The organism is Rossellomorea aquimaris (assembly GCF_001877785.1).
In the GTDB taxonomy this organism is placed as follows: domain Bacteria; phylum Bacillota; class Bacilli; order Bacillales; family Bacillaceae_B; genus Rossellomorea; species Rossellomorea aquimaris_A.
Genome location: NZ_MINN01000085.1, coordinates 171849 through 229519, shown reverse-complemented (window position 1 = coordinate 229519; position 57671 = coordinate 171849). Strand labels below are relative to the sequence as shown.

Below are 57671 nucleotides of genomic sequence, written 5' to 3'. Positions count from 1 at the left end.
AACTGATCACTGTTGAACTGGTCTGCAATGGCTTCTGCAAGTTCCCATGCCACTACCGCTTCTGCAACGACACTGGCTGCAGGGACGGCACAGCTGTCGGATCGTTCGATACTTGCTTTAAACGGTTCTTTCGTATCAATATCCACGCTTTGCAGCGGTTTATAGAGGGTTGGGATGGGTTTCATCACCCCTTTGATATGGATCGGCATCCCGGTTGTCATCCCGCCTTCAAATCCGCCCAGGCGGTTCGTCCTCCTGTAGTAGCCTTTTTCCTCGCTCCACAGGATCTCATCATGAACTTCACTTCCCGGTTTTCTCGCCATTTCAAATCCGAGCCCGAATTCAACTCCTTTGAATGCATTGATGCTCATGATGGCACGGGCCAGCTTTGCATCCAGCTTTCGATCGTAATGAACATAACTTCCTACACCTTGCGGCATGCCCTCTACGATCACTTCAACAACTCCCCCGATGGAGTCCCCGTTTTTCTTTGCTTCATCTATCAAATTCATCATTTTGTCAGCCGCTTCACTGTCCAGGCAGCGGACAGGCGATTCTTCAGATCTTTCTTTTAAATCATTTATGGAATCGTATTTAACGTTTTCTGCTTTTATACCGCCTATTTCCAGAACATGTCCAACTACTTCGATACCAAGGAGGTTCAATAACTTTTTCGCCACGGATCCGGCAGCTACCCGCACAGTCGTTTCCCTGGCAGAAGATCTTTCCAGAACGTTCCTGAGATCACGGTGTCCATATTTCATTCCTCCAACCAGGTCGGCATGGCCGGGTCTCGGACGTGAAATTTTTCTTTTCACTTCTTCTTCTTCACCCGGGGACAGCGGTTCAATCCCCATTACCTTCGTCCAATGAGTCCAGTCCTTATTCTCGACTACCAGTCCCAAAGGGGATCCAAGTGTATACCCGTGTCTTACACCACCGACGATTGAAACGCGGTCTTTCTCTATCTGCATTCTCCGTCCGCGTCCATATCCTTTCTGCCTTCTTGCCAGATCTTCGTTGATGTCCTCCGCTTCCAGCGGCATCCCGGCAGGCAAGCCTTCGATGATTGTTGTCAATTGCGGTCCATGAGATTCTCCTGATGTTAAATATCTCATAACACTTTCCCCCTTCAACTCGTTAAAGAATTATGTACCAATATAACATAAGTTCAATATTCATTCCTAGTACTATGTTTAAAAAATTTGAACATTTCATCCTTTGCCCGCACTCAGAAATTCCCTCTCGCTTTCCAATCAGCAAGTTCAGAGTCAAACAAAAAAGAACGATGAAATAAGAAGCTGCCTGCATTGCTGCAGTAGGCCTTTGTTTCATCGTTCATTAATCAGACTTTTTTATAAAAAAAAGTATCTTCCGATTGAAAGCCGTATTGCCCGGGATTGAAAATCTGCTCGGTACTCCCTACAAAAAAAACACCTTCTTTATTCAGTGAAGCGTTGAACTTTTTATAGAGAATGTCTTTCGCTTCTTCAGTGAAATAAATCATTACATTCCTGCACACAATCAAATCAAAATCTGTATCAAAAGGATCGGCCAGCAGGTTTTGTTTTTTGAAGGTGACGGCCTGCTTAATCCGGTCATCCACCTTGTAAAGAGAGCCTTCATCAGTAAAATATTTTTGTCTGATCTCAGGAGGCACTTCAGCCAGCGAGCGTTCGGGATAAATGGCGTGCCCGGCCCGCTGGAGGGCATTCCCGTCAAGATCCGTCGCCAGGATGTCAAGGCTTGCAAGCGGCAGGTGCTTAGACAGAAGCATTGCCAGTGTATAGGGTTCTTCCCCGGTGGAACAAGCAGCACTCCATACTTTCAATGTCCGTTTACCTTTAATAAGCCTGGGCAGGATATTGGATTCGAGAACTTCCCATCTCTTATAATTACGATAGAATTCCGATACATTGATCGTCATCCTGTCGAGAAATTCCGCCATCTGCTTTTCATCCGAACTGATTACCTTATAGTAATCGTGAAAGCTCGAGTAACCCTTTTTTTCATAGAGAGCAGTCAGTCTCCTTTTCATTTGGGCTTCTTTATAAAGAGACAGATCAATTGAGGTCTTTCTTTTTATTGCCTGAACAAAATCTCGATAATCATTTACCATATTCCCATTCACTCTTTCTGCAGCTAAACTGAATACTCTAGTATGACCGCTGTTGATTTCCGTGCAAGACTCGCTTTCCGCGGGCGGCCGGTAAGCCTCCAACCAGATTCCTAGGGATTAACTGTCCAGCCACACGCCTCTCTTCAAAGCCCTTTCGCTTTTCTAATAGGAGTCTTCCTCTTGCACTCCAATCAACAGCTGGAACATGCATTACACAAAATGTCTTTGACAGAGCTAACATACTGGTATATTAGATATATCGAACTAATATATAAATTATTTATATTTTTAACAGAATAAAAAAAGACAAGCCATAGTGACTTGTCTTTTTATCGTTTTACAAAACGAGGATCAGTAGATCCATTCGTTCATTAGTTTGCTGTATTCTACAAGCTCTTCTTCTTTGAAGAATAAGCCGATTTCTCTGACTGCGCTTTCAGGAGAATCCGAACCGTGGATGATGTTCTTTCCAACTGTAAGGCCGAAGTCGCCGCGGATTGTTCCTGTAGCTGCATCCTTGGGGTTTGTAGCACCCATCATCCCGCGTGCTGTTGAAATGACATTTTCACCCTGCCATACCATTGCAAATACCGGACCGGAAGTGATGAAGTCCACAAGTTCTCCAAAGAAAGGTCTTTCTTTGTGCTCACCGTAGTGTTGTTCTGCAAGCTCGGATGACACACTCATCAGCTTCGCACCGGCTAATTGAAAGCCCTTTTTTTCAAAACGTGATACGATATCACCGATTAACCCTCTTTGTACGCCGTCAGGCTTTACCATTAAAAACGTTTTTTCCATCTTCCCCACTCCTAATTATGTATGTATAGTCTGTCCGAGGACATCCCACGAAAATATTAACACTGTTCAGGGGTTTTGGCAACGTTTCCATTTTAAATTTTCTCAATATTTTCTTTTGCCGATAAAGTTTGCAACATTCTTAAGTGTCTTCTTGGCCCGGTTCTGAGGCAGCTGGTCTAAATCTTCCAGCGCCTTATCAAGGTACATTCTGCTGACACGGTGGGAGCGTTCAATTGCATCCGAAGCAAGAATGGCAGCGATCACTTCCTTCATTTCTTCAGCAGGAGTTTCTTGAGAGACACGTTCTATGTCCGCCCTGAGGGAAGGATCTTCCATGGCGTACAGAATCGGAAGGGTGATATTCCCCTGCCATAAATCACTGCCGGCTGGTTTTCCCAGTTCTTCCTCGCTCGCAGTTAAATCCAGGATGTCATCTGTAATTTGATAGCTCATCCCAACATTATATCCAAAGCGGAATAATCTTCTATGTACTTCTTCTGGGGCACCGGATGCAATGGCACCCAATTGACAGCTGACTGCAATCAATAAGGCGGTCTTCCGTTTTATCCTCAGTAAATAATCCCTCAGATTCTGATCGCAGCGGTATTTATCTTTTATCTGTGCTATTTCACCTTTACACAGCTCCACAATGGTATGAGAAAGGATTTGATGTGCTTCAGGATTTTTTATATGAGTCATATATTCCAGACCGCGTGCAAAAATATAATCCCCTGTATACATGGCGATCCTGTTATCCCACTGTGATTTTATCGTCGGCTTTCCTCTCCGGAGCTCTGCGTCATCGATTACATCATCATGAACAAGTGAAGCCATGTGAATCAGCTCCAGTGCAACGGCCGCATTTTTCACTGAGTCGATATCGTACTCGCCGAACTTTGCTGAAAGCAGTACAAAAACGGGCCGGATCCGTTTACCACCCGCCTGCAAAAGATGAAGGGATGCTTGATTCAAAAGTCGGGAATCCGATTCGATTGCAGTTTCAAGTTCCTTTTCAATCTGATCTATGTCTGTTTTTAGAAAGGAATATATCCTGTTTAGCTTCATAGTTAATCCACCCAGTTTACTGATTTGCGTTTATCTATTTCTTATATCCGACGTGCATGGCAGCCACTCCGCCGCTGTACGGTTTGAAATATATATCTTTAAAGCCGGCTTCTTTAAACAATTCTGCAAGTTCTTTCATTCCAGGGAAGTCCCTTGCGGATTCCTGAAGCCAGGAATATTCGGAAAAACTTTTTGCGAATACTCTGCCAAAAACAGGCATGATATACCTGAAGTACATATAATACAGCTGTCTGAACCCAAACATGGTAGGCTGTGATGTTTCAAGGCAGACAGCCATTCCGCCAGGCTTCAACACCCGGTTCATCTCTTTTAAGACTTGGAGGTAATCCGGAACATTCCTCAATCCAAATCCGATAGTGACATAATCGAATGTATTGTCTTCAAAAGGCAGTTCCATGGCATTTCCGTGAATCAGCTCAATGTTATCAAGAGACGATGCCTTTACTTTTCCCTCTCCGATCGACAGCATATTCTGACTGAAATCCAATCCGAAGACTTTCCCCTGCCGTCCAGCCCGCTCACCGAGTGCAAGGGTCCAGTCTGCCGTCCCGCAGCACACATCCAAAGCCTGGGCTCCTTCTTTCACATCCATGAGTTTCATGGTCTCTTTACGCCATTTTTTATGCTGTTGGAAACTGATTACCGAGTTCATCTTGTCATAGTTCGAGGAGATTTTCTCGAAGACACCATGAACCTTTTGTTCTTTTGACTGTTGCATAACATTTACCCTTCTTCCGCATATAATTTCGTAGTAGCAATAGACTCATTGAAAGGAAGAAATTCTATAAACAACTCCCTGGCAGCAGAGGTACCCGGCTTTTTCTGGTGTAATTGACCTTCTATGTCTTTTTGAACCTTGTCCATTGTATGATCGATGGCAGACAATAAGCGATGCTTATCCACCGGCTCTTCCGTTTCTCCCAGGAGTGAAGCAAGAGCACCCGTGAAGATGGTATCTTGTGAATTAATCAATGCCAGGCGTTCTTGTAAAAGACGGTCATATAAAAATGTGTCTGAAAGGAGAGGAATCCAGTCTTCCTGATTAAAAAACTCATAGAAATGAGCAGCGATCGAAGTTTCGATTATTCTTATATACTCAATCAATTCCTCTATCGAAGAACATTCCTCATTATACATCGATATTTTGGATTCATTTATTTTCTTGATTGCATTTGATAATACCTCAATCAAACCCAAATCCTCTGTTTCAGCAAGGGTCCTGTAATAAAGGCTGCTGAAGTACACTCCAGCAAGTACCGTCAATTGTCTCTCTTTCAGGGAATCCCGTTCAGAAATTGTTACCTTCTCATGTGTCTCCAGGGCAATATGCAAAAACATAGCAGTAGAAATCCACTTCATTTCCTGTTGTGTGACCATCCTCTGCCCATTCATAAATGGAAGGAGCAGATAGTTGATGCGTTTACGATCAATATGCGGCTGATCGATATACTCCTTTAGATATGAATGGTGAAGCTGGTCTTCTATGTATTGATGAATGATATTCGCTTGATGATTGTAATCAGTGAATTTCATACCCTATTTCCCCATTTCTACTATGTTTCACATGATAAATTTCAGCAATAAATATTATACCATAAAACTTTCACAAATAGTGAATCACCGAGTATCCCTTACATGTTCTATGTATTTCTGCATTACCCTAAACTCTTCTAAGCCTGACTCTCATATAACAAAGGGGACGACTAAGAATAATGGTTCTTTGTTCGTCCCTCATATCAGATGTTATTTTTTATTTTCACTTTCCACTTCACCATAACTGGTAAGGATCGTTGCTTTCCCTCTTACCTTGATGGCAGATGTATGATCAGTGAATTGAGCAATCATCACTTCGCCTTTATCAAGCTTTTCTGAATGGTGAAAGCGTGTATCTGTGCCCCTGGTAAGTCCGATTACATTTACGCCGTCTTCTGCAGCCTTAATGACAACATATTCATTAGAATTCATTAATCCCACTCCTGTACTTTTACTTCTTGATAAATGAAAGCACTTCGTTCCGCGCTTGTGAATCCTCTTTAAATGTGCCCCGCACTGCAGTCGTCACCGTACTGGAGCCTGGTTTCTTGACCCCTCTCATTGTCATGCACATATGTTCAGCTTCCACAACCACCATGACACCATATGGTTCAAGCGTTTCCATGATGGAATCAGCTACCGTGGAGGTGATTCTTTCTTGCAGCTGAGGTCTTCTTGCGACAGATTCCACTGCCCTTGCAAGCTTGCTCAGACCCGTGACTCTTCCATTTCGCGGAATATAAGCAACATGTGCACGGCCGTAGAAAGGCACCAAATGATGTTCACACATTGAATAGAACGGTATATCTTTAACAAGGACCAATTCTTCGTGGTCCTCACTGAAAATAGTTTCAAAATATCCCTTTGGGTCGTGATCTATACCTGAAAAAACCTCTGCATACATTTTCGCGACGCGTTTAGGTGTATCCAAAAGTCCTTCCCTATTAGGATTCTCTCCTATTGCTTCAAGTATTAAACGCACTGCTTCTTCTATCTGGCTATGGTTGACTTCTGCCATTATGCTGTCCTCCTACTATCACATAAAGAAATAAACTAACATTGTTAATATTAGCATAAGCCAATAATCTCATCAAAGCTTAGTGCTTTAGAAGTTAACAAAACAGCATATTACCTATACACTAGGATTTTTCATATTAGCGTTGAATATGATCATTACTAGAAAGAGCGCTTGAAACCTAATAAATAAAAGAAAAAAGACCGCATTGAATGCGGCCTTTTCTTAACGCTCAAAGTATGTAATTATTTTACAGCTTCTTTAAGCGCTTTACCTGGTTTGAAAGCAGGTACTTTGCTTGCTGAGATTTCGATTTCTTCACCTGTTTGTGGGTTGCGACCTTTACGGGCTGCACGCTCACGTACTTCGAAGTTACCGAATCCGATTAATTGTACTTTATCACCGTTTGCAAGTGATTCTTGAATTGTATCGAAAACAGCGTCAACCGCTTTAGTAGCGTCCTTCTTAGAAAGCTCAGCAGCTTCTGCAACAGCATTGATTAATTCTGTCTTGTTCATGCCATTCACCTCCTCCCAAGGAAATGTCTCAGTCATGATTCATTTACTTTAATATCATTAGTAAACAACTTTAGCGGATTCTATACATAAAGTACAGAAAAAACGCTTGAAAACGTTGCTGAATCAATATTCAACAACAATTCTGTTAAAAGATTATCACAATAGATTGTGCTTAGCAAGAATAATTCAAGAATTAATGGGAATCTTTTCTTATTTGATACATAAATGTAATAGAATCCCCTCTTTTTACCTTTATATTGCTATTTCTTGAAGATTCTTAAGTGCTTCCTGTATCCATTGCTCTTAAACAGTTCCCATTCTTTCTAGCGGTTAAACATTGTCTTTTATAATCGGATTAAAAAACATCAAAAATGGAGGCTGGAACATTGACCGTTCCTTTCCGCTGCAGGCATAAGATTCCCCGGGGAGGAAGTCGAGCCTCCTCGGCGTTCCGCCTGTGGGACAGAAAAGCGGAGGCGGCTCGTTCAGCCCCGACAAGCATAAGATGAATGGGCTGTGAAGGCGTTTTTTGCCTTCATGGACCATTCATCTTATGACCTCGAGGGGCTAGCCGCCAGAGCTAGACAGGTCTCGACTTTTCCTCTCCCGTCGGAGTCAAATGCCTTCCGCTACAATCCACTCCGTGTAGTCAATGTTGTTACCTCTAATCAACAGAATTCAAACATAACTATTTGTCTTTCGACTAAAATTCTTGTTTCAAAAAATTCTCTCACAAAAAAAAGACCCTCCTAAGAGAGTCTAGAAAGGTTATAGGATGATGGCTATGAGGCCGCCAGAGCCTTCGTTGATGATTCTTTCGAGTGTGTCTTTCAGTTTGTAGCGGGCATTTTCAGGCATTAGTGAGAGTTTGGCTGAGATGCCTTCTCTTACGATGGAGCTCAGGCTTCTTCCGAAGATATCAGAGTTCCAGATCGACAGCGGATCGTCTTCAAAATCCTGCATCAGGTAGCGGACTAGTTCTTCACTTTGTTTTTCGGTGCCGATGATCGGCTCGAATTTAGATTGAACGTCCACTTTGATCATGTGAATGGAAGGAGCAACGGCTTTCAGGCTTACACCGAACCTTGCACCCTGACGAATGATTTCCGGCTCATCCAGACTCATGTCATTCAAAGAAGGTGCAGCGATTCCGTAACCTGTCTGTTTCACCATTCTAAGCGCATCTGAGATCTGGTCATACTCTGCTTTGGCATGTGCAAAATCCTGCATCAGTTCCAGCAGGTGATCCTTACCCCGGATTTCCACACCTACAATTTCCTTCAGAACTTCGTCATACAGCTCATCCGGTGCATAGAGATCGATTTCGGCTACTCCCTGGCCCATATCGATTCCTGCAAGGCCTGCACGTTCAATATGGTCAAATTCGCTGAAGTAATGCACCACACGGTCCACATCGCGAAGACGCTTAATATCCTTGACCGTTTCTTTAACAGCTTCCTGATAATTCTGTCTCAGCCAGTGTTCTTCCTTCAGCACCATGACCCAGCTCGGTAAATTCACATTCACTTCTAGCACCGGGAATTCAAACAATGCCTCACGAAGTACATTCAGTACGTCAGAATCCCTCATACTTTCCACGCTCATGGCAAGGACCGGGATATCATATTTTTCCTGGAGCTTCACTCTCAACTCTTCTGTTTCGGTTGCATGCGGCCTTGCGGAGTTGATGACCATGATAAATGGCTTGCCGACTTCCTTCAGTTCATCGATGACTCTTTCTTCTGCCTCGATATAGTCGCCTCTTCCGATTTCCCCGATCGAGCCATCAGTGGTGACCACCACTCCGATCGTGGAATGCTCTTGAATCACTTTTCTTGTACCGATTTCGGCTGCTTCATGAAAAGGGATAGGCTCTTCGTACCAAGGTGTATTGATCATCCTTGGACCATTTTCATCCTCGTAACCCTTCGCCCCGGGTACTGTGTAACCTACACAATCTACCAATCTCACATTCACTTCCAGCCCCTCGTCCACATGCACTGATACGGCCTGGTTAGGGACGAATTTAGGCTCTGTCGTCATGATTGTCTTACCTGCAGCGCTTTGCGGCAGTTCGTCCTGCGCTCTGGCACGTTCTGTTTCACTTGCAATATTAGGAAGGACAACAAGCTCCATAAACTTCTTGATGAAGGTTGATTTACCTGTTCTTACTGCTCCCACCACACCTAAATAAATATCTCCGCCTGTTCTTTCAGCAATGTCTTTGAATAGATCGACTCTTTCCAAGAGATTCCCTCCCATCTTATATTCCAGGGATGTTTCATCCGTGTGTTCTGCCTCACATTCTATATTTATGATGTTGTCCTAATGACTTATGACTATTAATATGATTTTTTTACCTCCTTATGACTAAGAATTAAATTTATTATGTCGCAGCAATTATGTTCAGTTGAAGTTGATGAAAACTCCATACAAAGGATGACATAAAATAATAACCCTTCTCCTACAATATATTTTGCAGGAAAAGGGTTATGCCTATTTTGTCATAAAGACAGGTTCATTCTTTTCATCGATGGTATAAGGAAGCGAATAGGCCGGAACAAACAAGGAATCATCTGTCAGCAGAGTACGGATGTCGTTTCCTTTTTCTATTTTTTTGTCCGTGGATTGGAGCTTTTCATATAGATCCATTGAATAGTCCACAAAAATCTCCCCGCTTCCATTAATCACAAGAGGAAGCTTCTTATTTGAATAGGGGCTGTCGACATATACTTCTTTATCTAATCCTATTTCTTCATAATTTAATTTATATACATTTTGGGCCACCTGTTCCTTAAAAGGAGGATAACCCTGGGCGTTGATTCTGATTTTGATTTCTCTGATTTTTTCCGCCATGCGGAGATCGAATATCTTCACAGTTGGATTTTCTTCTACATCCAGCAGGACATATTGAAAAATCCCTCCGTTCTCGAATGCATTTCCGGGAATCTCCGATAAGTACTGATGCTCTAATTTCCTGAAATCAATAGGATATTTTTGATAAATCGGCGTATCCTTGTCCCTTGTTTTGATCGGGAGAAGGCCGTTATTGTCGTCTTTGTATTGCTCCACGGCTTGTTGAACAGCTTTCACTTGGGTATCATAAGGAATCTGATTCTGGCTGAGCTCTTGTTCAGGATAAAGACATCCGGAAAGAATGGTCATAGTGAGCACAAGAAGCATTCCGGTTAAAACAAAACGTTTCAATCTGCAAAACTTCCTTTCATAAGCTAGTAAGTGGGTCCGCTGAATACAATATAAATCATCATGAGTCCGCCTGCTATCATCAGTATGTATGCCGCAAAAGCAGTAATAAAACGAATGAATTTCGGTTTGATTTTATACCGGCTGAAGTAAATCATTATGATTGCAAGGAACATAAATCCCATTGAAGCGAACGAAATCCACATTTTCATCATAGAAGTCATGGTACATCCCTCCTGTTATCGAATGTATTATATCACAAGTCAAATCCAAAACGTCATTTGTTCAATAAAATGTACGAAAGATGAACGCACATAAAAGAAGAGCGACCCAAGAACCCGGACTCGGGCCAAAAGGCCGAGCCGGGATCATGAGTTGCTCTTAAGACAAAAAGAGACCTACCCATCCATAGGCAAAGCTGTATATATTCAACACAGTGTATGCACGTTTGGAACCTTTCGCATCCTCTAATGCCTATTATTGCAAGATTTTTATCGGTCTATGAGCGTTCGCCCAGAATATTCACCAAATCTTCCATTTCATTTGTCTTTCCACGTGACATTAAATGATCGACTGCTTCTTTCGCTTCCACATCATTGAACAAAACATCGTAAAGGGCATTCGTGATCGGCATTTTCACTTCGAATTTCTGGGCAAGCTGATGCCCTGCTTTCGTTGTCCGGACACCTTCCACCACCATGCCCATATTATCGAGCACTTCTTGAAGATTATGCCCCTTGCCGAGCATATTGCCGGCTCTCCAGTTCCTTGAGTGAACACTTGTGCATGTGACAATAAGGTCCCCGATCCCAGTCAAGCCGGAAAAGGTGAGCGGATTGGCCCCCATCTTGGTCCCGAGACGGGCAATTTCAGCCAGCCCCCTGGTGATGAGTGCCGCCTTAGCATTGTCTCCATATCCCAATCCATCGGTGATGCCTGCTGCGAGAGCGATGATGTTTTTCAAAGCGCCTCCGATTTCAACACCCAGTAAATCCGGATTTGTGTAGACTCTAAAATTCTGGTTCATAAAAAGATCCTGGACCTCTTCAGCGTACTTCATATCTTTTGATGAGACCGTCACGGTCGTCGGGTGCCTCAGGCTTACCTCTTCCGCATGACTCGGTCCGGAAAGGACGACGACAGAGCGAAGATTATCAGGGGCCATTTCATCCTCGATTATTTCTGAAATCCTCAGAAGGCTGTCCGGCTCGATCCCCTTGCTCACATGCACGACCGTCAACGGAGTGCTCTGCACCTCCTGGATCTGGCCCAGAACCTGCCTGATCGCTTTGGTCGGAACCGCTAAGATAATCGTCTGAACGCCATCAAGCGATTCCTTCATATCGGAATATCCGATGATGCTTTCAGGAAGCTTCACATCTTTTAGATACTTTTGATTTGTATGATGCTCGTTGATCTCCTGTATCTGGTCTGCTTTATGTCCCCAAAGCCTGACTTCAAGCCCGTTGTCTGCCAATACCATGGCAAGGGCCGTCCCCCAGCTTCCTGCACCGATGACCGTTACTTTTTGAGAGTTTTTCATTTGATACACCTACCTTATTATTTTCTGGCACGGGCGATAATACGAATAGGAGTCCCTTCAAATCCAAATGCATCACGGATTCTATTTTCCAGGAATCGCTCATATGAAAAATGCATTAATTCCGGATCATTTACAAATACAACAAATGTCGGCGGCTTCACAGCTACCTGCGTAGCATAGTAAATACGGAGCCTTTTTCCATTGTCCGTTGGAGTCGGATTCATCGCAACAGCATCCATTACTACTTCATTCAATACACTCGATTGTACGCGCAATGCATGGTTTTCGCTTGCCATATTGATGACTGGAAGAAGCGTATGGATTCTCTTCTTCGTTTTTGCGGACAAGAAGATGATCGGGGCATAGTCAAGGAACTGGAAGTGGTCACGGATGTTCTGTTCCCATTTGTTCATCGTCTTTTCATCTTTTTCTACAGCATCCCACTTATTGACGACGATTACCACTGCACGTCCTGCATCATGTGCATATCCCGCAATTTTTTTATCCTGCTCGATGATTCCTTCTTCACCGTCAATCACGACCAAAACAACGTCGGAACGTTCAATCGCTCTCAAAGCCCTCAGCACACTGTATTTTTCAGTCGTTTCATATACTTTTCCTTTTTTCCGCATTCCGGCAGTATCAATAATGACATACTCTTGTCCATCATAAGTGTAAGATGAATCAATCGCATCTCTGGTTGTACCGGCCACATTGCTGACGATGACACGTTCTTCACCGAGTAATGCGTTAACGAGGGAAGATTTACCGACATTCGGACGGCCGATCAAGGAGAATTTAATGACTTCTTCTCCGTATTCGTCCCCGTCATCCTTTTTGAAATGCTTTGCGGCTTCGTCAAGCAGATCTCCTAGTCCAAGTCCATGTGAACCTGAAATAGGGAAAGGTTCACCGAATCCAAGAGAATAGAAATCATACACCATTTCACGCATTTCCGGGTTATCGATTTTATTGACCCCAAGCACGACAGGCTTATTGGAACGATATAGAATCTTGGCTACGATCTCATCGGCAGCGGTTACTCCTTCACGGCCATTCGTAAGGAATATAATGACGTCCGCTTCGTCGATCGCAATCTCAGCCTGCTGCCTGATTTGATCAAGAAACGGCTCATTGCCTAATTCGATTCCGCCGGTATCAATAATATTAAATTCGTGAGTCAGCCACTCAGCAGAACTGTATATACGATCCCTTGTAACACCGGGCACATCTTCTACGATTGATATTCTCTCGCCGACAATCCTATTAAAAATCGTGGACTTACCAACATTCGGACGTCCTACGATTGCAACAACTGGTTTGGACACTTTTTTCACCCTTTCTTGAATAAGCTTATGGTTCATTCATTATCCTTTAAGCCTTTTCATTTCCACTGTTTCAAATGGTTCGATTATCAATAATAAAGACTGGCCCATAAGCTGTATTCCCCCTTATGGGTCAGTCCCCTAACTTTAACATTTTATCAGTAAAAGAATGAACTGGCAATCAATGTTTCACAATGATGAACAGGCCTGTATCCAATTCATGCGCAATCCCGTCTAAAATGGCTTCGAGGTTGGCGCAGATCTTCTGCAGTTCATCGTCCGATTTGCAATGGAACACTGCCGTGCCGCTGGGAACTCTATCAGGTGAAGTTGTAACAGCCGCTAAGATGAATTTTTGGATGGTGGTACTCAATCTGCTTCCCTCCCCTTTTGAATGGCTTTTGATTCGGATGGCATCCTGATCGCATTCTCCAATGTCGGAACCTGACCAAGGATCGCAATGGCCATCTCCACATCTTTATGTTGAGGCAGCACGAAAACAGCCACCCTTCCATCATCCAGGTCTCTTTTAGCCAAGGGAGTGAGTGCAGGGGTCCCGGAATCTTTAAAGATACCCAGGGAAGTGGACACATCATGAAGGATGGCCTGCCTTTGCCCGAGGTTTGCAATTGTCGACCTTGCATCGAATGATTTGGGATTCAGCACAAATCCCATTCCATAACGCATGATTTCTTCCTGCCTCACTTTCAGACCGATGTTCATGATATAAATATTATCCACATACAGCCCTGCACCATCAAAATGCGGCTGGACATATTCGATATGGACGATATCTTTCAGCTTGCCCCCGGCCATCAACTTATGAGAAATCATCATACAAATAACACTGACTGCCAAAGCTGCATAAAAGTTAAAAACGATATAGGCCAAGGTGGCAATCAAGGAAGTAAAGATCACCAGATAGTTCCTGCTTTCAAATGCTACTGCAATGCCTTCGATATAGGTAGCACCCCTGGGTACAAGCTCATAGGCATCCAGCTCGGTCAATGTGTTTCTTTCCATATTCCTGACGTCACGAAACTGTGATGCAGCCACTGTCAAAAACGTGATGGCCGTGAAATTCTCTTCAAGTAATGCAGGAACCGCAATGGTTCCAAGCCCTGCGGCGATGAAGCCCAGTGCAATATGTATGATCTTCCCGTGCAAATACGTCGGGTATTGCCTATAGTCGGTCCGGAGCATATAGATTCTAGTTAAAGTGCCGATGACTACCCCGAAAATGACGGGGTTTACGTAATCATTCATATATTTTTGATTTCCCCTTTATTAGATGATAGTTTACTGCTCATCAGCGCATTCAGTGAATGAACGGCTTTCCAGGCGATCGTTATCAACGTCATGTAGGATGCCGCATCCAAATAAAGGTAATCCCCTATCGCATCACTGAAACCAATAGTATGCAGCGATACCGATAAGAAAATTTCCCCTGCCATTGTCCCCGAAATAACTGCCAGGAACAGACTTCTTATCTTTATTATGGAACTATAAAAAATAAATCCAAGACTCATGGATAATAAAGCAGCTATTACGTAAGGGTCGATGATCATAAGGACGGGATCATAAATGGCGATAAGCCCTACCCCTGCATAAGACATAGCTATAGTCAAAATACAAATTAGCATATATAACTTTTTCCTCAGACCCAAGTGACGCAAATGTACGAACGACAGTAACACTAAAAATAAATAGGCTGCGTGCACTTCATATGAAAATATGGTGAATCCATAGGGAAACAAGCAAATCAAACACAACAAATAAAAAGAATATAAAAACCGTCCTTTTTCATTCTTTTCCATGATGAATGTCGTGTAGATCCACAACCCCCAGGCAACCCATAGAAAAATTATCCCCTCCATGACCTCACTCCCTCCTATTATCTACATTATGGAAAATCTTTATGTAATTCATTCATGCATGTTTCATTTTAATCTTGAAAAAATAAGAAGAGGAGGTGTTTGATATGGGAAGAGATCGCCAGGAAAAGAAATTAAAGAAAAGCGGACGCGTTGAATCCGACAGGGATCAGGAGCTTCAGAATAAGGGAGCAACAGGAATGGAAAGCCCTGAGGAATCAAGGAAGAGACAGAAGTAGATAATTATTCTTACATCAAAAAGACGGATTCCTAAACAAGGAGATCCGTCTTTTTCATTATTGATTCAAGTGTCGATTACTATACTTATCGGGATTTAATCCCCTTACGGCCAGCCAATGATATACCTCTCCTGTTAAGATAAGTGGCACCTTATGCAAGTCTTCAGTCCTCGTGCAGCCTAATGCACACATAAGGTATCGTATATCCGTATGGATATCATTCACTTCTTCTATCGTGGCGTCAACACCCTTATCCACGATGCTTTTTAAAATTGCTCCCGCCATGCCGACAGCGCAGGCACCCAGACTCATGGATTTGACAATTTCCAAGCTGTTTCGAATACCTCCCGAAGCAAGGATTGGAAGGTCAGAAACTGAATGGACTTCAGCTATGGAAGCGGCAGTAGGGATTCCCCAGTCATCAAAATAATTCAGCATCCTTTGTCTGCGCTGATTCTCAATTCTGGAAAAATTCGTGCCTCCGAATCCGCCGACGTCTATAGCTGAAATCGAGGTTTCCGATAAGGCCAAGGCGGCTTCCTTACTGATTCCGAAGCCAGTTTCTTTCACGATGACAGGTATACTTAACTGTTCTGCAATCCTGCCGATTCGTTCAAGAGCACTTTTGAAATCCCGGTCACCTTCAGGCATTGTCAATTCCTGAATGACATTAAGGTGGATCTGAAGGGCGTCCGCCTCGATCATTTCCACTGCATCGATTGCCTGCTGAACAGTCGCTTCACTGCCAAGGTTTGCGAAGATGATGCCGTTTGGATTATTCTTCCTTACAATTTCATACGTTGTCCGTTCAGCAGGATCCTTCAATGCAGACATTTGAGAGCCTACAGCCAGTCCAATTCCGGTCTCCCTGGCAAGATGAGATAAATCCGCATTGATTTTCGATGTGTAACCTCCGCCTCCGCCCGTCATTGCATTAACAAAAATTGGCGAACTCAAAGAAAGTTCGCCAATTCGGGACTGAAGCTCAGTATCATCAAGTGCTGTATCCGGAAGGCTTTGATGGACAAATTTCACGTCTTCAAAGCCCGTCTTTTCCTGTTGCCCTGTTGTTAGGGCATAATTAATATGGTCCCTTTTTCGTTGAGCTCTTGTCACAGTCCATCACCATTTTTATTTAAGATCTTTTAGTTTATCTCCAATCATTTCGCCTAATTGGAAGCCTGTATTTTCTTCAGGCATTTCATAATCTGTCACTTCTTCTTCCTTCTCTTCCAAAGCTTTAATGCTGAGGGAAAGACGCTGGTCAGATTCGTTTACATCCAATACTTTTACTTTAACCGATTGGTCTTCTTTTAATACTTCATGAGGTGTCCCGATATGTTTATGGGAGATTTGTGAAATATGCACCAAACCTTCTACACCAGGGAATACTTCAACGAAAGCACCGTAGGATACCAATCTTTTTACGACCCCGTCCAACACGCTTCCTTTAGGTGCTTTTTCCGAAATATCGCTCCATGGTCCAGGCAGAGTTTCTTTGATTGATAATGAGATTCTTTCGTTATCACGGTCCACACTAAGTACCTTGACCTGGACTTTTTGTCCTTCAGTCACCACGTCTGACGGCTTCTCAACGTGTTCATGGGACAGTTGTGAAATATGAACAAGTCCGTCGACACCGCCGATATCAACGAACGCACCGAAATCAGTGATTCGTTGAACGGTACCTTCCAAGACCGCCCCGGATTCTATGTCTGTGAGAAGCTGCTTCTTTTGCTCCTGCTTTTCGGCTTCTACCACTGCACGGTGAGACAGGATAAGACGGTTTTTCTCTTGATCCAGTTCGACAATCTTGAATGTAAGGACCTTATCCTTGTAATCTGAGAAATCTTCCACATAGTGATCCTCAACCAATGAAGCAGGTACAAATCCCCGCACTCCCAAATCTACTACAAGCCCGCCTTTTACGACGTCCTTTACTTCGGCTTCGAAAATCTCCCCTTTTTCAAAACGGCTTTTCATTTCTTCCCATGCTTTTTCAGCATCGACTTTACGCTTTGAAAGGACGAGGAGTTCCTCTTCCACTTTTGTCACGATTAACTCCAGTACATCCCCTTCACTCACCACATCAGATGCTTTTTCGATATGAAGGCTTGAGAGTTCACTAATTGGAATGATGCCATCCACCTTACTATCTTGAACATCAACAAGGACTTGTTTTTCTTCGACCTTAGTGACGGTTCCTTTAACTTTTTCACCAATCTCGAGATTTTTCACTTCAATTCCATTCATGTCTTCCATTATGTACTCCTCCTTAATCCATGACTGCAAAGATTTTATTTTTGTGAATTTTTACACAATTTAAATAAATTATTCTTTCTATTAACTTCTAATAAATAGAACTATTTGTCAAGCAAGAAAGTCCGGCCGATCAATCCATCAGCCTGGCAATATGCTCCATGATGATATCCGTGGTTTTCTCGGCATTCAGTTTCTGTTCTTTGATTTCCTCCATCGGGACAGGCGGTCCATATACCACCTTTAACTTCCTGAACGGCTTATAAGGACCGATGATTGCACAGGGCACCACCTTTGCGTCGGATCGCAATGCAAAAAACCCGGCGCCGGCAAGGCCCTTTCCGATCTGCCCTGTTTTACTTCTAGTACCCTCCGGGAACAGTCCTAAAACATTTCCCTCTTTTAATATTTTCAATCCTCTTCGGAGGGCTTCACGGTCACTCATGCCCCTCTTTACAGGGAAAGCATGAACCCCGGGCAGAATTTTCCCCAGGACAGGGACCCTGAAGAGTTCCTCCTTCGCCATGAATGAAACAGGTCTTGGCGCCGTGATCCCGACGACGGGGGGATCGAGGTTATCTATATGATTTGCGCAGAGCAGCACTCCGCCCTCTTTCGGGAAATGTTCCAGACCTATTACCTCGATGCGGTAAAGAGGCGAAAGAATGGACTTAACTAAACCTTTAGCAAAAGAATAAAGATTCACGTCTATCCTTTCCTTTCCACAAGAGACATAATGCGGTCGACGACTTCCGGGATTCCCAGGGATGTTGTGTCAATTTCAATTGCATCCTCCGCTTTTTTCAACGGGGCAACTTCCCGCTCGGAATCAATTTTATCTCTGAGTGCGATTTCTTCTTTTAATTTCTCCAAATCTGAAGGATACCCTTTCGAGACATTTTCTTCATGGCGCCTCTGAGCCCTTTCTTCAACACTCGCAAGCAGGAATATTTTTACTTCTGCGTCAGGGATGACGTGTGTACCGATATCCCTTCCGTCCATTACCACACCGCCTTCACGAGCGAGCTCCTGCTGTCTTTTCACCATTTCTTCCCTGACAAGCGGATGAACCGCTATGTGCGAAACTGAATTTGTGACTTCTGCCTGCCGGATTTCATCCGTTACATTCTCACCGTCCAGAAATACGAGCTGACCTTTTTCAGACGGTTCCAGTTCAATTTTGGTCGTTTCCAGCAGTTTTGTCAGTTTAGTCTGATCATGTAAATCTATATCCGACCTTATTGCTTTATATGTGAGGGAACGGTACATGGCTCCCGTATCAATATAAAGATAAGATAGTTTCCCTGCTACAATTTTAGCGACGGTACTCTTCCCTGCGGCTGCAGGGCCGTCTATGGCAATTCTTAATTTCATCAAAACATCCACCTACTTAAATTCCTAATAATTTCTTTCCTATTCTATCATAAAATCATGCAAACTTAATAAGAACTTTATCTTTTAAATGCTTTCCGTGGGACCACAATAAAAAACAGCAGGCAATGTTCACCTGCTACTGTTACTTGAAATGGTTTCAATTATTTCACTGTATTCCATTTTTTCCACGCCTTCATAGAATACGATTTTATGAAGTTCCGGCAGTACATTGAGTTCGTGGAAAACAAGTTGTATTGCCAGTAGTAAGATAAAGTGGATAATTGCCAGTTTAATCAATATTCTTTCTACTGCCTTCATCAATTACACCCTTTTCTAAAGGTCTTTTCAGTCTCTTCCAGCACATTATAATCGTGCTTTTAAAGCTATTGGAGCCTTTAAGAAAAAGTATGTGTAAATGTTGGGATTTTATTCAAGCATCCCCTTTTTTCTTAGTTCAAGCTGTTTTTCAAAACAATATCTCATGATGATCTGCCGCTGTGTTTCAGTTAAATTCAAGAACTGGATACTTGCAATCTTGCTCTTGTTCCGCTCCCATACCCTTACAAGGCTTCCCGCTATTTCAAGGTAGTGGCATTCCCCTGTCTGCATGACCAAAACAATCATCATGGAGATGCGTGCACCCTGTTCAATCTCAATTCCGTTCATCCTGACCGCACAGCCGCCGGCACTGATATCTTCAGTGACCGCAGGATGGTACTCGTCATTGTAATATAGGGAAATATCCGCATTGGTTTCGACGCGGACAAACTGCCGCCTTTGTACTTTGACTAATTCATGCTCTCCAGGATAGTGAATATGGATCATGGGGATTTTTGAAATTTTCCTTCCCAGGACTTCTGACTCGAACGTAAGAACCGTTTGTTCGTTATATACAAAGCTTGCTTTAAGCTGGGTCCCATTCATCATGAAAACGGTCTTTCCGGTTTTAGTATGTATAGGGTAATCAATGAAGATCCCGTCTTCTTCCGACTCGACCACCCTGCATCGGTACTTCTCGGGTGTATCGTTATGAATAGGTTCAAGCTGCAGTATTGTTCCGGCTTTTATCATAGCACATTACTCTCACTTTCCCGCGTCTGATATGATGTACCTATATTATGTCACGTAAAATACTTCCTTTCCATACTTTTTTTGTAATATCATATAGAGCTTTTATACCGCTAATGATTGCCGTGAAAAAGTTTTGCTTTCCGTCGGCGGTTTGCGAGCCTCCTCAGTCGTAACTCCCTGCGGGAAGAAATGGGGAAGGGCTTTGCTCAGAGGCGGGTGGCATAAGGCGAATCGCCTAATAAGGCGTTCTTTTCCTTCCTGGTTGATTTGACTTAGGCCATGTGCCTCTAAGCTCTGGAGCTGGACAAATAGAAAAGCGCATGCGGCTTGCTCACCTTATGACCTCGAGCCTCTAGCCGCCGGAGCTGGACAAGTCACACCTGACACGCTTCTCCCGCAGGAGTCTACGTTTTGCACTCCAATCAACCACTGGAACTATCTAAAATCAAATGTGTGTACCTTAACAAAAATCAAAAACCCGAACTGACATGAATTCGAAAATTCAGGATAACAGTCCGGGTATTACTTAGAATAAAACTTTTTGTCTAAACTTCATGTTCATTACTATACGACTTCTTCATAAATCGGTTCTGCATTTTTGAGCTTTTCCACTTTCTCTTCTTCTCCTGTATCGGCATTGATGAAGATCCTGTAAGTGTCATTTCCGAGCATTCCTAAAAATTCGTAGCACAGTACTTCTTCGTTCAGGTCATTGATGATGACAGCCTGTCTTTCTTCCATGACTTTCAGGTTCGGGTTTGTCTTTGTTTTTGCTTCTTCCAGGGTGATGCCGGGTTCGGGAATTTCACGGCTGTGATTATTCCTAAGATATTCTTCTGCGGCAAACCCGACTATTTGACCATTATCAAGTGCTACTTTCACTTTGATTGCATCAGGGTAAATCCTCACACCATCAAGGAGAGTCACATAGGTGAATACACCCAGATTGTCGTATTGAACACTTTCGAACAGCTCCAACTTTTCGAACTTGTTTTCTTTAAGGAATTTAGTTGCCTGCTCAGAAGCTTTATTCAAACTGATCTTCGCCTCTTTTACTTCACGGTTATTGATGTACCAGATGGGATACCCGCCCTTTTGTGTTATATCCATACTCGCGTCTGTCTTTCCGTTGCCAATGGAGACACTATAGAATTTGAACTCCGATCCCTTGCCGCTGCTTGCAACTTTGGCTTCCTTTGATTTATCGATTCCAGAATACTTCCTTAGAATCGCCACAGCTTCTTTCTTAGAAATCTCTTCGCCTTTTAATTTTCTGAAATTCTCATCTCTTTTTTGACTATTTACAAATGTAGTGGAACCAAAGCTTGCTTCATCATATCCGGATACATTCTTCTCCACCGTCTTGAAGCCGTCAATGATCGTATTATCGGCTTTTTCCTTGCCCGAAGCAAGTGCCATCTCAACATCCATCCACCGCAGATTATTTTTGATGACAAGATGCTGCACCCTCCTTAATTCCTTTTGGATGTCGGCACTTTGTTTGTAAAGGTTTTCTAAAGAAGCGTATTCTTTATCTGTCAACGGGTTATCATCCAGGTCCCTCACCGCCACACGGTAACTGAAATCACCTATTTTGCTCAAGAATTCTTCGGTTTTATTGAAAGGCAGTAAGGTTAATGGTAATTGACCCACATCACTGTGCGCCTGAGATGTAAGACGCCAGACATCTGCAAGTGCAGGTGACAGCGATTTTCTGGAATTCATTGCAAGTGTTGTTCCTATCTTATCGTGCAACAGGTCAACCTGATAAGTCAGTTCATGAAATGCACGCTGATAGTTGTTTTCTGAGTTGATCAGGATCGCATTTTTCTCCTGATGCTCCTGATACCCCCAAAAGGCCGTTCCAGCGACGCCGATGACGAGTATAGCTATTAAAATAGTGCGTATCAATATCCTTCACCTCGTTATTTACAGAATATATGTTTTCCTATCTGCTTGATTTGCGGTCTCGACCAGATCCAATCACTTGTTGCGGTGACAGGATTAAAGTAATACAGTGCGTTTGAGGATGGATCCCATCCGTTAATGGCATCAAGGACTGCTTCCCTCGCTTTTTCATTCGGTGTCAGGTAAATCTGGCCGTCAGCAACGGCTGTGAAAGCCCCCGGCTCAAAAATGACACCTGCTGCTGTATTGGGGAATGATGGACTGTCGATGCGATTTAAAATGACTGCAGCAACAGCGACTTGTCCTTCATATGGCTCCCCGCGTGCTTCGCCGTAGACGGCATTCGCCATGATCTGGATGTCATTTTGAGAATACCCATTAGGCGTGTTGGCAGCTGTCGGTTTGGAAGGGGTCTGCTTCTGGGGCGGTGCTGCCTTTCCTCCTCCGCCACCTGCTCCTGCACCTTTCTGCTTGCTTAAATCAGTGCCGCCATAGTGGCTGAACTTATTACCCTTTTTTATCTGCTCTTTTACGAATTGCTTGTTATACTTTGATGCATTAACTAATTTGGCCTTTGTTTCTGCTCCGGCCAAACCATCAATCGGAAGGCCGAATTCATATTGAAAATTCCTTAATGCCCAATAGGTGCCCCAGCCAAAAACACCATCGATTTTTCCATTGTAGTAGCCAATATACTGAAGCCTGGACTGAAGTTCTATCACGTCATCACCCGTGGCTCCATGCTGAATGACTTGATTCGTAAAAGCGTCTGCTTTCTCCCCTTCAGATGAAATCATCAAAAGAGAACAAACAAGCACCATGACAACAGTTGTACATAACCATTTGATGCGGCTATTCATCATCGATTAACCTCCATATCTTCAATTAACATTAACCCTAGTTTTTGTAGTGCCATCCATTTTATACAAAATGAAAAATAAAAAATCCCATTCATTGATAACACAATGTAATGTTTCAGAAAAAGGGATGTAACCAGTCTGCGTTATAATAGTGAAAGGATCATGCGAGTCTTTAACAAAGGGGGAGGCAATTATGGAAGATTATTTAGCCAAATCACTGGAAGAATGGAAGGAAGATATTTCGGAAGTACTGGACCAAATCAATACTGACTATGATGACGTAAAAAAAGAATTAAAGGTCTATTCATATAAGTACGGGATCACCAAACAGGTCATCCAGTCCACAGTGAATGAAGAAATCATAGAGAATATCCGTGAGATGTATCACAAACCCTTCGAAGAAAAATACAATGAACTCAAGGAATACATAAGAGAGCTGGACGAAAAAAGAAAAGTGTTTCAGATGTTTGTCAACAAAATTGATGAAGTGAAACGAAAAGAAGCACCGAAGACAGACCTTGCAGCGACTTACAAATAAGTAAAGAAGCTGGTACAAAAGATTTCCAGTCAAAATAACCCCGAACTAATTTGCATTCACAGAGGCAGACTAGTTCGGGGTTTTTATAGTTTTGTACAAATATTAGTTAAGTTATAGCGTTTTCCAGCGGTTGATCGGAGTGCAAGACGAAGACTCCGATCAGAAATGCGGAAGGGCTTTGCCCAGAGGCGTATGGCATAAGACGAATCGTACACGAAGGCGTTCTTTGCCTTTAAGCCATGTGCCACTATGCCCTGCAGATGGACAGCTCATCCCCTGAATATGAGAAGGAGGCTCACCGCGCGCCCGCGGAAAGCGAAGTTTTGCCCGGAAATCAATAGCGGTGTTTAGAGTCCATACTAAATTGTAGTCTATAGATTTTTTTACAAGCTCTTTTTCTTTAAAGAATTTCTTTCTTCAACTCTGAATGAGAATATTTTTTGGCCGTCAGGCGGTGTGCATGTTTGACTTTCTTCAACCCAATCCACCAAAGGAACAACATGAATGGAATCATATAATAAATCCAATTCTTCTCAGACAAGAAGATATAATTATATGTCCCGTGCAATGCAAGCGGAACCATCACCGATATGAAGAGCCATTTTTGACGATGATCCTTCAAGGAAAATTTGGCTTTGCCCAGATAATAACCCATCAACACTCCGAAAAGAGCATGACTCGAAACTGGCATGAGCGCTCTGCCGAACGCGTATTCAACTCCATTTGCCAATAGGAATAATATATTTTCAACCGTTGCAAATCCAAGTGAAACGCTTGCTCCATATATGATACCGTCATACGGATCGTTAAAATGAACATGTTGAAAAATGGCAACCATGAGGATGAACCATTTAAAAAATTCTTCCAGAAGTCCAGAAGAAATATAGGCATTCAGCCAGTTGGAATCGACAAACCCTTCCACTTTCAATACATACTGAAGAAACATGATTGGAAAAGTAATTAAGACACCGTATATAAAGGTTTTAAAGACTAGCGCAACCGGTTCAGCGTCATACTCATCGCGCAAATAAAAATAACTCAGAAGAGCAAGGCCCGGTGCTATTCCCGCTGATAAAACCACCAGCATAGTAAAAGTCCTCTTTTCTTTCAGTTTTCTTAATCGTATCATGTTAAAGTAGGAAAGAAAATAAGAAAAATCCAAGGAGGAATGATGTATGAAAAAAAATGTACTGGTCATACATACAGGAGGAACCATCTCCATGATGGAAGACAAAGATACGGGAGCTGTCATCCCCGGCAGGGAAAATCCCTTATCCGTACAAACATCAATGGTTGCAAATTTAGCTGACGTCAGGGTCATTGAAGCCTTTCATCTTCCTTCTCCGCATATCACCACGGAACATATGCATGAGATTAAACGTTTGATAGATGCAGAATTTGAAAAACAGGAATTCGACGGTGTTGTGATCACACATGGAACGGATACACTCGAGGAAACAGCCTATTTCCTGGATTTGACTGTTTCACTTCCAGTCTCAATCGTGGTGACCGGAGCCATGAGATCAAGTAATGAAATCGGGGCTGATGGGCTATATAATCTTATTTCATCCGTGCGCGTGGCAGCTGATCCCCTCTCAAAGAACAAAGGTGTTCTCGTTGTACTTAATGATGAGATTCATTCTGCAAAAAATGTGACGAAAACACACACAAGCAACGTCTCTACCTTTCAAAGCCCGCAATATGGTCCGATCGGCATCGTGACTAAGAGAGGTATCTTATTTCACCATCAGCCGACTTCTTCCGAAAGCTATAAAGTATGTGACATCACGAAAAAAGTTACCCTTATCAAAGCTTACGCAGGTATGGATTCAAGTCTTCTTGGCGCAATAAAGGACCTCAAGTTCGATGGAGTGGTCATCGAGGCCCTCGGACAGGGCAATCTTCCCCCGGAAGCTGTCCCCGGTATCATTGATCTTTTGAACAACCGTATCCCCGTGGTCCTCGTTTCAAGGTGCTTCAATGGCATCGCCCAGGATGTATATGGTTATGAGGGCGGGGGAAAGCAATTAAAAGAAAAGGGAGTCATATTCTCTAACGGCCTGAACGGTCAAAAAGCACGGATAAAGCTGATGGTTGCTTTGTCTCAAACAAATGATTTTCAAGAAATGGAACGCATTTTCAGGAATTAATTAGAAAAGCGGAGGCGGCTCATTCAGGAGCGACAAGCATAAGATGAACTTACCGGAAAGGCGCTCTTGGCCTTTTTGGTAAGTTTAGCTTATGACCTCGAGCTCCTAGCCGCCGTAGCTGGACAACAGAAAAGCGGAGGCGGCTCGCTCAGGAGCGACAAGCATAAGATGAACTTACCGGAAAGGCGCTCTTGGCCTTTTTGGTAAGTTTAGCTTATGACCTCGAGCTCCTAGCCGCCGTAGCTGGACAACAGAAAAGCGGAGGCGGCTCGCTCAGGAGCGACAAGCATAAGATGAACTTACCGGAAAGGCGCTCTTGGCCTTTTTGGTAAGTTTAGCTTATGACCTCGAGCTCCTAGCCGCCGTAGCTGGACAACAGAAAAGCGGAGGCGGCTCGCTCAGGAGCGACAAGCATAAGATGAACTTACCGGAAAGGCGCTCTTGGCCTTTTTGGTAAGTTTAGCTTATGACCTCGAGCTCCTAGCCGCCGCAGCTGGACAACAGAAAAGCGGAGGCGGCTCGCTCAGGAGCGACAAGCATAAGATGAACTTACCGGAAAGGCGCTCTTGGCTTTTTTGGTAAGTTTAGCTTATGACCTCGAGCTCCTAGCCGCCGCAGCTGGACAACAGAAAAGCGGAGGCGGCTCGTTCAGGAGCGACAAGCATAAGATGAACTTACCGGAAAGGCGCTCTTGGCTTTTTTGGTAAGTTTATCTTATGACCTCGAGCTACTGGCCGCCGCAGCTGGACCAATCAAAAGAGCCCGCATCCGCTGCGGGCTCTTATTACTTTTGTTTCATTATAATGGATTGTGCAATCAAACCGCCGTGGTGCCGACCGTTTTCTATGAATATTTCGTTAGCATTATTACCTGCCGCAATCACTCCGGCTACATAAACACCTTCTACATTTGTTTCCATTGTATCAGGGTCGAATGCCGGACGGCCGCTCTCCCGGTCGATGGAAATTCCCATCTTTGTAAGAAAGCTGTGATCCGGATGATATCCAGTCATCGCAAAGACGAAATCATTCTTGATCTCTTTCTTGTCCCCATTCACCGTATAGTGGACTGCATCATCCGTGATTTTTTCCAGATGTGCATTGAATTCCATTTTTACCTCCCCGTTCCTTACAAGTGCATCAAAATTGGGAAGAATCCACGGTTTCACGCTTTTGGAATATTCGCTTCCCCTGTAAAGCACCGTTACTCTCGACCCTGCTTTGTTCAACTCCAATGCAGCATCCACCGCTGAATTTTTCCCGCCTATCACGACTGTATCTGTATCAAAAAAAGGATGAGCTTCTTTGAAATAATGAAAGACTTTATCCTTATCTTCACCAGGGATCCCCATATAATTCGGGTTGTCATAATAACCTGTGGCGATGATGACGTATTTTGCCCGGTACGTTTCTTTTGAGGTGCTTATGATGAAGCCGCCGTCTTTCTCCTTATCGACTTTATTGACCATTTCAAAACGATTGATTCTTACATCTTTTCTTTTTGCCACTTCGCGATAATAGACGAGGGCTTGATTGCGCCGGGGTTTATGCTCTTCGATGACGAAAGGCACATCGCCGATCTCAAGCTTTTCACTTGAAGAAAAGAAGGTCTGATGTGTTGGATAGTTATAGATTGCGTTTACGATGTTTCCTTTTTCAATGATAAGGGGGTCGATTCCTTGTTGTTTAAGGTGAATCGCCGTTGATAAACCGCATGGTCCTCCGCCGACGATGATACATTCTTCGTTTCTCAACTTCAGGCACTCCTTGCTATAAATCTTTGTCTGTTCATTACCGCTGTTGATTTTCCGTGGATGACTACGCTTCCCGCGGGTAGCCCGTGAGCCTCCGCATAAAATAGATATAACTTATAACTGTCTAGCTGCAGGGCTTAGATGCACGTGTCATAAGCCAAACCGACCAGGAAGGCAAAGAACGCCTTCGCGCCGTTTCTTATTATGCCACCCTCCACTGACCAGCCCTTCCGGTTTCTCATAGGGGTCTGCGTCTTCCACTCCAATTAACAGCTGAAACTGTCTAACATAATCATTCATTTATAAACTATAATGTTTGTTCCAATATATAAAAAACATTCTCCATGAACATTATGAATTAATTTCAGTAATTGGTCAAAGCAACTGATTGGGTACTACAAAATAGAAATTGGAAAGCGAAAAAAGGATGGGAAGTCCCATCCTTTTTTAAAAGATTATTTAAATCAAATCCACCCTCTGAAGCGGGAGGCTTCGGCCATTTTTCTTACGCCGACCATGTAGGCGGCAAGTCTCATGTCGACCCGTCTTGTCTGGGAGGTCTCATAGACATTGTTGAATGAATGGACCAGTATCTTTTCCAGTTTTTCTTCCACTTCCTCTTCGGTCCAGTAATATCCCTGGTTGTTTTGAACCCACTCGAAGTAGGATACTGTGACACCTCCTGATGAAGCAAGGACGTCAGGTACAAGCAATATCCCTCTTTCAGTCAGGATTTTTGTTGCATCCAAAGTCGTCGGCCCGTTGGCTGCCTCGACGACGATGCTTGCACGGATGTTATGTGCATTATGTTCTGTGATCTGATTCTCGATAGCTGCCGGTACAAGAATATCACAGTCAAGTTCAAGTAATTCCTGATTTGAGATCGTGTTATTGAATAATTTAGTGACAGTACCGAAGCTGTCTCTCCGATCCAGGAGATAATCGATATCCAAACCATTCTCATCATGCAGACCGCCGTATGCATCTGAGATTCCGATGACCCTTGCGCCCGCATCATGCATGAATTTTGCAAGGAAGCTGCCTGCATTCCCGAATCCCTGCACCACCACACGCGCTCCTTCAAGTTTGATTCCTTTTTTCTTTGCCGCTTCCCGGATGCAGATGGTCACACCTTTCGCAGTAGCCGTTTCCCTGCCGTGCGACCCTCCAAGCACAAGAGGTTTCCCTGTAATGAACCCGGGTGAATTATATTCATCGATCCGGCTGTATTCATCCATCATCCAGGCCATGATCTGAGAATTCGTAAACACGTCAGGTGCAGGTATGTCTTTGGAAGGACCCACAATCTGGCTGATTGCCCTCACGTATCCTCTGCTCAGCCTCTCAAGTTCCCTAAAAGACATGTCCCGGGGATCACAAATGATGCCGCCTTTCCCGCCGCCATAAGGCAAGTCGACAATTCCGCATTTTAAGCTCATCCAAATCGAAAGGGCTTTCACTTCCTTCTCAGTGACATTCGGATGGAAGCGGATACCGCCTTTGGTCGGCCCTACAGCATCGTTGTGCTGTGCCCTGAATCCGGTAAACACCTTTACCTTGCCGTCGTCCATTCGTACAGGTATTTTAACTGTCAGCATTCGTAAAGGTTCTTTTAATAATTCATATACTTCTTCTGGATACCCCAATTTATCTAGCGCGAGATGAATAACCGTTTGTGTGGATTTCAACACATCGTTCTTTTCGGATGCTTGGTTATTTTCTTTCTCCTTCTCGGATACCATATATGTAAACCTCCCAGTTTAATTCACTGTATAGCAGACCCCAGTCCGCTTTCATGACATAGTATACACGTTTGGTTTCTACTTGCAAAGATACAAAAAACAAAAATAACAGGTTTTTTGAAAACGCTGTCATTTTTTTCATTTTCTTATATCAATTCCCGCTGATCAGAATTCTGTAAAATAAAAACACCTTTAGGAAAACCTAAAAGTGAGGAAGAAACGGCTATGTGAAATACTTAGTCACTTTTTCCATCGCCTGTTTCAGTACGATCGGATGACCATATTCCTTTATCATATAGGCAGTTTGATTCGACAATGCACCGTATTCCAGGATAATCGTCTTTAACAGCAGATGCTGGCTCCGGGGGATGTTTTCAAAAAGCAGATAGTATTTACTTTCATAGTTATATAAGCTGACTTCCAGAGGGCGGTCCTCAAACTTGGATGTATGCCTGAGCCGATTCAACACATCGATGATCACTTCAAAGTCAATGAAGTGAAACAGCAAATCATTTTCGATGATGGGCTGCACCAGTTCCATGCTTCCTTCAAAATCGGAATAATCTTCATCATCCAGTTCCAAAGTGAGGATCATGCAAATCTCTTCTTCATCGAATGATTCTATTTCCACAGAAATTTCCATCTGGGCCTCTATACCAAACTTACCCTGCACTTCATCCAGCATGTCTTCAAACAAATCATGCCACATTACTGAATCTTTCCATTGCTCCTGCTCAAACAAACCTTTTTGCTCAAGCTCCTCTACACTTATGGAAAATTTAATTTTGTTATCGGAAATTCGCTCAAGTCTCATATGCGTGCCCCCCAAGAGTGTGACGACTTACCACATACTATGTAGGGGGCACAAATCAGTGCATAAACACCGGTTTATAATTTACTTTTTAACCAGTCTTCCCATTCGGATTTGGACTGGCCGACAATATGCGGTTTGTATTTTTCTTTCAAATCCTTCGGCAGATGATCGACTGCAAACCCGCCCATTCCAATCTCCAATCCTTTGTAACTTTCATGCAGAGAAGAAACGAGTGATAATAAGCTGCTTACATTATCCATCATCGTGCATGATAAGAACAGGAACTTTGGCTCCACTTCCTTCAGGACAACTTCGATATCATCTTCCTTGATGCTTGAACCAAGGTAAATGACTTCAAATCCTTTTCTCCTTACATAGAGCGTAAATATCAGCAGTCCCAATTCATGCCATTCCCCCGGTCCGCAAACCGCCACTACTTTGGGAAGAATCCCATTATGCGGAAATGAATGCATGATGCTTCCTATGCGTGAACGCAGGATCGAGCTTGCGAAGTGTTCATGTGCAGTTGTGATTTCGTCCCTCTCCCAAAGGTCGCCGATTTGAACAAGCAAACTTCCAAGAATATCAATCACCACTTTATCGATTGTATAAATAGAAAATGATTTATTTATGAGTTCTTGCGCTTTCGATTCATCAAAACTCAGCAGAGCCTTTAAAAGTTCATCGGATATATTCTGGCTTCTATCCTGGTTCACGTACTCGACTACTTCATTTTCTTCAAGTTCCTGCTTGTCCAATAAAGCGACTGCCTGGCTGATCGTAAACCCCTGTTTGACTTTTGAAACAAGCCATTTCAGAATATTCAGGTGCTGCTCTGTATAAAGTCTGTGCCCTGATTCATTTCTTACCGGCGCAATGATATTATATCTTCTTTCCCACGCCCTCAAGGTACCCGGCTGAATTCCAAGTATAGTGGATATTGCTTTGATATTATATTTACCGGTCGTTTTTTGATCGTTCATAGAAATCCCCCACGGTTTTCATTTACATATGTTCTTTTAGATTATAGTAGAGATTCCCTACAGTGTAAAATTTGTATAGGCAATGAATAGGTTTTGTTCATTATGACTTTCTTTTAATTGTGATCAGATGAGCTTCTGCCGGTGCCCCTAATCTCAGCGGAAGTGCTGTAGTACCATACCCATTGCTGACTAACAAGGTGGTTTGGGAAAGCTCTACAGTCCTGCCTTTTTTATAAAGGCCCCAGCCCAGTATCCGGATTTGGCCCCCATGAGTATGCCCGCTTAACATGAGATTGATTCCATCCTCTTTATTCACCTGTTTCACCAGACGGGGATCATGGCTCAGTAAGATATTGAACCCGGATGGATCGGTCTTTTCAAGCGCTTCGGGCAATACCGCCCTCTGTGTACTTGCATCATCCACACCGATCAGATTGACGACTCCCCCGCCAGCAGTGAATGTCAGTGAATCGTTCACGATTTCTTTGACACCCTTCTTCTTGAACAGCTTCCGAAGTTCGTCTGTATTCACTTCATAATCATTATTACCCCAGATAAAATAAACAGACCCGATCGCCGCTAATTTATCCAAGTTTTCCTCCACTCTTGAAAAAGGAACCGCCCTTTCCGTCAGATCCCCTCCAATAACTGCAATATCCGCTTTATCCCTGACCTGATCAATCAGGTCCGAATCCATCGTGCGCTTATGTATGTCCGAAATAAAGAATATGGTCATTTCCTTATCCCCGGGAAAATCGTGAAAAGTAAACAAATGAGTCTTTACCTCATTGCGATGGGCTTCATAATACATAAAAAGGAGAAGAATTGCTCCCCCCATTAATAAAATACTTATTATTTCAAGCATGATGGCCTCCTTGCCTTCGCAAATCTAAAGAAATAATACCATAAAAAACCGCTAAGAAGGAAAAAAACAGAGTTTCCCAAATACCAAACAGCGAGAGTCCATAGATCATGCATGCATGAACAGGTACAATCAACAGTTCCTTATGTAAATTCCCCTTGGACAGCCGGATTAAAAATAAGCATTCAGCCTTTACAAGGTTTCCCTGGACAATAAAGCCCAGAATGAACATGGTGGATGATGCAAAGAATTCAACCGGATGCAGGACTAGTTCAATGATCACTCCCGAAGCCTCAGTTGATTGAATTTCCGGAAACCATTTAATGAATAAATACCCTAATATAAATGAACCTATCAGCCTGAAAATATAATGCATAATAAAATCCCTCCCATAAATCTTATGAGAAGGATTTTATTTCATACAGTGTATGATTGAATTTTATTATCCATCATTCTTCTTCCTTAATATGAAGGATTCTGAAACCTGATTTCTCCAGTTTATTGATGAATTTATCGATATTATCTTTCTTTTCGATTTTCAGGACGATGCGTCTTAGCAGCTTATCTGTGGCATCGAACGTAACAAGCGAAATAACCGATTCTGAATATTGCTGGATGATATCCCCCAGACGTGCGATCCTTCCTTCTGTTTCAACGGATGTGAAGGCGATCCTCACTCCCTTTCTTTCCATCCCGAATGCACTTTTGAATTGATCCAGTACGTCATAACGGGTAATCAGCCCAAGGAAATTCCTATTTTCATCGATAACCGATAAGATGGGAAAGTCCTGCAATTCCACTAATGTATCTTCGAACACATTGCTTTCTACCAGAAATTTATCCTGATGGATGGCGATATCAGCCGTCTTTGTTTCTTTCAGGAACTTATCTCTATCCATTCCGGACAGGAAGAAATTCTGATAAATATTGTAGCGGGTCACAACCCCTGCATACTTATCATTCGACAGTACCGGCAGCCCGTCTATCTTGTGATGCTCCATTACTTCAAGTGTTTTTCCGATTGAATCATTTTCATTTACCACATAGCATTTATGCTTTGGAATCATGGCACTTTTTACGAACATTTGACCACCTCATCATTTATTTCCTACGCTTAAATTATTCAACATTTCGAATCGAAATCCCTTCTTTACTGGTGTTATAAATTTTTTCTAACATGTTCCACCATACTCACTCATATGTTGTTACGAAGGCATTTCTTTACAGGAGGGATACTTGTGCATGATTTTTATAGAAGCTGGCACCCTTATGTCAGCCCTTTTGACCCTTGTAAACCGATTACTACAAAGGTTTACTCAACTCCCCCGAATCTCTTCCTTGGGTTTCAGCCACCTAACCTCGAACAATATGCGCCTAAGGAGGCATTGAGGAAAGGGACGTTGTGGAAAGTGTTTTATGACCCGTACTACAGCCCCTATGAAAAAATGAAGGGAGATTAGAGCCATGAAGCAGCTTCCTGCACATTATTATGAAATCATGGAGGAGTTACAAGCCGTAGACTTCGTGATAGTTGAATTGACACTATACCTTGATACACACCCAGATGATCATGACGCGATTTCACAATACAATATGTACGTAAAAACAAGAAAACAAATAAAAAAGAAGTTTGAAAAGGAGTTCGGCCCGCTGACCAACTTTGGATACAGTTATTCAAATTACCCATGGGACTGGAAAGATGCACCCTGGCCATGGCAGGTATAATTTTAAGTAAGGGAGGAATCCATTCATATGTGGACATATGAAAAGAAGCTGCAATACCCCGTAAGGGTAAGTACATGCAATCCGACTCTTGCAAAATATCTGGTTGAGCAATATGGGGGTGCAGACGGAGAACTGGCCGCTGCACTGCGCTATCTGAATCAGCGGTATACGATTCCTGATAAAGTAATCGGGCTGCTCACTGATATCGGAACGGAAGAATTCGCACATCTTGAAATGATTGCAACCATGATTTATAAATATAATATATCTAATATGCAACCTATATATGACTAGAATTTTCCTTATTATATGTAACTAAAAAAAAGCATAAAAAAAAGACAATAGCTATGATCTAGCTACTGCCTCATTTATCTCCAAAATGATTTTAAATTCATTGCCACCTCAATAAATTTCTTCACATCCAATTCTCCTACATCTGATGCTTTCCCAATACCTTTCACAAGTACAGTATTATCATCTGCAATAGTTACATTTTGTTCAATGACAATATCCCTCTGTTCACTCATGTTGTATCCTCTCCCCTAATAAAAGCTATGAAAGCTCTGTTTGTCCTCATTACTCTTATTAGAGAAAGCTCTGAAACTGTGACCTAGAGAAAAAACATAAAAAAAGAGAGCCATAGCTTTATAGCTACAGCCCCTTAATTCTTACTTATATTCACCCTGTACATTCTCTCCAATACCTCAGGCTCATGCTCAATCATGTACATAGCAATATCATAAGCCTCTATTGTTTCAACACCTACTGACATATACTTTCTTTTGTACCCTCTGAGAGTAGCATTAATCACAGTTAAATTTAGACCAAAGCCCACAGGTGAATGTTTTATTTCTTTAGCACTCATACCCTCAATATGATGCAAGTACAGCATTTGTCCAATCCTAAAACCATTTAAATGCTCAGAGGTAGCATTCTTAGACAATAACCTGTAAGCCATAGGACTCCATGCCTCAGCTTTTTCCCCTGATACTCTCCACTCATTAAATCTGTAATCTATACCCATTGCATTCTCCCTCTCCAAATAAATAAAAAGAGGCTGAGCAGAATGCCCAACCTCAGTAAGTTATTATCTTTGTTCAAACATAAAAGGAATGACTTTATAAGCTAATACCATAGCTCCAATAACCTGCCCAATCAGTTCCATCATTGTACCTCCTCAGTAGTTGTATTAAGTCTGTCTCAAAACATCAGATATGCTTTCTATTATTTAATCTCAAAACCATATGATCTTAACTTGTTCATATATGGTCTAATTTGATATTCAAACTCATTAAGCTCTGATACTACATCTCTTTTTCCTAAGTGTGTTCCCCTGTACACTTTATATTGATTTTCTAAAGCAACAATACCTGTATCTAATAGGATAGCTCTGACTCCTGCAAAGGTGATTGATAATGTATTAGAATAGCTTTGCATAATCCCTTTTACCTCATTTAGCTCTGACAGAGTAGTATTTACTACCAAGTAATCATCTACAGCCTTAAACATAAAACAAGCTGAACTATGCACCTTAAAGAACTCCTCAGCTTTAGCCTCTAAATCTGCATATTTCCCTTTTACAATAGCCTCAGTTACTGACTTTTGTAGCTCTATCTCCTCTTGTAAGGAATCAATCTGCTTTTTAATCAGCTTTGCCTCACCCAAGTCCAATGCCATAGTAAGTGCCTCTTGATGCCCTTTTAAATCCTGCTCCATTTTAGCAAGTGAGCTTTTATTTTCATCCTGCATCTCCTCAATATTGTCCAGTAATGCATCAATTTTACTTTTTGACTCAAGTACCTCAGCTATTTTGCCTTCCATATCTTTTAACATTTGTTCTTTCATATTAAATTCCTCCTCAGTATTTATAGGAAAAGAGTTACCTCAATTCCTTTGCTACTAGTTTAGCTATGGCACTACAAAAACAAGTATCAAGTGAATAATTTTACTTTTTATAAGTACAATACTTACTTTTGTCTCCTCTCAGTTAACTAAGTAGTACCAAATATAGGAGGGGAAATAAGATGCTATCAAGGAAAGCTACACAAAAAATTAAGAAGATCAGAACATATGAACAGTACATTGAGGGCTATAAGCAATGGAAATTAGATAAGGAGTATCTACACTTGCAGGAGATGTACAATAACTCTACTGATAAGGCTGAAAGAAAAGCACTGGCTAGAGCTTTGTATCAAATGGAGATTGAGTAATGAGACTGTCACAAATTCCTTCTAATTTCTCTAAACATAGTAGTAAAAAGGATGCTTGAGGAGGTTAAATGATGTCAGGGTTTAATAATGTTAAATTATCAGATAAAGAAGTATACAAAATCCTTTACCTTAGTAAAGTGAAAGGTCTCCTTCCTCATCAAATAGAGAAACATTGTACAGTATCAAGAGCTACAATAAAAAACATTGTTAATGGCAGGAGTAGGAAAGACTGTTATGAGGCTTTTATGGACTATAAGGCAAAGCATCCAATTAAAATAAAAAGGTTATTTAGTGAGTAACTGGTAGGGGCAGAGATAATGCTCCTGCCTCTTTTTTTGTGCCCAAACTGCAAAGCAGCTCACCAACTTTACCAACCATAAAGATAAAAGTCACTGTATCATTTTGAGTAACTACTCACAGTATCATTCTGATGTGTTGGAAAATCTCTGCTTTTTTTTAAAGTATTTTAGCCAAAGTAATTATTTTCTGACAAATCCTGAAACCCTTGTGGGAGTAAGGCTGAAAGCATCACTACAATCTGTAACAAAACTGTAACAATTATTTTACTTTAAATAGGGTCTGACAATTGGACATATTACTGAGAATAACTGTTATAACTTTAAAGTTTTACAGTAAGAGATAAGAGATTAATGAAAAAAGATTTAGTTAGCAAAGGATAAGTCTGTCTACTTTGTAGACCCTTGTATCAAATACAGAAACATACTGAGCTAAAGCTCAGGCAACTTAATAATAGAAGACTAAGACAATATTGTAGATATAATACAATATAGATAAGTAAGTACAGTTATAAAAGATAAGATATGATCTGCTCTCTCCTGCCCTACACTCTGAGGCATGGGGAGGGCTTTTTGTTGTATTGTTCATCTAACTTGAAAATACAATATGTAGCTGAACATATTAATGTAGAGAGGCAACATCCTTTCTATACAGTTCCTTTTCAGTAGTTAGGAAAAGTCATGAGTGTTGAATATCTCACTGCCCATGATGTTTAGCACTCTTTCTTCTCCATTCATTATCAGACAGTCTAAGTGTAGCTAAGGAGTAACATCCTTAAATGCTGTGCTTAGGCTGTCTTTTTTTGTATATTCAGCAGGGATATTATACAAGTTTGTAGAATTATCTCTTTTAGGAAAGGAGATGATTCCAGTGGAGAAAGATCAGCTATTAAGAGATTTAAAAGAGATAGGAACATCATTCCATGTATACAAGGCTATGGTAAGTGATAGTGCTGAGCAAAAAACTATCCAAAGTGCTAAGCAATTGGAGAAGGAGAATATAATACAGTTAGAAGTCTGTAGAACCACCTTACTAGATAAGAGCCCTGTAGTGGAGATTAAGGGGAAATTCATATAATACATAAGCCAAGAAATGATACTTACAGTCTATGGTTATGCCCTGAGCAGACTATAGGCTGTCTTTTTTTGTATGGGGGAGGGGGAGGCTGTAACTAGACAGCTTAAAATAGCCCAATATCTTCCCTGTACATGCCTCCTCTCAGTTAAATAAAAGGAATAGGAAGGGAAAGGAGCTGTATGAGCCTCTTGGAATATGTCCAGGAATATTGGGAGGTCTTGGATTCTTTAGTACAGTAAAGTGTTGATGTATCAAGGGGTACAGCTTGCAAAAGTCCAAGAAAACAGGAGTATGTGCAATATAAAAAAATATTTAAAGAGACAAAAAAAGAGTATCCCTTACAGGATGCCCTTATCTTTAGCTATATTGTAAAGTGAGGCTCTGCTCACCTTTGTTATCTCACAGATTTCCTTTACAGTCTTTCCATTTGTAGACCTATTAGCAAACAGATCAAGAGCATGGACTAGGGCAGGGTTTTTGTCTGTGTACTTCTTAGGCTTACCTTTATACTTACCCTGAGCCTTAGCTATTGCAATGCCCTCTCTTTGTCTCTCCAAAATCATCTCCCTCTCCCACTCAGCTACAGAGAGGAGGATATTCCTGAGGAGTTTAGAGGTAGCTGTACCATCAAACAATCCCATATTCAGTACATGGAGCTTAATGCCTTTCTCAGCCAATTCATCAATAAGCTGTATGCCCTCTTTAACATTCCTAGCTATCCTGTCTAGCTTAGTTATTACAAGTGTATCTCCTGCATGTAGGATGCTCAGGAGAGCCTGTAAGCCTTCCCTCTTTGTATTCTTACCTGTTGCCTTATCTTTGTATATCTCAGATACTCCTGCCTCTTGTAGAGCCTTTATCTGAGCCTCAAGACTTTGCTCTACTGTAGATACCCTTGCATAACCATATTGTTTACCCATGTATTTATCCTCCTGCCAAATAACTAAATAGACATTTTAAATAGACACTGTAACATCAGTATAATCAACAGTTGCCATTTTGTCTACTTTGGGTAGAGTCTAAATAGACACCCCCCCCACAGGGGGGGGTACCCCCTATCTGGCAGGGAGAGAAGTGCCTTGAAAATATACATAATATAAAAAACCTTTTAGGTATTTATTTCCATAAAGAGATGATGGCTACACATAAACCTATAATTGTGCCTATTGCTCCTGTAGCTGCCCAAATTAAATTCCAATTTCTTTTAGGCACAGGTGTTAAATTCAGTCTTACAGGAGGAAATACTTTTCTAACATAGAAAGGGTTAGCCATAATAAATCCTATAATGAGCAATATTCCCAATATTATAGCAGAGGTAGTATTACCTTGTTTAAGTGCAAAAAAACCATTTCCAGCACTAAAACCAATTAGCCCCCCTGCAAGTATAGGTATCAGATTAGACATCTTTAGAACAAGTGACTTCTTTTTTTTGAAAAATGCATCAAGTAACTGAGCCATGCCATTTACCCATACCTCATCCTTACCTTCTATTGATAGAAAAACATACTTACCAATACTCACTCTTACATATTTAACTTGAGAATAATCAGTATCCATTTCTCTAAAACTTAGTGTAATATTTTCAATATTGTCAGGTACCTTGTCATTTAAAAATCCATACAAAGATAATGGAGTAAACTCTCTATTTTTTGTATTTACAGTAAATACTTTTCTAGTATTACCTGTGGCAAACTTATCTGTCAAAATATCCTCTAACTCTATAATGTCCTCTTTGTTTAATTCAATTGAACTGTAAGATTTATCTGCTTTATACACAATAGCAACCCCTTGTAAAATTCCATTATATGAAAATTATAACATTGGAAGCTATCTTACAAATAGGTTTTTATGAATTTTTGTTCAGAGTAGAAAGCACAAAAAAAAAGAGGAGCTTATTCCTGCTCCTCAGACTGTCCCTTATAGTGTATTTTGATTTCAATCTCTGCTTTATGATCTCCAACCCTTTTGTATTCAATGTGGTCTATTAGGCTAGTAAGTAATGTATTAATGTCCTTTGTATCTAAGTCTGATGTACCTGTTAGAATACCTTTTAGCCTCTCTAGGACAGCCTGTAGCTCATCTAATTGTTCTTCCCTAGACTTACTATTCAACCTCTTTATTTGAGCCTCTGCTTGCTTTCTCTGAGCCTTTAACTGCTTAATCTGAGCCTGTGCCTCTTCCTCAGTAAATATCTCCATAACAAAGCCCTGCTGCACTCTCTTAATGCCTGCATCTATCCTTTTGATTGTAGCTGTCAGTACAGCCTTTTCATCAGCAGGATTAGACTCCTCTGCTTTCATATTGCTTTTTACATCCTCTAGATACTGCTCTAGCTTATTTACATACTGAGAAAACTTAGCAAAGAATACTGTTTCAAATAGGTCAAGCCTTACTCCTTTGTTCTTACAAGTAGTATAAGTCTCTCCATCATCAGCATAATGCCTAGTCTGACAAGATGTAACTCTTAGCTCTTTGCCCCTTCTCCTTTGAAAGCTGTGAGTCCTGCCACAAAGTGAGCATTTTATTAATCCTGTAAAGATAACCTTGCCTATCCTTGCACTAGGAGGCTTTGACAATCTGCCTTCCCTAATGTCCTTGACAGCCTCCCAATCCTCTACAGATACAATAGGCTCATGGGCATTCTCTATAATGATCTGCTCATTCTCATCTGTTTTAAGCTGTCTAGGAGCACCTGAGGGCTTTCTACTTGTCTTAGATATTTTGGTCTTTCCATAAATGACAGTACCCTTATATACAGGATTAGCAAGGATTACAGATATTCTTGCCTTATTCCATTTAGAACCTGTAGGAGTAAGGATTCCCTCTAGCTCAAACTGCCTAGCAATATCTGTAGATGTAACTCCTGACAAGTAAAGGTCATATATCCTCTTTATTATTGGAGCATTTTCATCAGGCTTTAGCTTTTTGGTTTTATGGTCATATTCATAACCTACTGGAGTCTTACCCCCTACCCAGTTTCCCTCTTTTGCAGACTGCCTCTTACCCCTTACCAATCTTTTCTTAATGTTGAGGTATTCTTGCTTTGCTACAATAGATTGCATATCTGACATTAAGTCATCTTCTTGAGTAGTGTAGTCATATATTTTAGAGGAGGTAACAACCTGCACTCCATAGTTAGTAAGTATCTCTTTAATCTGAGAAAACCCTGCTGTTGTTCTTGATAATCTATCTTGGTCTGTGATAACAATTGCATCATAGTGAAATGACTGTACTTTTTCTAACATTTTGTTTAATTCAGGTCTGTTTATGTCCTGAGATGAGCCTACCTCTTGAAAGACCTCAAACTCCCAATTGTTCTCTACACACTTATCTACAAGGAAGGCTAACTGCCTTTTTATGGTGTCCTCAGTTTCATCAGGTCTAGACTTTCTGCTGTAGATAGCCACCTTTTTTATCTTGCCCATTGGCATTGCATTATTCAATTTCAACACCCTCTAAAGTATTATAAAATGCTGATATATCAATACTTTATCATGGTTGCATTTTAGTTTCAATCTATAAATTGACCAAGGATGCAACCCCTGAGATGATGAAGGCAGCCGGATTGGATGCCCATTATGCCAATCATGACAGTGCACTTTTTTATCATAACGCTGCAGGAGTGCCTTGGACCGCTTCTTATATTGCAGCAAAAGGGGATCCGATTGCGGATATCTACGAAGATATCGCGGCAGAGGAAAAAGCAAGGGCAACCTATCAATGGATCATAAACTTGAGTGACGACCCCGATTTGAATGACGGGCTCAGGTATCTGCGGGAACGTGAAATCATTCATTCGCAGCGGTTCAGGGAAGCTGCAGAAATACTTAAAGACGAACAGGGTAAGAAGAGGTTCTTCTAATAGAAAGTCAAAGCGTTTGGTGAATATCTTCCAAACGCTTTTTTCTTTTCCTGCGGCGCACTCTTTTATTACTTACTCCCATGATAGAGGTTGATGTCGAATTGGCTTTTCATTTTATCGAAGACTCTATGCCTCATTTTCCACGCTTCTTCTTTCCAGAGGTCCTTGCTCCGGTCGATGATTTCTTTGCGCAGGTCCTGGTACTCTTTTTCTTTTTTCTCTTTCAGCTGATGAAGAACTTTGACCCCTCCAAATAATCCCCCGATAAATACCGTCAGATACAAATGGACCGAATGGGATACATAGACAGAAAACATTGCACCAAAAGAATATGAGTAAGGCTCAAGTACAGCCTGCGTTAGATAATACAAGAAGCAGAATGCCGTAAATACAGCAAGCCACAGGGTATATACATGCATTTTTTTAGCACGGTCGAACTTTCGTTTTCTTTCGACCAGGTTATTCAGCATTTGTTTCGTAGCCTGATCTGTCCAATCTTCGAATTCCCGGATTGAATTATGCATATCTCGTCCCTCCCTTCTACCATTCTATGAACTTGTCCATTTGGATAGAATCCTCCATGGAAAAAAATACCCGCCATATAGGCGGCTCTGCTTACCGTGACAGAGGGATCTTCAATACTTGTCCGGATTGAATTTCATTGGTTGGGAGGTTGTTGGCACTTTTTATTATCTCTATCCCATCTTGGGTGTGGTAATATTTCATTGCGATGCGAAAAATGGTTTCACTTGGCTGTACAGTATGATAGATGATTTCTGAATCTGTCTCCTGTGCCGGTGGATCCTGGCCGGATTCAGGTGCGGGTTCTGGTGTTTCAGCTTTTTCAGGCTCCTCCACTTCCGCCGCTTTTGCAGCGGGAAGTTTTGTTTCACGCTTAGAATCCTCTTCCTTATTTTCTTTCTCAGGCTCTTCGGATACAGCTGTCTCTTCTTGTTGAGACTGTTCACTTCCTGTGGTCTCTTCTGATATGACTGCACCCTCATCATCGTCATTATTACCTTCATATTGGACTTCCTGCACTTCATTTTTTTCTTCGGAAAAGACCGTTAAAGGCTCATTTCGGTTATCAAAATAGGAATATATGCTGAACACTGTCAAAGGCATTAAAATAAAAAATAAAAGCAATAAGCTGATTAATGGATATTTCAGTTTTACTTTATTCTTTTTCTTCTTTTCACGGTGTAATTCACTTCTCGGAGGCAGGGGTTCCCTTTTTTTTGGAGCAGGTTCCTCTTGAACCCTTTCAATTTTCTGTTTTGATTTATCTGCTTTATCACGAAATGGGTCTTTGCTCATGAGACATCCCTTCTTTTCTTGCTTTAATTGACTTAAAACGCATGTAAATCCCTAATAAAAAGTCAATGATAAAGTGCATCATAATGGTGACCAATAAATTTCCGGTCACTTCATAAATCATGCCGATCCAAAAACTTAAAATAACAATATTCATGATTAGGAACCAATGGGCCCAATACCGGAAGTGAATGACTGCGAAAATGATACTGGAAAGAATGATTCCCAAATGAAATTGTATGATGCCTCGGAACAGGATTTCCTCACTGACTGCAATGACGAAGGCCAAGAGGGCAATTTCTCCTATATTCCGGTCTGAGAATATCCGTGCATTCACCCCTCCATCATCGTAAAACTCAGGAGGGAGGTACTTCATCATGACAAGATCCAATACGACAACGATCAATCCGAAAGTCAATCCTACAGTCCAAATGGACGATGTAAAACGGAACTGACTTCCAAAAGTGGACCAATCTTCAAATAAAAATATACCTAAAAAGAAGGCAATCGTTAATAGTACAATTTGAGTAAAAAACAGATGAAAAGTTAATTGTTTTTTTGTAAGTTCCTTGATCAGATCGCCTTGTTTCTTCATCCACATCACTTATCCCATTAATATTTTTTCCAGTCTCTTCTCCCAATCCAGCTCCGGGATCACCTCTGCTGCGGTTTCATATGTATGAAGATTCTTAACTTCAAAACCGCAGATATCACAGCAATCTGCAGGTCTATCCTCCATTTTTTCATCAAAATAACGAAGGATCCCTTCCCTTCTGCAGGAATCGGCATGCATCCACTTTACCATTGAGACGAGCTTTTCTTTCTTATATCTCAGCCGTTCATCCCGCAACTGCTTTATTTTCTGACTCTGCCGTGCCGGATCGTTCCCGGAATAATCGTGAACATAGTGATCCAAAAATCTGTATTGACTTTCAGAAAGCTGTAAAGCGGAGTATAATTCATCCGCGGATTTTGATTCATGCAAATTAACAAACCCTTCGATTTGATGATCGAAGGGAAGCTCCCCTTCCATCAAATGCAGCGGAAGCGAAAGATCTTGTTCTGTAAACAGGACGATCGCTGCACTTTCATTCCCATCCCTTCCTGCTCTTCCAATTTCCTGCAAGTATGCTTCAAGGCTGGAAGAAAAATGAAAATGAATGATAAAACGGATATTTTCTTTGTTGATCCCCATTCCAAATGCAGATGTTGCACATATGATTCGCAGTTTATTTGTCAGAAACTGCTGCTGGATCAAGATGCGCTCTTCCTGCTCCATGCCACCGTGATAATGGGTGACATTTTCAATTCCTTTTTCTCTCAGGAGAGAAGCCAATTCTTCGGCAAGTCTCCTGCTGGAAAAATAGATGACCCCGGGCCCTGTTAAGGAAGCTGCATAGTCGATAAGCTTATTTATTTTTCCCTGATGGGTATCGACCTTTTCAACAGTCAGTGTAATGTTTCTGCGGTCTACAGAATAAACGATTTCATTATGCTCCTTGAAATGAAGGACGTTTTTGATATCATCTCTCACTTCTTTGGTCGCGGTGGCAGTCAGGGCAAGGACAGCCGGATTCCCCAACCCCTTCCTTATTTCTCCCAGCAATAGATAATGCGGACGGAAATCCGGTCCCCACTGGGAAATGCAGTGCGCCTCATCGATGACAAACAGGGATACGTCCAAATTCTCTACAGCTTCCCTGATATCGGGGTTGCTGAGCATCTCCGGCGAGATAAAAATAAACTTAAATGCATGGAGCCTCTCTAGAGCCCGCTTCTTTTCAGGGAAAGATAAAAAGGAATTGATGGCAATGGCTTTCTTTTCCCTTTTGACTTTCATTTGTTCCACTTGATCCTGCATCAATGAAAGGAGAGGGGAAACGATGATCACCTGTCCTTCCAAAAGATACCCGGAAAGCTGGAAACATAGGGATTTACCCGTACCCGTGGGAAGCATCGCCAATGTATCAGAACCGCTGAGTACAGATTCTATCACTTCTTGCTGCCCCCGCCTGAATGCCCGATATCCAAAATTCTCCTTAAGCTCTTTGAGGAGATCCATTCTTTTCACCCGCCTTTGCAATAGCGATCCTTATTTGAAAATAAGTCAAATGAGGCAGTCTTTCCTTTATCGGCTTAAGTCTCCTCGTGCCGAGCTCCTTCATGACAGAAGCTGCTTTCATAAGTTCATCATGAGGAATAAAGCAATCTGTATCAAAACCATCATGTGTTAAAATGATCTCGATAAAATGGTCTTCTACCGTATTCACTTTCAGCTTTCTGATTCGTGAAATATCTTCAATTTCATACCCTTGTTTATATAAATCGTAAGTCTTGGAAGTAGAAAGCGTCAAGTTCCTCTGCTGACTGCTTACGGTGCTCAAAGAAAATAAGATGGGATACTTTTCCTTTTGGTGATCTATTTTCGATAATAATCCATGGATCAGGTTAAGAAATCTAAATCGGTATTCTTCTCCCGGCAGATTTAATTTATCCGCCGTCTGTACCTCGGTCAACCCATAATCCTGAAAGCCGGTCAAACGGTAAACGAGGATGGAAGGATCCTCAACTTCATCATGAGCACTCAGTAGTTCATGGATTTCCGCGAACAAATCAGCCCCAAGCAATTCCCTGTCCGGCACCCCTTTTAGAAAACTCTTGATCCACTCCTGTACATTTCTGCTGCGTTGAACAGGATAATAGGATACCTTTTTTTGATTCATATTTGATATGACCTGAACTAATAAATTCAGCCTTTTCCAAAATAGGATACTCCGGTCACCATAAACTAACCCATTCATCTTACTTGGGAAAAAAACTGCCTGTCTCTGTAATTCTTCTTCCCCTTTTACAGTCACCTTAGCTTTTGAATCGTCATTTAGTTCGATGAATTGACGTTCTTCCAATCCCTTCACTTTATTATCGAAATAATCCCTTGAAAGACTTGGGAGCGAAAGAAAAAAAGGCTGTAATTCAAATAAATGTGAATCCTGTATGGACTGGGATGATTTTTTACCATTCAAAATATGAAAGGCGGAGTAAATGGATCGTTCACCATTTAACTGCCTGAAACAATATAATAGTATAAAGTGTAAATACGTCATGGGATTTCTCCTCTGAAATTGCAGGTTATTGTCAAATATTGTACCATGAATTTCATGTCTTCTGATGTTTTGTTTTAAGGAGTTAGGATAAATATAATAAATAACGGACCTAACTATTGAAATGTTCTGCATTCCTCTATAAAATATAAATTAGGTTATTTTTCTAACTCATTTTATGTATAATGAATGATTGAATATATAGAATTTTTTTCAGGAGGTTTTATCGTTGGCAAAATATACGATCGTCGACAAAGATACATGTATTGCATGTGGAGCTTGTGGAGCCGCAGCTCCGGATATTTATGACTATGATGACGAAGGGATTGCATTTGTGACCCTTGATGATAACCAGGGTACTGTTGAAGTGCCGGACGTGCTTGAAGATGACATGATCGATGCATTCGAAGGCTGCCCTACAGACTCGATTAAGGTTGCAGACGAACCATTTGATGGAGATGCACTTAAATTTGAATAGTTGATCACATCAAAAGCGATCTTTTAAGATCGCTTTTTTGTTATATCTTTGTTCTATGCAGCAAAGCCCTGTCAGCATGTGCCGACAGGGCTTTTTACTATACGATTAAGCTGCTCTGTTTAATGGTGTTTGTTTCGAGAGCCAGCCTTGAAGTCGAATGAATAACAATAAGAATACTGCTGTAACCAAAGCACCCTTGAGGATGTTGAATGGCACGATTCCAGTAATGATGATCCCTGCAGGAAGTTCAAAATTCATGAAATATTTATAAGCAGGAAGCAGGACGAAATAATTCAGTATCCCCAATGCAATGCTCATTACTACAGTTCCGGTTACCAATCCTGCCAATAGACCTTTCTTGGATTGGAAACGGGAATATACAAAGTAAGTCGGCAAGATCAAGAATACTCCTGCTGCAAAATTCGCAAAATGCCCGATTGGTACACCCGTATCGCTTCCGGTCATGACATAATCGATGATGTTCTTGAATAATTCAACGAGTATGCCGGCAAGCGGGCCTAAAGTTATGGTGGCAATCAGAGCTGGCACATCACTGAAATCAACCATCAGAAATTTAGGGAACGGTGGAATTGGGAAGTTAAAAAGCATTAATACATACGATATCGCACTTAACATACCGATTGTTACAAACGTACGAGTAGTCATTTTTTTCATTGTACTTCTCTCCTTTTGGAGATTCATCTCACTTAGAAGATCGTTCAGCCCGAGCAGCACTAAAAAACTCCCAGATCAACTAACATCCCGGAGTGTGAAAAGGCGTACCCAAATAAACGTTCAGCTTCCCATTTTCTAAACGTTTTGGCTAAAACCTTCATCTTCTCCCATCCAGACTGTACTGTCGGCTTTGGAATTTCACCAAATCCTGCCCCTAAAGGCTCGCGGGCTTAGAAACAACGAGTGTTTCATCACCGCCGGTAGGGAATTTCACCCTGCCCCGAAGACGAATCATATTTTTTTATACATGTTCATTATACATAAAAGTCATCGAATTGGGAAGAAGAATGTTTCGAATTCGAAGCAATCAGCTCTCCAACTCTATTCTAAGTTCTTGCAGGGGGAGGATGACATCATTGTCTGCATCGATCCCGTTCCATCCTTTTACTTGATCAACCGTTAATCCATAAAGCTGCGATATCCCCCATAAAGTTTCGTTTTCTTTAACAATATGTATGATTTCATGTTCAATCGCGTTCCTCTTATCGGCCTCTTTTTGTTTAGGTGCATGATCAAGTTTTACAGAAGCTTCAAATGTTTGATAAGGGTCTTGGACTTTTGCAAAGACCAATTGTCCGATTTCCCCGTTTCCAAATACTTCAAACGGGTCTATTGCATTCTCTTTATCCAATGTCCATACGCCTTCATGAATTTCAAAATGCAAATGGGCACCGGTTGACCTTCCTGTATTCCCCAGACTGCCGATCGTGTCACCTTGAGTTACCCTGTCATTTTCAGAAACACTTCTGTCATTCAGATGAGCGTACACCGTTTCATATCCATTATCATGAGAGATAAACACTACATTTCCATAGCTTTCTGAATAATACGACTTGCTCACGATCCCTCCTCGTGCGGCATATACAGCGGAGCCTGCCTCCCCGCCTATATCCATCCCTTTATGCGTACCGGACCGGGTTCCGTATAAATCGGTGATCACTCCGTCCACAGGAAAGATCCACTTATCTTCTGTGTCCTGACCCATGGCTTTCGCTTCCTTACCGGTAAGGAACATCACACTTACACATAATGCTAACAGTAAAACAATCAGTAATCTTCTTGCATAATCTAAAAACATACTTGTCCTCCTTAAGGTACTCCGGACCTTTCCACGAGTTGGAAATCCGATACTTATTACAGTATGTACATCATTCCACTAATATGAAATGAGAAATTTTCCCTTTTGCTAGTGTGTCTTGAAAAGATTTTTTTATGCAAAAGAAAAACGGCTGAAATGATTGCCATTTCAGCCGCTCAAATTTATTCTATTGATCCAGGCTTTTTTTGTTAGGTGCCACAGGGGTTTCCAGCGGCTTTGTAAAGGTGAATCCATTCCAGCTTTCCTGTCGTATGTTTTGAAATTGGACTTTTTGATAACCCGAACTTTTGGCGGTGAGGAGAATCCCCTCTATCAACTCCTTCGCAGCTTGTTCGGTCATTGAATTTAAATCCACTTCTTCATTGAACGTAACAATGACCCTGTCATCAGTTTCTGTTACATTCACCGAAAGCTGCCGGGGTATCACACTCTGATAAAAATCAGATGGCGTTTCTTTCATGGCTGCGATTGATTCCTTTACATTTTTTTCATTCATTGAGCCAGGTACCAGATATCTTCCCTTTCCGTCAGGTGAGTAACTGTAAAATGGACGGTGCAGAGTCTGGTTAAGCGGGATGGATGATAATGTGCCGTAGTGACTGAATTCCGGCACATTTCCTTCTTTTGTTTGAAGGGTTATTTCCTTCATCCCCCTGTCTTCAAATGAATATACAAGCGATTGATAAAAGCTGGATTCCATTGCTGAGCTTTCATTATATGGATGATTCCCTTCCAGTGTCAAAATAACATTTTCCTTGTTTTCACTGATCGAGAACTCTCCCTTGATCGGTAAATAATCCTGGAATCCCCAATCATTTTCTGGAATCTTTTTTGAGGTATTCTCATATTTCTCCACCCAGTCTGCCCGGTTCCCCTCCGCTTCACCCGCAGCCAGCACCGACACAGGTACTGTCATTGCGTCGGATGAAACAAGGCCGAAGGTATAGTAATCCTTGCCATCTATATCCTCTTTGAATAAAGAAAGCCTTTCGTGCTTCCCTAATTCCGTCAAGGTTTGGGTCTCTTTGTTATCCTTATCACTTTCTTCTGCCATTTGCAGTTGGTTTTCTTCCTCGGTTTCGTAGTCCCTGGTTACTTCCGACTTTGACTCTTCAGCGGAAGGAGGATCTTCAGCAACTTTGGCCTCCCCTGCGGAAGAATCAGTGGAATAAGCTCCTTCCATCGCGCTGTCTTCACCTGACATTTTTGTCATGAGTGCCGGGGCAAGCAGGACGAGGATAAACAGGGCCGCAAACGCCGCAAGGACCGGCATGTATCTCTGCAAACCGCCAAGCCGCTTCCTTTCTTTCTCAACTCTGGAATAAATTAAGGAGCGGCTTCGATCATCGTTGAGCTTCGGAAGCTTTTTAAGCAAGTCTTCCACTTCACGGTCGTTCCAACCTGATTTCTTCAATGTTTTCATCCCCCTTCCTCAACCGCTGCTTCATTTCTTGTTTTAGCCACTTCAAAGCCCTATGCTGAGTTGTCTTCACTTTGCTTTCAGACCACTCCAGTATTTCAGTTGTTTCTTTGATGGACAGGTCCTGCAGGTATCGCATGATGATGACCAGGCGATAGTCTGTCGGACACTGTTTTAAGCATTGATACAGCTCTTGAATTTCTTCGTTTGCAAGAGCGATTTCTTCAGGAAGCGCTTCTCCGGAAGCCAGTTCATTCCTGCTCCAGTCGAATTTTTCAAGTATGCGGTTTTTCCAATTTTTTTGTTTTCTGAAATGATCGATCGCCACATTTTTCGCAATGGAAAACAACCAGGTTTTCTCAGAGCTTTTCCCTTCGAAACTCTGGTAAGACTTGAGTACACGGATATACACTTCCTGCACCAGATCTTCCGCCTGCTGCCGGTTTTGCACCATATAGATCAAAAAGTTAAATACATCCTGATGATATTTGGAATATAATTCGTCAAAAACGGAGTTCATATTAACCCTCCCCGTCAACTGATTAGTCGATTATTTTGAAAAAAAGTTACACGCTAGAAAAGATTTAATAAGATAATTCCGCATTCATCCAAAAAAGTCAACAGTATTACCCGCTTTTGAAGGTGTCTACTGTTGACTTTTCTTTAGGGAAAATTGTTTCCCATGTAACAAGATTTATCGTCACATTTCTTTCAATTTCCTGCTATGTTGAGTTTATTCATCGATTCCTGACTGAAAAGGAAGAAAGAAAGTGAATGTTGTCCCCTGATCCAGTTTGCTGTGGACTTGAATATGACCTTTGTGTGCTTCTACTATATTTTTCGCGATGGCAAGCCCCAGTCCTGTCCCGGCTTTCCCCCGGGTCCTTGCCTTATCAGCCTTATAAAAACGCTCAAACACGAACGGAATGTCGTCTTCAGGAATCCCTGAACCCGTGTCCTTTACGTGGAACAGAAAGCCTCCTTTTTCCCCGGTGAGTGAAACGGTGACCGTTCCATCTTCAGGGGTGTGTCTTACTGCGTTATCAATGAGGTTTGTCAGAACCTGTTCTATACGGTCCGGATCCATGATCATTTCCTTATCTCTGTCCACATTGCTCTTGAAGTAAATGGACACAGAGTTATCCCTTGCAAGCCCAAGGAATTTATTCGTCACTCTTTCCGTGAACGGCATGATAGGCACAGAATCCTTGTTCAAGCGGATATGCCCCGCTTCCATTCTGGCAAGGTCAAGAAGGTCATTCACGAGCCTGCCCATTCTAAGGGATTCATCATAAATAATGCGGGCAATTTCTTTCTTTTCTTCTTCAGACTCCGCGATATCATCCACGATTGCCTCACTGTATCCCTGAAGCATGGAAATCGGAGTCCGAAGTTCATGCGACACATTCGCAATGAAATCCTTGCGCAGTTTATCCAGTCTTCTTTCTTCTGTCATATCACGGACAACTACAACAGCGCCCCTGATAGTATTATTATTGTAGAGAGGGCTGACGATGACAACGTAAGATCTTCCCTGCAGGGAAATTTCACCTGTTTGTTCGGTTTCGGTTACCACGACATTTTGAAGGAGCTCCCTTACTGAAGTCGGAATCGGCTCATCGCCCATGTCGCTCTGTTCGTAATACCACTGCTGCAGAAAACGATCTGCAGGAGGATTGGTGATCAGGATCGTTCCATCCCGGTTAAACGTGATGACGCCGTCTGCCATACTGCTCAGGATGCTCGAAAGCTGTTCTTTCTCCTGACTGAGGGCATTGATATGGAATTTCAGCTGTCTGCCCATTTGATTGAACCCCGTCGCCAATTCCCCGATTTCATCTTTCGTCAGGATCGGCACCTTCGTATCAAATTTCCCTTTTGCCACTTCGAACGCTGCTTCCCGCATTTTCCTTAACGGGGCTGTGATACGGGTGGAAAGAAAAAAGGCAAATATCGTCGTCAAGATGATCGCGATTCCCGCTGCGAGGAGGATCAGCCTGGTCGTTTGCCGTGTTGTGTCTTTGATTACGCCGAGAGACTGATATAAATAGACTGATCCGTCGCGATCATCCAAATGGAGCGGGGTTCCGACAACTATGATATTTTCATATCTATTGTCCGAAGAATCCGGGGATAACTCAAATTCCTTTTTTACGGTTTTTTCATCGGACACCTTCTGTAACTCTTTGTCTTTCATGATCAGGTTTTGAATATCACGGTGAATGCCTTCCGAATCATCGGAATAAACAGACTTATCATTATCAAGGACAATGAGGATATTGACCGGTTCATCGATGATTTCTTTCCCGAGTTCCATCCCAAGGTCTAAATCTCTATGGTTTTCAACCACCCTGGCGACTTTTTCTGCTGTATTCGTCAGTTCTTTCTTAACTTCATCGACATGGTAGTTTTGGAAGAACTCCAGAAGCAGGATCGTTAAGATAAAAAGGACGAATGACACGAGAAGCAGAATGGTGACCCAAAGTTTACCTACTACACTGCGCCAAAGCCTCATTCATTTGTAACCTCGAATTTATATCCTACTCCCCAGACGGTGACAATCATCTTGGCCGCACTCTCGGATACCTTGTTCAGTTTTTCCCTCAGTCTCTTCACGTGGGTATCCACTGTCCTTAAGTCCCCGAAAAACTCATAATGCCACACTTCCTTAAGCAGGTGTTCACGATCGAAAACCTTATCGGGGCTTTTTGACAAGAAATAGAGAAGTTCATATTCTTTAGGGGTCAAGTTCACATCCATACCGTCTGCAGTCACGCGGTGTGCATCATTGTCGATTGTCAGATGAGGGTATACGATAAGATCTTTCGCCTTCGTTTCGGTTTGTATGTAATTAGTTTTAGAAGAACGCCTTAATAACGCTTTCACTCTGAGTACGACTTCCCTTGGCGAAAATGGTTTTACGATATAATCATCGGTCCCCACTTCGAACCCCTGAACCCGGTTCACTTCTTCACCCTTCGCAGTCAGCATGATCACAGGTGTGGATTTTGTTTCACGGAGGTGCTTGCACACTTCTACTCCGTCCAAACCCGGCATCATGATATCGAGCAATATGCAGTCATAGTCATTTTCAAGGGCTTTATGCAATGCTTCTTCGCCATTTTCAGCCTCATCAATGAGATAATTTTCACGTTCTAAATACATCTTCAGTAATCGTCTGATTCGATCTTCATCGTCCACTATCAAAATCCGAATGCTTTCTTCCAAGAGTGTATCCCCCTTTTTAAAATTGCTTCATCATTATCCTTATTGTAATTCAAAAAAGAAGCTGACTCAAAGAGAATTTGATTCCCGTTTCGTCAGCCTCCCGTTTACATCCAGTTATTATGCGTATGAATGCAGTCCGGCGATGATAAGGTTAACTGCCACCAGGTTAAACATGATGATGGCAAAACCAACTACAGCAAGCCAGGCTGACTTTTCCCCGTGCCACCCTTTAGAAAGGCGGAGATGCATGAACGCGGCATAAAATAAGAAGGTAATAAGCGCCCATACCTCTTTGGGATCCCAGCCCCAGAATCTTGTCCAGGCGATTTGAGCCCAGATCATGGCAAAGATCAACCCGCCCAAGGTAAACACCGGGAAGCCGATCAGGACGGAACGATAACCGATTTCGTCCATCAGGTCCAGATTAATGTTCCTGACAAACGGCTGGAGCTTGGCCGCTATCTTCTTCCTGAAAATCAGGCGCAGCAGCAGATAAATGATGGTTCCGGCAATGAATGACCAAATGACCGTGTTCAGCTTTTTGGCATTAATAACCTCCGGCATTTCAGCCAATGGTTCCATCACACCTTTTGTGACCAGCTCGCCTTCATGCGGACCTACAATTGCAGGAAGGGTATATTTCGAAACAGCTTCCTGTTCCTGCTGGTTCACATAATTGAAGGTGGCTTCATAGTTCGATAAAGTGAATCCTGTCGATGCCGCGATAAAACCAAAGACTACAATGATTCCGTACATGACTGCCTCAAGCCAGAATGACTGCCTGTTCTTTTTTGTATGATCTACTGATTTCAGCAAGTAAATCAATCCTGCGACGAAACTGATCGAAAGAATCGCTTCCCCTGCGGCGACGGTCGTAACATGGATCTTCAGCCAGTCACTTTGGAGCGCCGGAATCAGCGGGCTGATATCTCTGGGGAACATGCTTGCATATGCGATGATCAACAATGCAATCGGCAGGGCCACTACACCAAGAATCGTTTTCTTATAAATAAAATAAATGATGATGAATGCCCCTACAAGGGTCATTCCAAAAAAGGTCGTGTATTCAAACAGGTTACTTACGGGGGCGTGTCCGGCCACCGCCCATCTCAGGAAGAAAAAGCCGAGCTGGGCAGCAAAACCGATTATTGTAATGACAATCCCGATCAGCCCCCATTTGCTCTGGTTTGTTTCTTCTGTATTCTTTTGACGGATGCTGCCGGCAAGAAATAATGTTGCCACTAAATACATAATAAAAGCGATATAGAGCAGATTACTGCTCCATTCGGCCATTGAGGTCGCTGTCATCCTAGTTCCTCCCTTACTCTTCCTTATCCTTTTCTTTCTTTTCCTGCTGGTCTTCAGGCATCTCGACGTTCGTCCCTTCAAGAATTGCTTTCAACTCATTCTTCAATCCGAACCAGCCTTTATTCGTGTGGCCGGCGACTATTAAACTACCATCCCCGCTTCTCCTGAACCAGAATCTGCGATGATGCCAGTAAGCGCCTTGAATGACACCTATCATAAATATAGCCCCTCCGAGCGCAAGAATCCATAATGTCAGGTCTTTATGTACGGTAAGTGCCGAGACATCACGGGTTTCCACTCCGGCGAATGAGACTTTGAATGTATTCTCACCTAGAGGTTCAAGGTTTTTTCTGATTCCCACGAAGCTGATTTCACCTTCGGGTTTATCAGGTGAAAACATTTTAAACAAGAAAGCGGGATTGTCAGGGACAGGTTTGTCGGAAACAGGTTCACCGTTTTCGTTAAATCCGGTGAAATTCGGATAGTAGCCCATCAGCTCAATGTAGTATCCATCCCCGAACTCATATTTGTCCTTAGGGTCAAAGAGGTCGACCGTGAATTCGCCAAATGTCTTTCCGCTCTCTTTATTATCAAAAGTAAAGGACATGGACTTGAATTCATCCTGTTTGTAGCTGGTCTGATAAACGGCAAAATTCTCGAATTTCAAGGGGTGATTTACTTTGATCGAGTCTTCTTTTTCTTTTTTCAACTCTGCCTCTTCACCGGGAAGGGCATCTCCGGATTCTTTGTACAGGACAACATCAGATTGATAATTCTTCGCGATTGCTTCGGTATTTTGAATCGTTTGCTGAAAGACTTCCTTATCCTTCTCATCATAGTTTTCAAGGGTGAATTCTTTATTTTCAATATAATACTCGTCGTGTGTGCCCGGGACTGCTTTCTTTTCACCTTCGCGTATCCATACGGTTTCGTCTATATACATCCCAGGGACAAATCGTAGCATGCCGCCGATCAGGAAGATGATCAGACCTATGTGATTGACATAGGGACCCCATCTTGAAAAACGATTTTTCTCTGCCAGGATATTTCCATCCTCTTCCCGGATGTTGTATTTCTTTTCAACAAGTTTTTTCTTTATTTTCTCCAGGTTACCATCCAGATTTGCCGGTTTTGTCAATCCATATACACGCTGACGTTTCAAAAAGCTTTCATGGCGTGATACCCGCTGATTTTTGAGCGCCCTGTGCAGGGGGATGACCCGGTCAAGACTGCAGATGACGAGTGATACTCCGATTGATGCAATCAGCAGTAGATACCACCAGGAGCTGTATAGATCGTGAAAGCCTAGGATGTAATAAAGTTCACCTGCAAACCCGTACACTTCTTTATAAAATTGATCCGGCGGGAGTACCGACGGGATGTATTGCTTCTGTGGGAAGATCGTACCTACCGCTGAAGCAATCAATGTTATGATGATCAGCCAGACACCGACCTTCACTGAAGAAAAGAAATTCCACACTTTATCGATAACCGATTTATTATATGTCTGGGACCTTCTAGCACTGCCTTCATAACGCATGTCATGAAGCTTTTCTTTTTGGGCTTCTGATGTAAGCGCACGCCCGCAGGATTCACAGAGGATAGTGCCTACAGGATTGACGTGTCCGCATTCACATTTTATTTCTTTCATAAAATAAAACTCCTTACATTAAGTTCGAACTCTGTTGACACTATGGTTGGATGCTTCCCATATACTTTTTAACGTCTTCTTCAGTCATGGTGCCTGTAAGAACTTTCTCCACTTTCCCTTCGGGGTTGATGAGGAATGTTGTAGGGAGCGGATCCACTCCATAAGCATTAAGCACATCACCATTCTTGTCTATGACTACAGGGAACTCCAGTCCGTGTTTGGAGATGAAGCGGTTGACCAGGAATTCTGATTCGCTTACATTCACTGCAAGTATCTGCACGCCTTTGTCTTTGAATTCTTTATATTGGCTATTCATATACGGCATCTCCTTTTCACATGGTTTGCACCATGTTCCCCAGAAATTCAGGAATACGCCCTGTCCTTTATAATCGGACAGCTTGTGCTTTTCGCCATCCATATCCGTCAGTACAAAATCAGGTGCATGATCCCCTGCCTGGATCTGCCCTCTTTCGTCCTTCGTAAAATTAGCGTACAGCGTATAGGCGACTGCAGCGGCGAGCAGTATGAGGATGGTGGTGCGTATGAGCAGTCTGCGTTTTTTTTTATTCACTTTGTGATCCCTCCACCAATGTAATCGTTCTCACATTTGGATATGATACCTTAACAACAGGAAAGGGCCTGATTACTAGATCAGTCCCTACAAATTGGTCCGTTATCATCATGGCTATGTAGGGAATCCACCTTGAACAACAAGGAAAATTCCCTTCCCATTATAACATTTATCATTCTATTGACATCTGCAATATTTGAATGATATGTGACACTTTCACGTCGCTTACCGTATACTTCCGGTTTCTGCCAGCGCTCTCAGCTGCTTGACTTCATGCGGCGTCAATTCTCTTCCTTCCCCTGCATTTAAACCGTGAAGGGTAAGAAAAGCAAATCTTTCCCTTTTCAGTTTTTGGACGGGGAATCCGATCGCTTCGAACATTCTGCGCACTTGCCGGTTCCTTCCTTCATGGATGGTAATTTCGGCTATCGACTTACCCTGTTTTTTATCGATACTGAGCACTTTTACCTTTGCGGGTGCGGTCATGCCGTCTTCGAGTTTGATCCCTTTCTCCAGCTCCCTGATTTTGAACTTGGAAGGGACGCCTTTCAAACGGGCTACATAGGTCTTTTCTATCTGATTGCTGGGGTGCATGAGCAGATTGGCGAACTCCCCATCATTCGTAAGGAGCAGCAGTCCTGAAGTATCGTAATCAAGACGGCCGACTGGATAAATTCTTTCCTCTATTTCCGGGAAGAAGTCCGTCACAACTTGACGGCCTTTATCATCCGTCACTGCAGAAATGACGCTTCGCGGCTTATACAGCATATAATATACTTTGTTTTCCCTTTCGATCTGGACGCCGCTGACTTCGACTTTATCGGATCCGGACACTTTTGTCCCAAGTTCCTTGACGACTGCGCCATTCACTTTCACTTTGCCTTCTATGATTAATTGTTCAGCTTTGCGTCGTGATGCAACGCCGCTGTGTGCAATCACTTTTTGTAAACGTTCCACGGTATTTCACCTCATCATGTTTTTCAAATACGTTTGTCTTCATGAATTATTACATAATCGGGACAAAATAGAAAGGCTAAATGAGTTTCGGGAAAATTAAAAACTACTTCCAAATGACGAATAACCTAGTGCGGGCTCTAAGCACCGCAATTGATTTCCGCGCAAAACTTCGCTTTCCGCGGGCGGTTGGTGAGCCTCCTCGGCTTCGCCTGCGGGTTAGAAAAGCGGTAGGGCTTTGGTCAGAGGCGGTGGCATAAGGCGAATCGTCCACGAAGGCGTTCTTTGCCTTCTTGGGCGAGTTGACTTATGACATGTGCCTCTAAGCCCTGGAGCTGGACAAGCATAAGGCGAGCAAGCCGGAAAGGCGCTTTTTGCCTTTCCGGCTTGCTTGTCTTATGACCTCGAGCCTCTAGCCGCCGGAGCTGGACAAGTCTCACCTAACACGCTTTTCCTGCAGGAGTCTACGTTTTGCCCTCCAATCAATCGCTGGAACCGGTTTTGAATATGGATAAGTTTACACACTTCCATCCTAAAAAAATAGATTGTAACTTATATTCGTTTGTCTTTATCCTCCTTTTTTGTTTGATGGAACAGAAGGTAAGAACACGGCACGAAGGCAAAAATCACTACTGCGGTTAGCACTCTGATATTCGTGGGTTTTCACATTTTATCTTTCCGTATAAGGCTAGATCCACTAACTCGGAACGTGAGTTAATCTATTTAGATATATCACACAGGAGGCACGTGGATTTACCTTTTCGGTCTTACTCTTTGCCTTCGAGCCCTATTCTCAGGATTCTATTTTAATTTTCATTTGTTCTAACCGCTGGCAGGGACTAATATTCAAATGTCCATTAAACAAATTAAAAACCCGAACCAATTTGCCATTCACAATGCAAATTGGTTCGGGTTTCACATTACATAAAACCATTGTTTTCTTGTAACCTACTCATTATTAACCATTAAGTTAACCCTCTGTTGCAAGATGATCCACTATAGGATCATGCGAACATGATGGTGACGATGAAGATGGCTGCGGCTAAGCCGACGAGGTCTGCCAGAAGCCCCAC

64 protein-coding genes, 2 pseudogenes and 1 riboswitch (2 of these 67 cut by a window edge) are annotated in these 57671 nt (G+C 42.3%); of the genes and pseudogenes, 11 read left to right on the top strand and 55 right to left on the bottom strand.

All coding sequences use genetic code 11. The annotated features are described in order from the left end of the window. From aroC to BHE18_RS23985, 17 genes are all read right to left on the bottom strand, one after another. Nucleotides 1-1118, bottom strand: partial view of a chorismate synthase gene (gene aroC / locus BHE18_RS11065; protein WP_071618626.1) — the 5' portion only. The gene continues 55 nt to the left of window position 1, outside the view; 1118 of the gene's 1173 nt are visible here — the first part of the coding sequence; the start codon lies at nucleotides 1116-1118; its stop codon lies beyond the left edge, outside the window. Between the two features lie 227 nt (nucleotides 1119-1345). Further along, complete coding sequence (locus tag BHE18_RS11060) at nucleotides 1346-2119, bottom strand: CheR family methyltransferase (protein WP_071618625.1); 774 nt, start codon at nucleotides 2117-2119, stop codon at nucleotides 1346-1348. Nucleotides 2120-2470: 351 nt separating this feature from the next. Beyond that, a complete protein-coding gene (gene ndk, locus BHE18_RS11055; protein WP_071618624.1) occupies nucleotides 2471-2917 on the bottom strand; it encodes a nucleoside-diphosphate kinase in 447 nt (148 codons plus the stop codon). 102 nt (nucleotides 2918-3019) lie between these two features. Then, nucleotides 3020-3982 (bottom strand): heptaprenyl diphosphate synthase component II, encoded by a 963-nt coding sequence (gene hepT / locus BHE18_RS11050; protein WP_071618623.1) that lies wholly within the window; start codon nucleotides 3980-3982, stop codon nucleotides 3020-3022. A 34-nt stretch (nucleotides 3983-4016) separates the two neighbouring features. Continuing rightward, on the bottom strand, nucleotides 4017-4721 hold the full coding sequence (locus BHE18_RS11045) for a demethylmenaquinone methyltransferase (RefSeq protein WP_071618622.1): 705 nt from the start codon (nucleotides 4719-4721) through the stop codon (nucleotides 4017-4019). Between the two features lie 5 nt (nucleotides 4722-4726). Then, complete coding sequence (locus BHE18_RS11040) at nucleotides 4727-5536, bottom strand: heptaprenyl diphosphate synthase component 1 (RefSeq protein ID WP_071618621.1); 810 nt, start codon at nucleotides 5534-5536, stop codon at nucleotides 4727-4729. Between the two features lie 210 nt (nucleotides 5537-5746). Then, complete coding sequence (mtrB, locus tag BHE18_RS11035) at nucleotides 5747-5968, bottom strand: trp RNA-binding attenuation protein MtrB (protein WP_071618620.1); 222 nt, start codon at nucleotides 5966-5968, stop codon at nucleotides 5747-5749. Between the two features lie 19 nt (nucleotides 5969-5987). Continuing rightward, nucleotides 5988-6554, bottom strand: a complete 567-nt coding sequence (gene folE, locus BHE18_RS11030; protein WP_071618619.1) for a GTP cyclohydrolase I FolE — start codon at nucleotides 6552-6554, stop codon at nucleotides 5988-5990. A 242-nt stretch (nucleotides 6555-6796) separates the two neighbouring features. Further along, the gene (locus BHE18_RS11025; protein ID WP_032087878.1) at nucleotides 6797-7069 is read right to left on the bottom strand and encodes an HU family DNA-binding protein; all 273 of its coding nucleotides are present in this window, start codon (nucleotides 7067-7069) and stop codon (nucleotides 6797-6799) included. Between the two features lie 768 nt (nucleotides 7070-7837). Next, on the bottom strand, nucleotides 7838-9316 hold the full coding sequence (gene spoIVA / locus BHE18_RS11015; RefSeq protein WP_071618616.1) for a stage IV sporulation protein A: 1479 nt from the start codon (nucleotides 9314-9316) through the stop codon (nucleotides 7838-7840). Nucleotides 9317-9565: 249 nt separating this feature from the next. Next, on the bottom strand, nucleotides 9566-10276 hold the full coding sequence (locus tag BHE18_RS11010; protein ID WP_235860305.1) for a hypothetical protein: 711 nt from the start codon (nucleotides 10274-10276) through the stop codon (nucleotides 9566-9568). 23 nt (nucleotides 10277-10299) lie between these two features. Further along, nucleotides 10300-10497 carry a DUF2768 domain-containing protein gene (locus tag BHE18_RS11005; protein WP_071618615.1) on the bottom strand — a complete coding sequence of 66 codons (198 nt, stop codon included), beginning with the start codon at nucleotides 10495-10497 and terminating at the stop codon, nucleotides 10300-10302. Nucleotides 10498-10772: 275 nt separating this feature from the next. Further along, nucleotides 10773-11816, bottom strand: coding sequence for an NAD(P)H-dependent glycerol-3-phosphate dehydrogenase (locus BHE18_RS11000; RefSeq protein ID WP_071618614.1), 1044 nt, complete (start codon nucleotides 11814-11816; stop codon nucleotides 10773-10775). A gap of 17 nt (nucleotides 11817-11833) precedes the next feature. Next, a complete protein-coding gene (der, locus tag BHE18_RS10995; RefSeq protein WP_083573749.1) occupies nucleotides 11834-13144 on the bottom strand; it encodes a ribosome biogenesis GTPase Der in 1311 nt (436 codons plus the stop codon). Nucleotides 13145-13322: 178 nt separating this feature from the next. Next, entirely contained in the window at nucleotides 13323-13514 is a 192-nt protein-coding gene (locus tag BHE18_RS10990) for a capping complex subunit for YIEGIA (protein WP_071618612.1), read from the bottom strand. Then, entirely contained in the window at nucleotides 13511-14407 is an 897-nt protein-coding gene (locus tag BHE18_RS10985) for a YIEGIA family protein (RefSeq protein WP_071618611.1), read from the bottom strand. Before BHE18_RS10985 ends, BHE18_RS10990 begins: the two co-directional genes overlap by 4 nt. Beyond that, the gene (locus BHE18_RS23985; protein ID WP_071618610.1) at nucleotides 14404-15018 is read right to left on the bottom strand and encodes a YphA family membrane protein; all 615 of its coding nucleotides are present in this window, start codon (nucleotides 15016-15018) and stop codon (nucleotides 14404-14406) included. Before BHE18_RS23985 ends, BHE18_RS10985 begins: the two co-directional genes overlap by 4 nt. Nucleotides 15019-15122: 104 nt before the next feature. Between BHE18_RS23985 and BHE18_RS10975 the strand changes: the two genes are divergently transcribed. Continuing rightward, nucleotides 15123-15254, top strand: coding sequence for a YpzI family protein (locus BHE18_RS10975; RefSeq protein ID WP_071618609.1), 132 nt, complete (start codon nucleotides 15123-15125; stop codon nucleotides 15252-15254). Between the two features lie 57 nt (nucleotides 15255-15311). Here the strand turns inward: BHE18_RS10975 and fni are convergent, their stop codons facing one another. From fni to sleB, 8 genes are all read right to left on the bottom strand, one after another. Then, complete coding sequence (fni, locus tag BHE18_RS10970; protein WP_071618608.1) at nucleotides 15312-16370, bottom strand: type 2 isopentenyl-diphosphate Delta-isomerase; 1059 nt, start codon at nucleotides 16368-16370, stop codon at nucleotides 15312-15314. Between the two features lie 15 nt (nucleotides 16371-16385). Continuing rightward, nucleotides 16386-17519, bottom strand: a complete 1134-nt coding sequence (rpsA, locus tag BHE18_RS10965) for a 30S ribosomal protein S1 (RefSeq protein ID WP_071618876.1) — start codon at nucleotides 17517-17519, stop codon at nucleotides 16386-16388. A 127-nt stretch (nucleotides 17520-17646) separates the two neighbouring features. Further along, nucleotides 17647-18219: a lysophospholipid acyltransferase family protein gene (locus BHE18_RS10960; RefSeq protein WP_071618607.1), complete on the bottom strand. Its 573-nt coding sequence runs from the start codon at nucleotides 18217-18219 to the stop codon at nucleotides 17647-17649. 2 nt (nucleotides 18220-18221) lie between these two features. Next, nucleotides 18222-18887: a (d)CMP kinase gene (gene cmk, locus BHE18_RS10955; protein ID WP_071618606.1), complete on the bottom strand. Its 666-nt coding sequence runs from the start codon at nucleotides 18885-18887 to the stop codon at nucleotides 18222-18224. A gap of 129 nt (nucleotides 18888-19016) precedes the next feature. Continuing rightward, on the bottom strand, nucleotides 19017-19205 hold the full coding sequence (locus tag BHE18_RS10950) for a YpfB family protein (RefSeq protein WP_071618605.1): 189 nt from the start codon (nucleotides 19203-19205) through the stop codon (nucleotides 19017-19019). A 108-nt stretch (nucleotides 19206-19313) separates the two neighbouring features. Beyond that, nucleotides 19314-19958 (bottom strand): flagellar brake protein, encoded by a 645-nt coding sequence (locus BHE18_RS10945; protein WP_071618604.1) that lies wholly within the window; start codon nucleotides 19956-19958, stop codon nucleotides 19314-19316. Nucleotides 19959-20522: 564 nt separating this feature from the next. Then, nucleotides 20523-21869 (bottom strand): germination protein YpeB, encoded by a 1347-nt coding sequence (gene ypeB / locus BHE18_RS10940; protein WP_071618603.1) that lies wholly within the window; start codon nucleotides 21867-21869, stop codon nucleotides 20523-20525. A 14-nt stretch (nucleotides 21870-21883) separates the two neighbouring features. Beyond that, complete coding sequence (gene sleB, locus BHE18_RS10935) at nucleotides 21884-22687, bottom strand: spore cortex-lytic enzyme (RefSeq protein ID WP_235860315.1); 804 nt, start codon at nucleotides 22685-22687, stop codon at nucleotides 21884-21886. Nucleotides 22688-22919: 232 nt separating this feature from the next. Between sleB and BHE18_RS10930 the strand changes: the two genes are divergently transcribed. Continuing rightward, complete coding sequence (locus tag BHE18_RS10930) at nucleotides 22920-23264, top strand: hypothetical protein (protein WP_071618602.1); 345 nt, start codon at nucleotides 22920-22922, stop codon at nucleotides 23262-23264. Nucleotides 23265-23664: 400 nt separating this feature from the next. Here the strand turns inward: BHE18_RS10930 and prsW are convergent, their stop codons facing one another. Next, complete coding sequence (gene prsW / locus BHE18_RS10925; protein ID WP_071618601.1) at nucleotides 23665-24351, bottom strand: glutamic-type intramembrane protease PrsW; 687 nt, start codon at nucleotides 24349-24351, stop codon at nucleotides 23665-23667. An 88-nt stretch (nucleotides 24352-24439) separates the two neighbouring features. On the opposite strand from prsW, the gene BHE18_RS10920 reads away from it, so the two are divergent. Further along, nucleotides 24440-25414, top strand: coding sequence for an asparaginase (locus BHE18_RS10920; RefSeq protein ID WP_071618600.1), 975 nt, complete (start codon nucleotides 24440-24442; stop codon nucleotides 25412-25414). 784 nt (nucleotides 25415-26198) lie between these two features. Here the strand turns inward: BHE18_RS10920 and BHE18_RS10915 are convergent. The 7 genes from BHE18_RS10915 to BHE18_RS10885 all read right to left on the bottom strand — a co-directional run bounded on the left by BHE18_RS10915 (nucleotide 26199) and on the right by BHE18_RS10885 (nucleotide 32653). Further along, entirely contained in the window at nucleotides 26199-27167 is a 969-nt protein-coding gene (locus BHE18_RS10915; protein WP_071618599.1) for a YpdA family putative bacillithiol disulfide reductase, read from the bottom strand. A 464-nt stretch (nucleotides 27168-27631) separates the two neighbouring features. After that, the gene (locus tag BHE18_RS10910; protein WP_071618598.1) at nucleotides 27632-28909 is read right to left on the bottom strand and encodes a Glu/Leu/Phe/Val family dehydrogenase; all 1278 of its coding nucleotides are present in this window, start codon (nucleotides 28907-28909) and stop codon (nucleotides 27632-27634) included. Between the two features lie 223 nt (nucleotides 28910-29132). Continuing rightward, nucleotides 29133-29723, bottom strand: a complete 591-nt coding sequence (locus tag BHE18_RS10905; protein WP_071618597.1) for an adaptor protein MecA — start codon at nucleotides 29721-29723, stop codon at nucleotides 29133-29135. A gap of 74 nt (nucleotides 29724-29797) precedes the next feature. Then, the gene (locus BHE18_RS10900) at nucleotides 29798-30706 is read right to left on the bottom strand and encodes a MerR family transcriptional regulator (protein WP_071618596.1); all 909 of its coding nucleotides are present in this window, start codon (nucleotides 30704-30706) and stop codon (nucleotides 29798-29800) included. A 100-nt stretch (nucleotides 30707-30806) separates the two neighbouring features. Continuing rightward, nucleotides 30807-31571, bottom strand: coding sequence for a metallophosphoesterase (locus BHE18_RS10895; protein ID WP_071618595.1), 765 nt, complete (start codon nucleotides 31569-31571; stop codon nucleotides 30807-30809). Next, a complete protein-coding gene (locus BHE18_RS10890) occupies nucleotides 31564-31944 on the bottom strand; it encodes a hypothetical protein (RefSeq protein ID WP_071618594.1) in 381 nt (126 codons plus the stop codon). The genes BHE18_RS10895 and BHE18_RS10890 overlap by 8 nt, the downstream gene beginning before the upstream one ends. 73 nt (nucleotides 31945-32017) lie before the next feature. Then, on the bottom strand, nucleotides 32018-32653 hold the full coding sequence (locus tag BHE18_RS10885) for a CBS domain-containing protein (RefSeq protein ID WP_071618593.1): 636 nt from the start codon (nucleotides 32651-32653) through the stop codon (nucleotides 32018-32020). A gap of 114 nt (nucleotides 32654-32767) precedes the next feature. On the opposite strand from BHE18_RS10885, the gene BHE18_RS10880 reads away from it, so the two are divergent. The 3 genes and pseudogenes from BHE18_RS10880 to cotJC all read left to right on the top strand — a co-directional run. Then, nucleotides 32768-33028, top strand: coding sequence for a spore coat associated protein CotJA (locus BHE18_RS10880; RefSeq protein ID WP_071618592.1), 261 nt, complete (start codon nucleotides 32768-32770; stop codon nucleotides 33026-33028). Nucleotides 33029-33032: 4 nt separating this feature from the next. Then, complete coding sequence (locus BHE18_RS10875) at nucleotides 33033-33293, top strand: spore coat protein CotJB (protein ID WP_071618591.1); 261 nt, start codon at nucleotides 33033-33035, stop codon at nucleotides 33291-33293. Between the two features lie 27 nt (nucleotides 33294-33320). Next, nucleotides 33321-33551, top strand: a pseudogene (gene cotJC / locus BHE18_RS10870) (spore coat protein CotJC); the annotation flags it as partial. A gap of 110 nt (nucleotides 33552-33661) precedes the next feature. On the opposite strand, the gene BHE18_RS23225 reads toward cotJC, so the two are convergent. The 3 genes from BHE18_RS23225 to BHE18_RS10860 all read right to left on the bottom strand — a co-directional run bounded on the left by BHE18_RS23225 (nucleotide 33662) and on the right by BHE18_RS10860 (nucleotide 35138). After that, nucleotides 33662-33820 (bottom strand): hypothetical protein, encoded by a 159-nt coding sequence (locus BHE18_RS23225; protein ID WP_171910697.1) that lies wholly within the window; start codon nucleotides 33818-33820, stop codon nucleotides 33662-33664. A gap of 134 nt (nucleotides 33821-33954) precedes the next feature. Continuing rightward, nucleotides 33955-34317, bottom strand: a complete 363-nt coding sequence (locus BHE18_RS10865) for a hypothetical protein (RefSeq protein WP_071618590.1) — start codon at nucleotides 34315-34317, stop codon at nucleotides 33955-33957. Nucleotides 34318-34517: 200 nt separating this feature from the next. After that, the gene (locus BHE18_RS10860; RefSeq protein ID WP_071618589.1) at nucleotides 34518-35138 is read right to left on the bottom strand and encodes a hypothetical protein; all 621 of its coding nucleotides are present in this window, start codon (nucleotides 35136-35138) and stop codon (nucleotides 34518-34520) included. Between the two features lie 179 nt (nucleotides 35139-35317). Between BHE18_RS10860 and BHE18_RS10855 the strand changes: the two genes are divergently transcribed. The 3 genes from BHE18_RS10855 (at nucleotide 35318) to BHE18_RS10845 (ending at nucleotide 36877) form a co-directional block, all read left to right on the top strand. Next, nucleotides 35318-35503, top strand: a complete 186-nt coding sequence (locus BHE18_RS10855) for a hypothetical protein (protein ID WP_071618588.1) — start codon at nucleotides 35318-35320, stop codon at nucleotides 35501-35503. A 68-nt stretch (nucleotides 35504-35571) separates the two neighbouring features. Then, on the top strand, nucleotides 35572-35802 hold the full coding sequence (locus BHE18_RS10850; protein ID WP_071618587.1) for a hypothetical protein: 231 nt from the start codon (nucleotides 35572-35574) through the stop codon (nucleotides 35800-35802). An 868-nt stretch (nucleotides 35803-36670) separates the two neighbouring features. After that, on the top strand, nucleotides 36671-36877 hold the full coding sequence (locus tag BHE18_RS10845) for a hypothetical protein (RefSeq protein ID WP_071618586.1): 207 nt from the start codon (nucleotides 36671-36673) through the stop codon (nucleotides 36875-36877). Nucleotides 36878-37215: 338 nt separating this feature from the next. On the opposite strand, the gene BHE18_RS10840 is transcribed toward BHE18_RS10845, so the two are convergent. From BHE18_RS10840 to BHE18_RS10830, 3 genes are all read right to left on the bottom strand, one after another. After that, nucleotides 37216-37797 carry a recombinase family protein gene (locus BHE18_RS10840; RefSeq protein WP_071618585.1) on the bottom strand — a complete coding sequence of 194 codons (582 nt, stop codon included), beginning with the start codon at nucleotides 37795-37797 and terminating at the stop codon, nucleotides 37216-37218. A 196-nt stretch (nucleotides 37798-37993) separates the two neighbouring features. Beyond that, a complete protein-coding gene (locus BHE18_RS10835) occupies nucleotides 37994-38653 on the bottom strand; it encodes a hypothetical protein (protein WP_071618584.1) in 660 nt (219 codons plus the stop codon). Between the two features lie 116 nt (nucleotides 38654-38769). Continuing rightward, nucleotides 38770-40320, bottom strand: coding sequence for a recombinase family protein (locus tag BHE18_RS10830; protein ID WP_235860301.1), 1551 nt, complete (start codon nucleotides 40318-40320; stop codon nucleotides 38770-38772). A 59-nt stretch (nucleotides 40321-40379) separates the two neighbouring features. On the opposite strand from BHE18_RS10830, the pseudogene BHE18_RS10825 reads away from it, so the two are divergent. After that, nucleotides 40380-40739: pseudogene (locus BHE18_RS10825) on the top strand (manganese catalase family protein); the annotation flags it as partial. A 68-nt stretch (nucleotides 40740-40807) separates the two neighbouring features. On the opposite strand, the gene BHE18_RS10820 reads toward BHE18_RS10825, so the two are convergent. From BHE18_RS10820 to BHE18_RS10800, 5 genes are all read right to left on the bottom strand, one after another. Next, on the bottom strand, nucleotides 40808-41263 hold the full coding sequence (locus BHE18_RS10820; RefSeq protein ID WP_071618583.1) for a YpbF family protein: 456 nt from the start codon (nucleotides 41261-41263) through the stop codon (nucleotides 40808-40810). Between the two features lie 91 nt (nucleotides 41264-41354). Next, nucleotides 41355-42056 (bottom strand): LysM peptidoglycan-binding domain-containing protein, encoded by a 702-nt coding sequence (locus BHE18_RS10815; protein ID WP_071618582.1) that lies wholly within the window; start codon nucleotides 42054-42056, stop codon nucleotides 41355-41357. After that, nucleotides 42034-42648, bottom strand: coding sequence for a CPBP family intramembrane glutamic endopeptidase (locus BHE18_RS10810; protein WP_171910696.1), 615 nt, complete (start codon nucleotides 42646-42648; stop codon nucleotides 42034-42036). Before BHE18_RS10810 ends, BHE18_RS10815 begins: the two co-directional genes overlap by 23 nt. Before the next feature lie 9 nt (nucleotides 42649-42657). Next, complete coding sequence (locus BHE18_RS10805) at nucleotides 42658-44115, bottom strand: RecQ family ATP-dependent DNA helicase (RefSeq protein ID WP_071618580.1); 1458 nt, start codon at nucleotides 44113-44115, stop codon at nucleotides 42658-42660. Further along, complete coding sequence (locus tag BHE18_RS10800; RefSeq protein ID WP_071618579.1) at nucleotides 44093-45157, bottom strand: helix-turn-helix domain-containing protein; 1065 nt, start codon at nucleotides 45155-45157, stop codon at nucleotides 44093-44095. Before BHE18_RS10800 ends, BHE18_RS10805 begins: the two co-directional genes overlap by 23 nt. A gap of 226 nt (nucleotides 45158-45383) precedes the next feature. On the opposite strand from BHE18_RS10800, the gene BHE18_RS10795 reads away from it, so the two are divergent. Continuing rightward, a complete protein-coding gene (locus BHE18_RS10795; RefSeq protein WP_071618578.1) occupies nucleotides 45384-45632 on the top strand; it encodes a ferredoxin in 249 nt (82 codons plus the stop codon). Nucleotides 45633-45737: 105 nt separating this feature from the next. Here BHE18_RS10795 and BHE18_RS10790 read toward each other — a convergent pair whose 3' ends face one another. The 11 genes from BHE18_RS10790 to BHE18_RS10740 all read right to left on the bottom strand — a co-directional run. After that, a complete protein-coding gene (locus tag BHE18_RS10790; RefSeq protein ID WP_071618577.1) occupies nucleotides 45738-46307 on the bottom strand; it encodes an ECF transporter S component in 570 nt (189 codons plus the stop codon). A gap of 155 nt (nucleotides 46308-46462) precedes the next feature. Then, nucleotides 46463-46599: riboswitch (FMN riboswitch) on the bottom strand. Between the two features lie 75 nt (nucleotides 46600-46674). After that, on the bottom strand, nucleotides 46675-47445 hold the full coding sequence (locus BHE18_RS23220; RefSeq protein ID WP_071618576.1) for a M23 family metallopeptidase: 771 nt from the start codon (nucleotides 47443-47445) through the stop codon (nucleotides 46675-46677). Between the two features lie 187 nt (nucleotides 47446-47632). Further along, on the bottom strand, nucleotides 47633-48880 hold the full coding sequence (locus BHE18_RS10780) for a GerMN domain-containing protein (protein WP_071618575.1): 1248 nt from the start codon (nucleotides 48878-48880) through the stop codon (nucleotides 47633-47635). Further along, a complete protein-coding gene (gene sigX / locus BHE18_RS10775) occupies nucleotides 48852-49406 on the bottom strand; it encodes an RNA polymerase sigma factor SigX (protein WP_071618574.1) in 555 nt (184 codons plus the stop codon). The genes BHE18_RS10780 and sigX overlap by 29 nt, the downstream gene beginning before the upstream one ends. A gap of 213 nt (nucleotides 49407-49619) precedes the next feature. Beyond that, nucleotides 49620-51401: an ATP-binding protein gene (locus BHE18_RS10770; protein ID WP_071618573.1), complete on the bottom strand. Its 1782-nt coding sequence runs from the start codon at nucleotides 51399-51401 to the stop codon at nucleotides 49620-49622. Continuing rightward, the gene (locus BHE18_RS10765) at nucleotides 51398-52114 is read right to left on the bottom strand and encodes a response regulator (RefSeq protein WP_071618572.1); all 717 of its coding nucleotides are present in this window, start codon (nucleotides 52112-52114) and stop codon (nucleotides 51398-51400) included. The genes BHE18_RS10770 and BHE18_RS10765 overlap by 4 nt, the downstream gene beginning before the upstream one ends. Nucleotides 52115-52231: 117 nt before the next feature. After that, on the bottom strand, nucleotides 52232-53407 hold the full coding sequence (gene ccsB / locus BHE18_RS10760) for a c-type cytochrome biogenesis protein CcsB (RefSeq protein WP_071618873.1): 1176 nt from the start codon (nucleotides 53405-53407) through the stop codon (nucleotides 52232-52234). 28 nt (nucleotides 53408-53435) lie between these two features. Beyond that, nucleotides 53436-55073, bottom strand: a complete 1638-nt coding sequence (gene resB / locus BHE18_RS10755) for a cytochrome c biogenesis protein ResB (RefSeq protein ID WP_071618571.1) — start codon at nucleotides 55071-55073, stop codon at nucleotides 53436-53438. Nucleotides 55074-55113: 40 nt separating this feature from the next. Next, nucleotides 55114-55644, bottom strand: a complete 531-nt coding sequence (gene resA / locus BHE18_RS10750; protein WP_071618570.1) for a thiol-disulfide oxidoreductase ResA — start codon at nucleotides 55642-55644, stop codon at nucleotides 55114-55116. A 225-nt stretch (nucleotides 55645-55869) separates the two neighbouring features. Continuing rightward, nucleotides 55870-56601: a pseudouridine synthase gene (locus tag BHE18_RS10745; RefSeq protein WP_071618569.1), complete on the bottom strand. Its 732-nt coding sequence runs from the start codon at nucleotides 56599-56601 to the stop codon at nucleotides 55870-55872. Nucleotides 56602-57602: 1001 nt separating this feature from the next. Continuing rightward, on the bottom strand, nucleotides 57603-57671 hold the final stretch of the coding sequence (locus BHE18_RS10740) for a spore maturation protein (protein WP_071618568.1). It continues 462 nt past the right edge of the window; only the last 69 of its 531 coding nucleotides appear in the window; its start codon lies beyond the right edge, outside the window; the stop codon is at nucleotides 57603-57605.

Bases quoted from the DNA above. Each gene is read 5' to 3' on its own strand.
- BHE18_RS11060 (WP_071618625.1), bottom strand. From the start codon at position 2,119: ATGGTAAATGATTATCGAGATTTTGTTCAGGCAATAAAAAGAAAGACC.
- ndk (WP_071618624.1), bottom strand. From the start codon at position 2,917: ATGGAAAAAACGTTTTTAATGGTAAAGCCTGACGGCGTACAAAGAGGG.
- hepT (WP_071618623.1), bottom strand. From the start codon at position 3,982: ATGAAGCTAAACAGGATATATTCCTTTCTAAAAACAGACATAGATCAG.
- BHE18_RS11045 (WP_071618622.1), bottom strand. From the start codon at position 4,721: ATGCAACAGTCAAAAGAACAAAAGGTTCATGGTGTCTTCGAGAAAATC.
- BHE18_RS11040 (WP_071618621.1), bottom strand. From the start codon at position 5,536: ATGAAATTCACTGATTACAATCATCAAGCGAATATCATTCATCAATAC.
- mtrB (WP_071618620.1), bottom strand. From the start codon at position 5,968: ATGAATTCTAATGAATATGTTGTCATTAAGGCTGCAGAAGACGGCGTA.
- folE (WP_071618619.1), bottom strand. From the start codon at position 6,554: ATGGCAGAAGTCAACCATAGCCAGATAGAAGAAGCAGTGCGTTTAATA.
- BHE18_RS11025 (WP_032087878.1), bottom strand. From the start codon at position 7,069: ATGAACAAGACAGAATTAATCAATGCTGTTGCAGAAGCTGCTGAGCTT.
- BHE18_RS11005 (WP_071618615.1), bottom strand. From the start codon at position 10,497: ATGACTTCTATGATGAAAATGTGGATTTCGTTCGCTTCAATGGGATTT.
- BHE18_RS11000 (WP_071618614.1), bottom strand. From the start codon at position 11,816: ATGAAAAACTCTCAAAAAGTAACGGTCATCGGTGCAGGAAGCTGGGGG.
- BHE18_RS10985 (WP_071618611.1), bottom strand. From the start codon at position 14,407: ATGAATGATTACGTAAACCCCGTCATTTTCGGGGTAGTCATCGGCACT.
- BHE18_RS23985 (WP_071618610.1), bottom strand. From the start codon at position 15,018: ATGGAGGGGATAATTTTTCTATGGGTTGCCTGGGGGTTGTGGATCTAC.
- BHE18_RS10975 (WP_071618609.1), top strand. From the start codon at position 15,123: ATGGGAAGAGATCGCCAGGAAAAGAAATTAAAGAAAAGCGGACGCGTT.
- cmk (WP_071618606.1), bottom strand. From the start codon at position 18,887: ATGAAATTAAGAATTGCCATAGACGGCCCTGCAGCCGCAGGGAAGAGT.
- BHE18_RS10950 (WP_071618605.1), bottom strand. From the start codon at position 19,205: ATGAAGGCAGTAGAAAGAATATTGATTAAACTGGCAATTATCCACTTT.
- BHE18_RS10945 (WP_071618604.1), bottom strand. From the start codon at position 19,958: ATGATAAAAGCCGGAACAATACTGCAGCTTGAACCTATTCATAACGAT.
- sleB (WP_235860315.1), bottom strand. From the start codon at position 22,687: ATGGTGCTTGTTTGTTCTCTTTTGATGATTTCATCTGAAGGGGAGAAA.
- BHE18_RS10930 (WP_071618602.1), top strand. From the start codon at position 22,920: ATGGAAGATTATTTAGCCAAATCACTGGAAGAATGGAAGGAAGATATT.
- prsW (WP_071618601.1), bottom strand. From the start codon at position 24,351: ATGCTGGTGGTTTTATCAGCGGGAATAGCACCGGGCCTTGCTCTTCTG.
- BHE18_RS10920 (WP_071618600.1), top strand. From the start codon at position 24,440: ATGAAAAAAAATGTACTGGTCATACATACAGGAGGAACCATCTCCATG.
- BHE18_RS10910 (WP_071618598.1), bottom strand. From the start codon at position 28,909: ATGGTATCCGAGAAGGAGAAAGAAAATAACCAAGCATCCGAAAAGAAC.
- BHE18_RS10905 (WP_071618597.1), bottom strand. From the start codon at position 29,723: ATGAGACTTGAGCGAATTTCCGATAACAAAATTAAATTTTCCATAAGT.
- BHE18_RS10900 (WP_071618596.1), bottom strand. From the start codon at position 30,706: ATGAACGATCAAAAAACGACCGGTAAATATAATATCAAAGCAATATCC.
- BHE18_RS10895 (WP_071618595.1), bottom strand. From the start codon at position 31,571: ATGCTTGAAATAATAAGTATTTTATTAATGGGGGGAGCAATTCTTCTC.
- BHE18_RS10890 (WP_071618594.1), bottom strand. From the start codon at position 31,944: ATGCATTATATTTTCAGGCTGATAGGTTCATTTATATTAGGGTATTTA.
- BHE18_RS10885 (WP_071618593.1), bottom strand. From the start codon at position 32,653: ATGTTCGTAAAAAGTGCCATGATTCCAAAGCATAAATGCTATGTGGTA.
- BHE18_RS10880 (WP_071618592.1), top strand. From the start codon at position 32,768: ATGTTGTTACGAAGGCATTTCTTTACAGGAGGGATACTTGTGCATGAT.
- BHE18_RS10875 (WP_071618591.1), top strand. From the start codon at position 33,033: ATGAAGCAGCTTCCTGCACATTATTATGAAATCATGGAGGAGTTACAA.
- BHE18_RS23225 (WP_171910697.1), bottom strand. From the start codon at position 33,820: ATGAGTGAACAGAGGGATATTGTCATTGAACAAAATGTAACTATTGCA.
- BHE18_RS10865 (WP_071618590.1), bottom strand. From the start codon at position 34,317: ATGGGTATAGATTACAGATTTAATGAGTGGAGAGTATCAGGGGAAAAA.
- BHE18_RS10860 (WP_071618589.1), bottom strand. From the start codon at position 35,138: ATGAAAGAACAAATGTTAAAAGATATGGAAGGCAAAATAGCTGAGGTA.
- BHE18_RS10855 (WP_071618588.1), top strand. From the start codon at position 35,318: ATGCTATCAAGGAAAGCTACACAAAAAATTAAGAAGATCAGAACATAT.
- BHE18_RS10850 (WP_071618587.1), top strand. From the start codon at position 35,572: ATGATGTCAGGGTTTAATAATGTTAAATTATCAGATAAAGAAGTATAC.
- BHE18_RS10840 (WP_071618585.1), bottom strand. From the start codon at position 37,797: ATGGGTAAACAATATGGTTATGCAAGGGTATCTACAGTAGAGCAAAGT.
- BHE18_RS10820 (WP_071618583.1), bottom strand. From the start codon at position 41,263: ATGCATAATTCAATCCGGGAATTCGAAGATTGGACAGATCAGGCTACG.
- BHE18_RS10815 (WP_071618582.1), bottom strand. From the start codon at position 42,056: ATGAGCAAAGACCCATTTCGTGATAAAGCAGATAAATCAAAACAGAAA.
- BHE18_RS10810 (WP_171910696.1), bottom strand. From the start codon at position 42,648: ATGAAGAAACAAGGCGATCTGATCAAGGAACTTACAAAAAAACAATTA.
- BHE18_RS10805 (WP_071618580.1), bottom strand. From the start codon at position 44,115: ATGGATCTCCTCAAAGAGCTTAAGGAGAATTTTGGATATCGGGCATTC.
- BHE18_RS10800 (WP_071618579.1), bottom strand. From the start codon at position 45,157: ATGACGTATTTACACTTTATACTATTATATTGTTTCAGGCAGTTAAAT.
- BHE18_RS10790 (WP_071618577.1), bottom strand. From the start codon at position 46,307: ATGAAAAAAATGACTACTCGTACGTTTGTAACAATCGGTATGTTAAGT.
- BHE18_RS23220 (WP_071618576.1), bottom strand. From the start codon at position 47,445: ATGTTTTTAGATTATGCAAGAAGATTACTGATTGTTTTACTGTTAGCA.
- sigX (WP_071618574.1), bottom strand. From the start codon at position 49,406: ATGAACTCCGTTTTTGACGAATTATATTCCAAATATCATCAGGATGTA.
- BHE18_RS10770 (WP_071618573.1), bottom strand. From the start codon at position 51,401: ATGAGGCTTTGGCGCAGTGTAGTAGGTAAACTTTGGGTCACCATTCTG.
- ccsB (WP_071618873.1), bottom strand. From the start codon at position 53,407: ATGGCCGAATGGAGCAGTAATCTGCTCTATATCGCTTTTATTATGTAT.
- resB (WP_071618571.1), bottom strand. From the start codon at position 55,073: ATGAAAGAAATAAAATGTGAATGCGGACACGTCAATCCTGTAGGCACT.